Source organism: Flavobacterium sp. FlaQc-49 (assembly GCF_044005985.1).
GTDB classification, from domain to species: domain Bacteria; phylum Bacteroidota; class Bacteroidia; order Flavobacteriales; family Flavobacteriaceae; genus Flavobacterium; species Flavobacterium cupriresistens.
The window spans coordinates 576,716-634,386 of record NZ_JBIPCS010000002.1 but is presented as its reverse complement, the minus strand read 5'-3'; the positions used below and the strand labels follow the sequence as shown (position 1 = coordinate 634,386).

The 57,671-nt window shown below is 33.1% G+C and carries 64 protein-coding genes (2 of these 64 running past the window's edge); 31 read left to right on the top strand and 33 right to left on the bottom strand.

What is annotated here, in order from left to right; translation table 11 throughout:
• Nucleotides 1-706 carry the 3' portion of a DJ-1/PfpI family protein gene (locus ACHRV3_RS06030; protein WP_395433107.1) on the top strand. 98 nt of this gene lie to the left of the window's left edge, so only the last 706 of its 804 coding nucleotides appear in the window; the start codon falls outside the window, past its left edge; the stop codon is at nucleotides 704-706.
• A 287-nt stretch (nucleotides 707-993) separates the two neighbouring features.
• On the opposite strand, the gene ACHRV3_RS06025 is transcribed toward ACHRV3_RS06030, so the two are convergent.
• From ACHRV3_RS06025 to ACHRV3_RS06010, 4 genes are all read right to left on the bottom strand, one after another.
• Entirely contained in the window at nucleotides 994-1,395 is a 402-nt protein-coding gene (locus ACHRV3_RS06025) for a VOC family protein (RefSeq protein ID WP_395433106.1), read from the bottom strand.
• A gap of 46 nt (nucleotides 1,396-1,441) precedes the next feature.
• Nucleotides 1,442-2,173, bottom strand: a complete 732-nt coding sequence (locus ACHRV3_RS06020; RefSeq protein WP_395433627.1) for a helix-turn-helix transcriptional regulator — start codon at nucleotides 2,171-2,173, stop codon at nucleotides 1,442-1,444.
• Nucleotides 2,174-2,647: 474 nt separating this feature from the next.
• Nucleotides 2,648-3,337, bottom strand: coding sequence for a LytR/AlgR family response regulator transcription factor (locus ACHRV3_RS06015; RefSeq protein ID WP_395433104.1), 690 nt, complete (start codon nucleotides 3,335-3,337; stop codon nucleotides 2,648-2,650).
• Nucleotides 3,334-4,350, bottom strand: a complete 1,017-nt coding sequence (locus ACHRV3_RS06010; protein ID WP_395433103.1) for a sensor histidine kinase — start codon at nucleotides 4,348-4,350, stop codon at nucleotides 3,334-3,336. Before ACHRV3_RS06010 ends, ACHRV3_RS06015 begins: the two co-directional genes overlap by 4 nt.
• A gap of 146 nt (nucleotides 4,351-4,496) precedes the next feature.
• Here ACHRV3_RS06010 and ACHRV3_RS06005 point away from each other — a divergent pair, with 146 nt between their 5' ends.
• The 7 genes from ACHRV3_RS06005 to ACHRV3_RS05975 all read left to right on the top strand — a co-directional run bounded on the left by ACHRV3_RS06005 (nucleotide 4,497) and on the right by ACHRV3_RS05975 (nucleotide 8,977).
• Nucleotides 4,497-5,402 carry a DUF6268 family outer membrane beta-barrel protein gene (locus tag ACHRV3_RS06005; protein ID WP_395433102.1) on the top strand — a complete coding sequence of 302 codons (906 nt, stop codon included), beginning with the start codon at nucleotides 4,497-4,499 and terminating at the stop codon, nucleotides 5,400-5,402.
• Between the two features lie 1,057 nt (nucleotides 5,403-6,459).
• Nucleotides 6,460-6,801, top strand: coding sequence for a GNAT family N-acetyltransferase (locus ACHRV3_RS06000; RefSeq protein WP_395433698.1), 342 nt, complete (start codon nucleotides 6,460-6,462; stop codon nucleotides 6,799-6,801).
• Nucleotides 6,802-6,803: 2 nt separating this feature from the next.
• A complete protein-coding gene (locus ACHRV3_RS05995) occupies nucleotides 6,804-7,385 on the top strand; it encodes a TIGR00730 family Rossman fold protein (protein WP_395433101.1) in 582 nt (193 codons plus the stop codon).
• A gap of 88 nt (nucleotides 7,386-7,473) precedes the next feature.
• Complete coding sequence (locus tag ACHRV3_RS05990; RefSeq protein ID WP_395433100.1) at nucleotides 7,474-7,746, top strand: hypothetical protein; 273 nt, start codon at nucleotides 7,474-7,476, stop codon at nucleotides 7,744-7,746.
• 127 nt (nucleotides 7,747-7,873) lie between these two features.
• On the top strand, nucleotides 7,874-8,188 hold the full coding sequence (locus ACHRV3_RS05985; RefSeq protein ID WP_395433113.1) for an outer membrane beta-barrel protein: 315 nt from the start codon (nucleotides 7,874-7,876) through the stop codon (nucleotides 8,186-8,188).
• A 157-nt stretch (nucleotides 8,189-8,345) separates the two neighbouring features.
• Entirely contained in the window at nucleotides 8,346-8,492 is a 147-nt protein-coding gene (locus tag ACHRV3_RS05980) for a hypothetical protein (RefSeq protein ID WP_395433626.1), read from the top strand.
• Between the two features lie 269 nt (nucleotides 8,493-8,761).
• A complete protein-coding gene (locus tag ACHRV3_RS05975) occupies nucleotides 8,762-8,977 on the top strand; it encodes an outer membrane beta-barrel protein (protein ID WP_395433112.1) in 216 nt (71 codons plus the stop codon).
• Nucleotides 8,978-9,059: 82 nt separating this feature from the next.
• Here the strand turns inward: ACHRV3_RS05975 and ACHRV3_RS05970 are convergent, their stop codons facing one another.
• Nucleotides 9,060-9,776, bottom strand: a complete 717-nt coding sequence (locus ACHRV3_RS05970; RefSeq protein WP_395433099.1) for a sulfite exporter TauE/SafE family protein — start codon at nucleotides 9,774-9,776, stop codon at nucleotides 9,060-9,062.
• Between the two features lie 129 nt (nucleotides 9,777-9,905).
• Between ACHRV3_RS05970 and ACHRV3_RS05965 the strand changes: the two genes are divergently transcribed.
• The gene (locus ACHRV3_RS05965; protein WP_395433098.1) at nucleotides 9,906-10,322 is read left to right on the top strand and encodes an Lrp/AsnC family transcriptional regulator; all 417 of its coding nucleotides are present in this window, start codon (nucleotides 9,906-9,908) and stop codon (nucleotides 10,320-10,322) included.
• Between the two features lie 102 nt (nucleotides 10,323-10,424).
• Here ACHRV3_RS05965 and ACHRV3_RS05960 read toward each other — a convergent pair whose 3' ends face one another.
• Nucleotides 10,425-11,549, bottom strand: a complete 1,125-nt coding sequence (locus tag ACHRV3_RS05960; RefSeq protein ID WP_395433625.1) for a LytR/AlgR family response regulator transcription factor — start codon at nucleotides 11,547-11,549, stop codon at nucleotides 10,425-10,427.
• A gap of 686 nt (nucleotides 11,550-12,235) precedes the next feature.
• Between ACHRV3_RS05960 and ACHRV3_RS05955 the strand changes: the two genes are divergently transcribed.
• The 14 genes from ACHRV3_RS05955 (at nucleotide 12,236) to ACHRV3_RS05890 (ending at nucleotide 26,543) form a co-directional block, all read left to right on the top strand.
• The gene (locus ACHRV3_RS05955; protein WP_395433096.1) at nucleotides 12,236-13,129 is read left to right on the top strand and encodes a helix-turn-helix domain-containing protein; all 894 of its coding nucleotides are present in this window, start codon (nucleotides 12,236-12,238) and stop codon (nucleotides 13,127-13,129) included.
• A gap of 120 nt (nucleotides 13,130-13,249) precedes the next feature.
• Complete coding sequence (locus ACHRV3_RS05950; protein ID WP_395433095.1) at nucleotides 13,250-13,879, top strand: SDR family NAD(P)-dependent oxidoreductase; 630 nt, start codon at nucleotides 13,250-13,252, stop codon at nucleotides 13,877-13,879.
• Nucleotides 13,880-14,484: 605 nt separating this feature from the next.
• Nucleotides 14,485-14,943 (top strand): DinB family protein, encoded by a 459-nt coding sequence (locus ACHRV3_RS05945; RefSeq protein WP_395433094.1) that lies wholly within the window; start codon nucleotides 14,485-14,487, stop codon nucleotides 14,941-14,943.
• Between the two features lie 150 nt (nucleotides 14,944-15,093).
• Complete coding sequence (locus ACHRV3_RS05940) at nucleotides 15,094-15,552, top strand: DinB family protein (protein ID WP_395433093.1); 459 nt, start codon at nucleotides 15,094-15,096, stop codon at nucleotides 15,550-15,552.
• Nucleotides 15,553-15,699: 147 nt separating this feature from the next.
• Entirely contained in the window at nucleotides 15,700-16,158 is a 459-nt protein-coding gene (locus ACHRV3_RS05935) for a DinB family protein (RefSeq protein WP_395433092.1), read from the top strand.
• Nucleotides 16,159-16,305: 147 nt separating this feature from the next.
• Nucleotides 16,306-17,712, top strand: coding sequence for an FAD-dependent oxidoreductase (locus tag ACHRV3_RS05930; RefSeq protein ID WP_395433624.1), 1,407 nt, complete (start codon nucleotides 16,306-16,308; stop codon nucleotides 17,710-17,712).
• A gap of 1,262 nt (nucleotides 17,713-18,974) precedes the next feature.
• On the top strand, nucleotides 18,975-19,961 hold the full coding sequence (locus tag ACHRV3_RS05925) for a cytochrome P460 family protein (RefSeq protein ID WP_395433623.1): 987 nt from the start codon (nucleotides 18,975-18,977) through the stop codon (nucleotides 19,959-19,961).
• A 170-nt stretch (nucleotides 19,962-20,131) separates the two neighbouring features.
• Complete coding sequence (locus ACHRV3_RS05920; RefSeq protein WP_395433622.1) at nucleotides 20,132-20,440, top strand: hypothetical protein; 309 nt, start codon at nucleotides 20,132-20,134, stop codon at nucleotides 20,438-20,440.
• Nucleotides 20,441-20,487: 47 nt separating this feature from the next.
• A complete protein-coding gene (locus ACHRV3_RS05915) occupies nucleotides 20,488-21,261 on the top strand; it encodes a DJ-1/PfpI family protein (RefSeq protein ID WP_395433171.1) in 774 nt (257 codons plus the stop codon).
• Nucleotides 21,201-23,426, top strand: coding sequence for a TonB-dependent siderophore receptor (locus tag ACHRV3_RS05910; protein ID WP_395433621.1), 2,226 nt, complete (start codon nucleotides 21,201-21,203; stop codon nucleotides 23,424-23,426). Before ACHRV3_RS05915 ends, ACHRV3_RS05910 begins: the two co-directional genes overlap by 61 nt.
• 487 nt (nucleotides 23,427-23,913) lie before the next feature.
• The gene (locus ACHRV3_RS05905; RefSeq protein WP_395433169.1) at nucleotides 23,914-24,180 is read left to right on the top strand and encodes an ester cyclase; all 267 of its coding nucleotides are present in this window, start codon (nucleotides 23,914-23,916) and stop codon (nucleotides 24,178-24,180) included.
• Between the two features lie 557 nt (nucleotides 24,181-24,737).
• A complete protein-coding gene (locus tag ACHRV3_RS05900) occupies nucleotides 24,738-25,007 on the top strand; it encodes a hypothetical protein (protein ID WP_395433620.1) in 270 nt (89 codons plus the stop codon).
• 159 nt (nucleotides 25,008-25,166) lie between these two features.
• The gene (locus ACHRV3_RS05895; protein ID WP_395433619.1) at nucleotides 25,167-25,631 is read left to right on the top strand and encodes a helix-turn-helix domain-containing protein; all 465 of its coding nucleotides are present in this window, start codon (nucleotides 25,167-25,169) and stop codon (nucleotides 25,629-25,631) included.
• An 81-nt stretch (nucleotides 25,632-25,712) separates the two neighbouring features.
• Nucleotides 25,713-26,543: an SDR family NAD(P)-dependent oxidoreductase gene (locus ACHRV3_RS05890; RefSeq protein WP_395433167.1), complete on the top strand. Its 831-nt coding sequence runs from the start codon at nucleotides 25,713-25,715 to the stop codon at nucleotides 26,541-26,543.
• Between the two features lie 50 nt (nucleotides 26,544-26,593).
• Here the strand turns inward: ACHRV3_RS05890 and ACHRV3_RS05885 are convergent, their stop codons facing one another.
• The 13 genes from ACHRV3_RS05885 to ACHRV3_RS05825 all read right to left on the bottom strand — a co-directional run bounded on the left by ACHRV3_RS05885 (nucleotide 26,594) and on the right by ACHRV3_RS05825 (nucleotide 37,388).
• Entirely contained in the window at nucleotides 26,594-26,968 is a 375-nt protein-coding gene (locus tag ACHRV3_RS05885) for a hypothetical protein (protein ID WP_395433166.1), read from the bottom strand.
• Between the two features lie 33 nt (nucleotides 26,969-27,001).
• The gene (locus tag ACHRV3_RS05880; protein WP_395433165.1) at nucleotides 27,002-27,181 is read right to left on the bottom strand and encodes a hypothetical protein; all 180 of its coding nucleotides are present in this window, start codon (nucleotides 27,179-27,181) and stop codon (nucleotides 27,002-27,004) included.
• A gap of 366 nt (nucleotides 27,182-27,547) precedes the next feature.
• Nucleotides 27,548-28,813, bottom strand: coding sequence for a chloride channel protein (locus ACHRV3_RS05875; protein WP_395433164.1), 1,266 nt, complete (start codon nucleotides 28,811-28,813; stop codon nucleotides 27,548-27,550).
• A 184-nt stretch (nucleotides 28,814-28,997) separates the two neighbouring features.
• Nucleotides 28,998-29,534 (bottom strand): DUF488 family protein, encoded by a 537-nt coding sequence (locus tag ACHRV3_RS05870; protein WP_395433163.1) that lies wholly within the window; start codon nucleotides 29,532-29,534, stop codon nucleotides 28,998-29,000.
• Nucleotide 29,535: 1 nt separating this feature from the next.
• Entirely contained in the window at nucleotides 29,536-30,225 is a 690-nt protein-coding gene (locus tag ACHRV3_RS05865; RefSeq protein WP_395433162.1) for an SMUG2 DNA glycosylase family protein, read from the bottom strand.
• A gap of 75 nt (nucleotides 30,226-30,300) precedes the next feature.
• Nucleotides 30,301-30,699, bottom strand: a complete 399-nt coding sequence (locus ACHRV3_RS05860) for a cupin domain-containing protein (RefSeq protein ID WP_395433161.1) — start codon at nucleotides 30,697-30,699, stop codon at nucleotides 30,301-30,303.
• A 1-nt stretch (nucleotide 30,700) separates the two neighbouring features.
• The gene (locus tag ACHRV3_RS05855; RefSeq protein WP_395433160.1) at nucleotides 30,701-30,964 is read right to left on the bottom strand and encodes a phosphoribosylpyrophosphate synthetase; all 264 of its coding nucleotides are present in this window, start codon (nucleotides 30,962-30,964) and stop codon (nucleotides 30,701-30,703) included.
• Nucleotides 30,965-31,409: 445 nt separating this feature from the next.
• Nucleotides 31,410-31,895 carry a hypothetical protein gene (locus tag ACHRV3_RS05850; protein ID WP_056205480.1) on the bottom strand — a complete coding sequence of 162 codons (486 nt, stop codon included), beginning with the start codon at nucleotides 31,893-31,895 and terminating at the stop codon, nucleotides 31,410-31,412.
• A gap of 63 nt (nucleotides 31,896-31,958) precedes the next feature.
• The gene (locus ACHRV3_RS05845) at nucleotides 31,959-32,252 is read right to left on the bottom strand and encodes a hypothetical protein (RefSeq protein ID WP_395433618.1); all 294 of its coding nucleotides are present in this window, start codon (nucleotides 32,250-32,252) and stop codon (nucleotides 31,959-31,961) included.
• 159 nt (nucleotides 32,253-32,411) lie between these two features.
• Nucleotides 32,412-33,236: a hypothetical protein gene (locus ACHRV3_RS05840; protein WP_056205476.1), complete on the bottom strand. Its 825-nt coding sequence runs from the start codon at nucleotides 33,234-33,236 to the stop codon at nucleotides 32,412-32,414.
• A 153-nt stretch (nucleotides 33,237-33,389) separates the two neighbouring features.
• Nucleotides 33,390-34,979: an MFS transporter gene (locus ACHRV3_RS05835; protein WP_395340594.1), complete on the bottom strand. Its 1,590-nt coding sequence runs from the start codon at nucleotides 34,977-34,979 to the stop codon at nucleotides 33,390-33,392.
• A gap of 1 nt (nucleotide 34,980) precedes the next feature.
• The gene (locus tag ACHRV3_RS05830) at nucleotides 34,981-36,045 is read right to left on the bottom strand and encodes an HlyD family secretion protein (protein WP_395433617.1); all 1,065 of its coding nucleotides are present in this window, start codon (nucleotides 36,043-36,045) and stop codon (nucleotides 34,981-34,983) included.
• 2 nt (nucleotides 36,046-36,047) lie between these two features.
• Nucleotides 36,048-37,388 carry a TolC family protein gene (locus ACHRV3_RS05825; protein ID WP_395433154.1) on the bottom strand — a complete coding sequence of 447 codons (1,341 nt, stop codon included), beginning with the start codon at nucleotides 37,386-37,388 and terminating at the stop codon, nucleotides 36,048-36,050.
• Between the two features lie 220 nt (nucleotides 37,389-37,608).
• Between ACHRV3_RS05825 and ACHRV3_RS05820 the strand changes: the two genes are divergently transcribed.
• The 3 genes from ACHRV3_RS05820 (at nucleotide 37,609) to ACHRV3_RS05810 (ending at nucleotide 39,141) form a co-directional block, all read left to right on the top strand.
• A complete protein-coding gene (locus ACHRV3_RS05820; RefSeq protein WP_395433153.1) occupies nucleotides 37,609-38,394 on the top strand; it encodes a helix-turn-helix domain-containing protein in 786 nt (261 codons plus the stop codon).
• Between the two features lies 1 nt (nucleotide 38,395).
• Nucleotides 38,396-38,743 carry a DUF488 domain-containing protein gene (locus tag ACHRV3_RS05815; RefSeq protein WP_395433152.1) on the top strand — a complete coding sequence of 116 codons (348 nt, stop codon included), beginning with the start codon at nucleotides 38,396-38,398 and terminating at the stop codon, nucleotides 38,741-38,743.
• Nucleotides 38,744-38,808: 65 nt separating this feature from the next.
• A complete protein-coding gene (locus ACHRV3_RS05810; protein WP_395433151.1) occupies nucleotides 38,809-39,141 on the top strand; it encodes a hypothetical protein in 333 nt (110 codons plus the stop codon).
• A 186-nt stretch (nucleotides 39,142-39,327) separates the two neighbouring features.
• On the opposite strand, the gene hmpA is transcribed toward ACHRV3_RS05810, so the two are convergent.
• Both hmpA and ACHRV3_RS05800 read right to left on the bottom strand, forming a co-directional pair.
• On the bottom strand, nucleotides 39,328-40,527 hold the full coding sequence (gene hmpA, locus ACHRV3_RS05805) for an NO-inducible flavohemoprotein (protein ID WP_395433150.1): 1,200 nt from the start codon (nucleotides 40,525-40,527) through the stop codon (nucleotides 39,328-39,330).
• A gap of 172 nt (nucleotides 40,528-40,699) precedes the next feature.
• A complete protein-coding gene (locus ACHRV3_RS05800; protein ID WP_395433616.1) occupies nucleotides 40,700-41,293 on the bottom strand; it encodes a Crp/Fnr family transcriptional regulator in 594 nt (197 codons plus the stop codon).
• Between the two features lie 1,005 nt (nucleotides 41,294-42,298).
• Here ACHRV3_RS05800 and ACHRV3_RS05795 point away from each other — a divergent pair.
• The 3 genes from ACHRV3_RS05795 to ACHRV3_RS05785 all read left to right on the top strand — a co-directional run bounded on the left by ACHRV3_RS05795 (nucleotide 42,299) and on the right by ACHRV3_RS05785 (nucleotide 43,292).
• Nucleotides 42,299-42,580 carry a hypothetical protein gene (locus ACHRV3_RS05795; protein WP_395433148.1) on the top strand — a complete coding sequence of 94 codons (282 nt, stop codon included), beginning with the start codon at nucleotides 42,299-42,301 and terminating at the stop codon, nucleotides 42,578-42,580.
• A gap of 175 nt (nucleotides 42,581-42,755) precedes the next feature.
• Nucleotides 42,756-43,055 carry a hypothetical protein gene (locus tag ACHRV3_RS05790; protein WP_395433147.1) on the top strand — a complete coding sequence of 100 codons (300 nt, stop codon included), beginning with the start codon at nucleotides 42,756-42,758 and terminating at the stop codon, nucleotides 43,053-43,055.
• Between the two features lie 54 nt (nucleotides 43,056-43,109).
• On the top strand, nucleotides 43,110-43,292 hold the full coding sequence (locus tag ACHRV3_RS05785) for a hypothetical protein (protein ID WP_395433146.1): 183 nt from the start codon (nucleotides 43,110-43,112) through the stop codon (nucleotides 43,290-43,292).
• A gap of 238 nt (nucleotides 43,293-43,530) precedes the next feature.
• Here the strand turns inward: ACHRV3_RS05785 and ACHRV3_RS05780 are convergent, their stop codons facing one another.
• The 11 genes from ACHRV3_RS05780 to ACHRV3_RS05730 form a co-directional block, all read right to left on the bottom strand.
• Nucleotides 43,531-44,184, bottom strand: a complete 654-nt coding sequence (locus ACHRV3_RS05780; protein WP_395433615.1) for a hypothetical protein — start codon at nucleotides 44,182-44,184, stop codon at nucleotides 43,531-43,533.
• An 89-nt stretch (nucleotides 44,185-44,273) separates the two neighbouring features.
• Entirely contained in the window at nucleotides 44,274-44,711 is a 438-nt protein-coding gene (locus ACHRV3_RS05775; RefSeq protein WP_395433614.1) for a hypothetical protein, read from the bottom strand.
• A 78-nt stretch (nucleotides 44,712-44,789) separates the two neighbouring features.
• Entirely contained in the window at nucleotides 44,790-45,098 is a 309-nt protein-coding gene (locus ACHRV3_RS05770) for a hypothetical protein (protein ID WP_395433613.1), read from the bottom strand.
• A gap of 187 nt (nucleotides 45,099-45,285) precedes the next feature.
• Nucleotides 45,286-46,089 (bottom strand): PRTRC system ThiF family protein, encoded by an 804-nt coding sequence (locus ACHRV3_RS05765; protein ID WP_395433612.1) that lies wholly within the window; start codon nucleotides 46,087-46,089, stop codon nucleotides 45,286-45,288.
• Nucleotides 46,086-46,802, bottom strand: a complete 717-nt coding sequence (locus ACHRV3_RS05760) for a PRTRC system protein B (protein ID WP_395433611.1) — start codon at nucleotides 46,800-46,802, stop codon at nucleotides 46,086-46,088. Before ACHRV3_RS05760 ends, ACHRV3_RS05765 begins: the two co-directional genes overlap by 4 nt.
• Entirely contained in the window at nucleotides 46,799-47,890 is a 1,092-nt protein-coding gene (locus ACHRV3_RS05755; protein ID WP_395433610.1) for a hypothetical protein, read from the bottom strand. The genes ACHRV3_RS05760 and ACHRV3_RS05755 overlap by 4 nt, the downstream gene beginning before the upstream one ends.
• 56 nt (nucleotides 47,891-47,946) lie before the next feature.
• On the bottom strand, nucleotides 47,947-48,165 hold the full coding sequence (locus tag ACHRV3_RS05750) for a PRTRC system protein C (RefSeq protein ID WP_395433609.1): 219 nt from the start codon (nucleotides 48,163-48,165) through the stop codon (nucleotides 47,947-47,949).
• Entirely contained in the window at nucleotides 48,159-48,698 is a 540-nt protein-coding gene (locus ACHRV3_RS05745; RefSeq protein ID WP_395433608.1) for a prtrc system protein e, read from the bottom strand. The genes ACHRV3_RS05750 and ACHRV3_RS05745 overlap by 7 nt, the downstream gene beginning before the upstream one ends.
• A gap of 4 nt (nucleotides 48,699-48,702) precedes the next feature.
• Nucleotides 48,703-48,909: a hypothetical protein gene (locus ACHRV3_RS05740; RefSeq protein ID WP_395433607.1), complete on the bottom strand. Its 207-nt coding sequence runs from the start codon at nucleotides 48,907-48,909 to the stop codon at nucleotides 48,703-48,705.
• A 47-nt stretch (nucleotides 48,910-48,956) separates the two neighbouring features.
• Nucleotides 48,957-50,018 (bottom strand): DUF932 domain-containing protein, encoded by a 1,062-nt coding sequence (locus tag ACHRV3_RS05735; protein WP_395433606.1) that lies wholly within the window; start codon nucleotides 50,016-50,018, stop codon nucleotides 48,957-48,959.
• Between the two features lie 24 nt (nucleotides 50,019-50,042).
• Nucleotides 50,043-50,429, bottom strand: coding sequence for a single-stranded DNA-binding protein (locus ACHRV3_RS05730; RefSeq protein WP_395433605.1), 387 nt, complete (start codon nucleotides 50,427-50,429; stop codon nucleotides 50,043-50,045).
• Nucleotides 50,430-50,800: 371 nt separating this feature from the next.
• Here ACHRV3_RS05730 and ACHRV3_RS05725 point away from each other — a divergent pair, with 371 nt between their 5' ends.
• Together ACHRV3_RS05725 and ACHRV3_RS05720 are read left to right on the top strand one after the other, a co-directional pair.
• Nucleotides 50,801-51,412, top strand: coding sequence for a hypothetical protein (locus ACHRV3_RS05725; RefSeq protein WP_395433604.1), 612 nt, complete (start codon nucleotides 50,801-50,803; stop codon nucleotides 51,410-51,412).
• Nucleotides 51,413-51,421: 9 nt separating this feature from the next.
• A complete protein-coding gene (locus tag ACHRV3_RS05720; RefSeq protein ID WP_395433603.1) occupies nucleotides 51,422-52,831 on the top strand; it encodes an ion channel in 1,410 nt (469 codons plus the stop codon).
• A 198-nt stretch (nucleotides 52,832-53,029) separates the two neighbouring features.
• Here the strand turns inward: ACHRV3_RS05720 and ACHRV3_RS05715 are convergent, their stop codons facing one another.
• Nucleotides 53,030-57,671, bottom strand: partial view of a DEAD/DEAH box helicase gene (locus ACHRV3_RS05715; protein ID WP_395433602.1) — the 3' portion only. It continues 230 nt past the right edge of the window; the window shows 4,642 of its 4,872 coding nt (coding positions 231-4,872); the start codon falls outside the window, past its right edge — the gene reads right to left on this strand; the stop codon is at nucleotides 53,030-53,032.

Genomic DNA, 57,671 nt, shown 5'->3' with positions numbered 1-57,671 from the left:
ATCAATGGCAGAAATATTTCCCAAACCAAAAGTAGATATAAAAACAGTAGGTATTTTATTATATGATAACTATGCTGTTTTAGATGCCATGGGACCTTATCATGTATTTAGTGATTTGATGGGTGTGAAAGTTTTTTTTGTCGGCAGAAATAAAGGAATGATTACGACAGCAAATGGTATGAAAGTATATTGTGATAAATCTATTGAAGATGTAAAACAACTCGATATTTTGGTAATCCCTGGAGGTTTTAAAGAAAGTTATTCTGCAACCAAAGACACTGTTTTATTGGAGTGGATAAAAGCTATTGATAAAAATTCGAAATATACGACAAGTGTATGCACAGGCTCTTGGATTTTGGCCGCAACGGGACTTCTAAAAGACAAAAACGCAACTTCCCACTGGTATGGAAAGAAAATTTTATCTGATAAATTTGGTATTAATGTGGTCAATGAACGTTATGTTCAAAGCGGAAAATATTGGACGAGTGCTGGTGTTTCTGCTGGGATTGACATGAGTCTGGCAATCATACAAGATATTACAGGAGATAATTATGCAAAAGTTGTCATGCTAGATTTGGAATATGATCCGAAACCACCAATTGAAGGAGGAAACGAGCACAATACAGATAAAGTTCTTGTAGAAACGGTACGTGGAATGTATGACTCCGTACTGCTACCGTTTATAAAAGAAACTGATAAAGAATAGATAATCTGTTTTTTAATTTATTAAGTTTAAGCCCAACAATAGTACTGTTGGGCTTTTTTCAATATTCAAAATTACAAAGCAATTTTTTTATTTATTCTCTGAAGGCTTTTGAAGATGACATCTCTTATTTTAAATCTTGATGATTCCATCAAAAAAACATATTTCAAAAAGAGTGATTATATATTTTAAGACTTCTTAGAATAAGTAACGATGTTTTACTTTTTATATTGTTTTAATGGAAAACCACTTAAAGTAGTCATAAATCATAAATAAATTGCCGTTAGCGACTATGCGAATTTTTTTTCTTCGGCACTAACGCGAGTAAAAAAGTTAATCAAATTTCCATCTGGGTCACGAAATAGTAATGAACGATTACCCCAAGGCATTGTTTTTGGTTTCTGAACAATTTCGCTTGTTAAACTTTTAATAATTTCGTATTTATCATCTAAATTCTCAACAAGGAACTCAATGATAATACTTTTGTTATTCGCAGGTTCTGCGACATCTTCTCCGAAGAAAGCCAATGTTCTGGTGCTTCCAATGGCTAAGGTAAAAGATTCGAATATGACCTCTGCAAAGTCATCTGTTGCCCATTTGGCTGTTGTTCCTGTTACATTCTCGAAAAACTGAACCAAGCGCTTTATGTCAGCGGTAATAATTCTTAATGATACTAAATTTGCTTTACCCATCTTTCTGTTGTTTTTAAATTAATAATAATTCAAAGGTAAAGTGTCATTATGACAACGGTATGTCAGGTATACTAAAGTTTTTTTCTTTGGTGTCCAAAAAATCTTTTAGTGTTAGTTCGTGTGGTTTAAAAGTAATTGTAAGTGTTTCTATTTTTAAAATTCTATTTAATCGAAACATACGGTAATCATTCCTTAATAGACAAAAAGCAATAACCAACCAACACTGTTGTAAATTGTAGTAGAAAGCAAATGGCTCGATATTGCGTATAGTTATATCATTATTTTGTGCTGAGTGATAGGTGATTTTCAAAACCTTAAAGTCTGTCAAAGCATTTTGTATCATTGTCAATGAACTACTTGTATTTCTGATTGCGATTACAGGACTAATAGCAATTCTTTTGGAAAGTAATTCAGCCTTGTTTTTTGTGGAATATGATAAAACAGCCTTTATTTTAGTGACCGCTTCCGTATATTCTTTTGTAAGAGAGCTATCGCTGTTTTTATGTATCAATTGTTCTGTAGTTATTAAAGCATTTGCTTCACTTTCGGTAAACATTACAGGCGGAATCCGATACCCTTCCATTAGCGTATATCCTTTTCTTTCTTCTGCAATTATCGGCACACCTGCTTGTTCTAATACTTTAATATCTCTGTAAATTGTTCGAACACTTACATCAAATTTTTTGGATAGAGTTAATGATGTCACGATTCTCTTTGTTTGTAAAATTGTCAGTATAGCTGTAAGTCGGGAAAGTCTTTTTATATTGTTGCTGTCCATTTTTCACTTCATTTTTTATAGATTTGGTGGTCTAATAGCCTTACCTCTACCATGAATATTATAATTAAGAAAAATCAAGTTACTGATTTCAGTTATTGTTAGATCAATATCAATTGAAGGTTTATGTTTTTACTCAGGAACCAGCGACTAATTTTATTAAATTGCAACCGTCAAGTGTTCTAATCTCTGAAGGGCTTTGTGTAAAAATATTTTATATAGCTCATCAATATTTCTTCTCACTTTATTAATCATTGGCAACTAGTAAGGTTCAGTTTTTTTCAACTGATATAGCTGAAATAAGCAAATACTGAAGTTTATAATTGTCTGGATTTTTATTCATATTTAAAATAAACCCAACATCATTTTTTAGTTTCTTATTAGAACAAAAAAGTATTGCTTTTTTTAAAGATATTTATCTAAATCTAACATTACTAGTATTTGGGCAACATTTATTGGTAAATAGAGGGATGTTACTCACTTATGAAAAAATCTCATCACATCTTCTCTTCTATTTCTAGCAATTGGTAAACAGATTTCGTTTAGGTATATAGTTACACCATCTATATGTGTGATATATTTTGTGTTGACAATATAGGATTTATGAATTTGCAAAAAAATATCTTTAGGCAATTCGTCTAAAATATTTTTCAAGGTATGATGAACAATGATGCGTTTACAATTTTCAAGATGTATTTCGATATAGTTTTGCATACTTTGAATATATAAAATCTGCATGGGCGGAACTTTTACCAAAACGCTATTTTCTTTAAAAAATAGTGGCTTCAGTATACTTTCTTGCTGAAACATTAAATCGAATATTTTTTTTGCTTTGGAAACGGATGCTTTAAAATCTTCAAAAAATATGGGTTTTAACAAATAATCGACCGCATTTACTTTATATCCTTTCAAAGCAAATTCAGAATAGGCGGTTGTAAAAATAATCATCGACTGCTTATCTGTTATCATTTTGGCAAATTCCAATCCGTTGAGTAGTGGCATTTGTATATCTAGAAATATTAAATCGATGGCTTCAGTTTTTAATTTTTCTAATGCCAAATGTGCGTTAGAAAAACACCCTCTATTTTCCAAAAAATCAAATTTCTTAATGAATTCACGTAATCCTTCTCGAGCAATTCGCTCGTCATCTATAACAATACATTTCATTTATGTAAATTTAATTGTAGTTCTATTTTGTATTTATTTTCTTCAGACATAGCTTCTAAAATATAGTTGTTGGGGTATGAAAGTTCTAATCTTTTCTGAACGTATATTAGCCCAACGCCTTTTGTTTTTGTGCTATTTAATAATGAATCACTTGTGTTTTCGATTTTCAAAAAAAGTTGATTTTCATTTTGTAAAAAAACATGTAAATGTATGTAATTGGTTTTGTCGTCAAAATTAGACACGTGCTTAAAAGCATTTTCGACAAAGGTTGACATCAAGAAAGGAATAATTAGTAATTGATTTTCTGGAATATTCCACTGGCAAGAAATTTGTAAATCCTCGCCAGATCTATCTTTTTCTAATTGAAAATAATGCCTGAGAAACGAAATCTCGTCATCTAATTTTATCCATTTATTTTGCGATTCATATACATAATAGCGCAATATTTTACTGTATCGGGAAAGCAATTCCAATGCTTCATCTTTGTCTTTTCGAATCAAAAATTGCAAATTATTCAAGATATTAAATGTGAAATGCGGACTTAATTGTGTTCTCAAATGCTCTATTTCAGATTCTAAAACACTGTTTTTTAATTCTTCATGTTTCTTTCCGGATTCTATATTCTGTTTAAATAATTCTATAGAATAACTTACTCCGGAAATCAAGACGCTCACCATTAACATCCCAAAAAACAGTGAAACCATTTCATAGGTCGTTCCCATTTTTTCCGACAAAATCAATTCTACAATAACAAACCCTTGAATTGACAAAATCAAAGCCGTAAAAATGCTGGCTAAAGAGGCATAAATGATAAATTTCGTAGAATTATTAATTTTTAAATACCTCTTTGCTAATTTATTAATAACATAAATAACATGTATTCGCAAGCTTAATGTGATACCTGTTGAATAAATTAAAGCTCCCCAAAATGACAATTCATCAGACAATTGTAATAAAGTCATTAAGAACATAAAAGTCCAAAATAGATAATCTGCTTTTTTGATAGTAAACATTGCTCGTTTTTTTTACAAAAATACCTTTTTCATATGGGTAATTGAAAACCGTTCGTCAACAAAAAACGACCAGTTGTCAAAAGCTAAAAATAGCCTTCAAGTAAAAAGATAGTTTTGTCTGTAATTTAAACAAAAAAACAATAAATATGAAAAAAGCCGCTTTTTTAGCCGTAGTACTTTTATTAATGGTGAGTGTCAAAACAATGGCGCAAGTGTCTATTAGAACTGAATATTTTGGTTCCTCAAACTACAAAGATAATGATGGCAACAAGGTTGGGAACAGTAAAGGATCTGCAATGGTTTATAGTGGAGATGTAAAAATTCCGATTTCCATAAAAATGATTAAAGACAGTCTTGTTTCAGTATGGATTGCAGATGTTTCAGGTGCATATGCCTCTCTTGATAACAAAAATTTCACTCAAGATTTGGTTTTGTCAAACATTACAAACCTTCAATTCTCAGTAATTAATATGCATCAGTTGAACAGAAAATGGTCACTTATTGCTTTTGCTGGTGCCGGAATTTACACAAGCGAAACCCAAATTTCTAAAGTAAATGCAAACAGTATTTTGGGAAACGGTGGTGTCCTTTTTGTAAAGAAAATCAACCCTAAATTTGAACTTGGTGCAGGAGTTGCTTTGACAAATGCTCTCGGTTATCCTATGGTTTTTCCTTCAATATACGTAAATTATAATTCTGAAGAGAAATATACTTTCCGAGTTTCAATGATGAACGGTTTTCAAATATCCGCTGGGTATAACTTCAATAAAACTGTTTCCTTAAACCTTATTGCAGAAGCAAACGGACAATTGGCGTTACTCAAAAAAGATGGAAAAGATGCTATGTTTACACATCAGTATCTTGTAACTGGTTTAAGACCTGAAATAAAAATAAATAAGAATATCACTTTGCCAATTACGCTTGGTGTCAACGCTGCCCGTTCTGTTTATTTTAATGAGAGAACACTAAAAAGTATTTTTAACGAAAAGATTACCAATTCTAAATTTGATTTTTCTCCTTACATATCTGCCGAAATAAACTATAAGTTTTAGAATACAGCAAGATCTTTTAAACATTTTTTTACATAGCTAACATCTTTAAAATGAATAAATATTTTTCGTTGTACTGTTTTTTTCTTCTTTCATTTCTACGGACATGAAGCAATTACTGATACTATCAGGAGTACAAAAAGTTACACAATAGAATATGTTCAGGTTTTGGTAAAAAGAGAGAATATATTAAAATAGAACCTGATAAGACCATTATTGATGTAAAAAAAACGTTATGCTTAGCAGTGGCAGTAGTTTTGATGCTGTGAAACGAATTCCAGGTGTAATAGTAGCCAATGGGTGGTTTGTCATTAAATGGAAAAGAAGTAACTGTTTATGTCGATGGTACGCCAATTATCTTTTCGGGTACTGATTTACAAAATTATTTATCGTCACTTCCAGTAGCAGCTATAGAAAGATAGAATTAATTTATAATCAGGATGCTTCCTATGATAATAATTCGAGCGGTTCGGATATTAATATTGTAACCAATTCCAAAGGAATAAATGCTAGTTTTAAATTAAATTATGGACTGAATAGGTATCAAAAGTCAAGTTCGCAAATTTTATTAAACGGGAAAGAAAAAGATTTGAGTTGGCAAACGTTGTTTGGGTATTTTTATAGCGATGCGAAGTGCTGATGGTAAATAACCAAACATTTAATGCATTGAACTTCATAGTAAAATTAAAACATGGAAATTTTATTGATACTACTAATAGCAACCTGTTTTTTAGGTAGGGATGAATTATAAATTAACTGAAAAATCGCAATTACTTTTCAATTATAATGGAAATTATGTCAATGATAGAAACGAATTTAATACTTAGACTGTAGGGAACTTAATAAATTTACACAAATAATGGGAGGACTAAAAATAAGAACAACAACCACGAATAAGTTTGCAATTTAAAACATAAATGCTCAGAAAACTTTGGTTTTTCCGAGAAAGAAACTGATTTTGAACTCCTTTATGAAGTAGCTTCCGATCCTTTGATCTGGGAACAGCATCCGAACAAAAACCGTTATGAAAGAGAGGTTTTTTAAACTTTTTTAAGATGCAATACTGAGTAAAGGCGCTTTTCTGATCATTGACAAAAAAACAAATGAAGCGGTAGGAAGCACTCGTTTTTATGAATATGAGCCGGAGAACAAAAGTGTTTTTATTTGCTATACCTTTTATGGAAGAAAATATTGGGGCACGGGATTTAATCCGCAGGTAAAAAAAATGATGTTTGATTATTCCTTTAATGCGGTTGATAAAATTAGATTTCACATCGGGGCAGAAAATTACCGTTCGCAAATAGCTATTGGGAGATTAGGTGCAAAAAAAATAGATGAACAAGTGGTGGCTTATTATAATGAACCGTCCCGTTATAATTTTGTATACGAAATAGAAAAATAAAAATGAAAAGAATTACAGTTTTTTGCGGTTCCAGTTTTGGAACTGAAGATATTTATAAAGAACAGGCAACATTACTTGGGCAAACTTTGGCAAAACACAATATAGAGCTGGTTTATGGTGGCGCAAATGTAGGTTTGATGGGAGCTGTAGCAGACGGAATCTTAAATGAAGGCGGAAAAGCGATTGGCGTTTTACCCGATTTTCTGCGTTCTAAAGAAATCGCACATTTAGGTTTAACCGAATTGATTCTTGTAGAAAGCATGCACGAGAGAAAAACCAAAATGAATGATTTATGCGATGGCGTGATTGCACTTCCGGGTGGTTTTGGAACTCTCGAAGAGCTTTTTGAAATGATTACCTGGGCGCAATTGGGTTTACATAAAAAACCAATTGCTGTTTTAAATATCAATGGCTTTTATGATTCTTTAATAGCATTAACCCAGACTATGGTTGAGAAAGGTTTTCTGAAAAATGTAAATCAGGAAATGCTTTTAGTAAGCGATACTATTGAAGATTTATTAAATAAAATGAAAAATTACGTGGCTCCGACTGTGGGAAAATGGATTGATAAAAAGGAAGTGTAAAAATTCTTTTAGAACAAATTACATTTCTTTTCAAACAAATATCTAATAATAAATATCTCGAATTTTGTAAACTAAAACAATTTTAATTATGAGCACTTTTATTACAGATACAAAAACAATTACGCTGCTGTTGGCTACATTATTTACAGGGCTTTTAGCTGGTGTTTTCTTTACCTGGGGAAATGCTGTAGTTGCGGGAATTGGCAGACTTGACGATACAAATTATCTCAAAGAGTTTCATAATATGAATCGTAGTATATTAAATCCATTATTTTATTTAATATTTATTGGTCATTTGTTATTTTCGGCTATATCGGCATATTTTAACAAAGCATTTTTTTTGTTTCCTGGCTTATTATAAGTGCCGGAATAATAAACTCGACAATTTTGGAGAAAGTTTAGATGTTGTGGTATTCGGTAAATTTTTTGATAAAAAACCAATTACGACTGCAATTGACAATAGGAAAGTTGTGATTTAAGGTACGGTAATTAAACTAGACAACAATTATGTTAAATTTGATTTTGAAATTCGGTTGCAAAAACATAATTTTTCTGTTAGCATTGATGGAAAATATAATTCAATAAAAGCAAATAAGTCTGGGGCTTTTAATGCCAATAATGAATTAAAAAAAATCAACTTTGATTATAAAGAACGTAATTTGGCACTTTACGCATCGGCACATAAAAAAATAGATAAATTAGGTTTACCAGCTGGGGTTCGTTTTGGAGATTTCTCAATAAATATGGTTAACAACACCTTGACCAGTCCGATAAAATTTAACATCCAACTTCTTTCACAATAGATGTGCTCTTTATGAATTTAACGAGAATATAAATTCTTCAGCATCGTTTTACAAGAAATAAATCAGCCTCATTGCGATAGTTTGGATTCAAACAATTCAGCTAGTTTTGATCAATATAACGTGTCACAAGAAAACTCTTTTTTAAAACCAGCATTTCATGAGAACAATGAGTTTAAAACTTCTGCTTTCCAGTTTTGTTTGTCAAGGAGTTGATTATACGGCATCAAAAGACAATAATTTGGTAGTTTTCAATGCGCCTTCAAGCGGGCAAACTACTAGCAAACAGACCTTTCAACATTTTTAAAAAATTCAATACGTTTAGTGCTAATTTATCATTTTCGATTCCGCTAGATTATTTTTTTAAGGACAAAGAAGAATTTATTAGTCGTGAAAATGATATAGGAAAAATGAAGTGTATTTCGTTAATGTAAATTAGTAAAAACAGAAGCAAAGGGTTTTAAGTTTCTTTTCGAGAACAAAGCCATTACCAATTTTTCACCTCAAGTCCATCTTCTTACCTTGGGAGATTAAGATTACAATAAGTTATTTTATTGTGCCAATGATACGTGACAGATCTATAATGTCAACAACTCAATACAGAAATTTGATATTGCCTTTAACAAAAAAATATTTAAAAAATATTTAAATCTAGTTTTTTCAGCGACAGATTTGTTCAATACTAATAACGTAAATGTGGTTGTTGCAGGTCAGAACTTGAAAACCAATTTCTATAAAAAGGAAGATTCAAGAGCAGTTCGATTTCGAGTTAGTTTATTAATATATAAATAACTTATTTCAACAATAAACTAAGAATTAAAGGATTTAGTTTACTTAAAATTTTAATAATCTAAAGTAATTATAATTTTATTGTTTAAAATATAAGAATTACCCCCGAAATACATAAAAGGATCATTAACATCCTTTTAAACAGCTTCTCATTAATTTTCATAAAAGTACGTTTTCCAAAAAATTGAGCGAAAAGAAATACAGGAAATACTAGCATTGTCATTTTTAAATGATTAATATTTAATATTCCACTTACAACTAAAGCTGGAATCCTTGTTATGGTAACAAGCCCCAAGACCCCTATCATTGTCGCTCTAAAGGTTTTAAAGTCTTTGACAGAATTTTCAATACATATAACATAAAGAGGGCCTCCTGTAGAGAATAAACCTGAAAAAAAACCAGCCATAATTCCAAAGCTAATGAAACCTACTTTATTTAGTTGAATTTTCTTTTTACCGTAAGAGATATATAGCACATATAATAAAATAAAAACGCCAAGCCCTTTTTTTAATAATATAGGTTTGGAAAAAGTAAGAACTAATATTCCTAAAACAACCCCTATTACTGATGTTACAATAAGTTTTAAAATTATTTTTTTATCTATATTTTCAAATTCTTTTGCAATTAAGAAAATACTTGAAAATAAATAAAAGATTGAAATATATGCAACCGCATCTGGTAATTGCATACCTAAAAGTAAAATAGGGAGAGCTATTAAAGCTCCCGCAAATCCAATTACAGTTTGCACATAAAATCCTGTAAATATTCCAACTGCTAGTATAAAAAAAACTTCTATATTCATATAAAAAATAATAATATTTATTTATGATAAAATTATAGAGATTTGATTGACTAAAGAAATTGATTCTAAGGAAATATCGCTACTTTTACGAATAAAAATTCTATTTTGGTAATTAAAAACAATTAATCAATGGTGAATAATATAGATATTCAAATAATAAATATACTTAGGAAAGATTCGAGATCTTCATTTGCAGAAATAGGAAGGAAGATAGCTCTTTCTCCATCTTCTGTGCGCGAACGTATTGAGAAACTAAAAGATTTAGGGGTTATAAAATCTTATAGCATTCAGCTAAATCATTCGATGATGGGAAATGGCTTGGAAGTTTTTATAATGTTAAAAATTTTTGATGGTAAGCTTAAATATATATTATCAGAGATCACTAATTATCCCGAAGTACTGGAAGTTTTTAGAATTACCGGTCCATTTAATATTCATATGAGAGTAGCGCTTCGCGACCAACTGCACCTGCAACAATTTATAGACCAGCTCATCTCATATGGCAGTCCAACGACATACCTTATTCTTTCTGAACTAAAAAAATGATGATGTGCTTTCTTAATAGATAAGATCAATGCTTTTGAATAGGTGATTTTATTTGAGAAATTAATAACTATTTCTAGCGTAAAACATAAAATTGCAACCAATTTATTGGTCAAGCCATAATTTGAAATCTGCAACTTTATTTTTACTTATGATAATATCCATATTTACTTCAGATTTTATAATTAACTTAAGCTGATTCTTTCCGTAAAGCAATATAGTTTTAATTGCTCGGATATTAATTATAAATTGTCTGTTTGCTCTATAAAAACTAGTTTGATCAAGCCATCTTATAATTTCATCTAGGCTGTTATTGCTATTGAATTGACGATTCTCAAAGGTATTAATATAAGTAACTCCATTATTCAAAAAGACATAGGCAATGTCATTTGTATCGAGTTTTACAAGTTCATCTTTATGATAGGTAAGTATTCTTTTTTTCAATGTTTCGTTATCATTTGACAAACTTTTAGCTACAGGGTTTTTTGGATGGTTTAGTAACTTCTCCTGGTTGGTATTTAGTTGTATATTCAAAATTTGCAGTTCACTGACTTTATCATTTAAATTCTTTATTTCAAAATCTATTGCAGTTTGGTATTTTCGATATATAAGTCTTATACATGTGTAACAACAAATAACAATAATTAGGGTACTTAAAAGTAAACTTAAAACAAACTGTAGATGCATATCTGATAACTGTTTCTCAAGAACAGATATATTTGCATGAGATGCTACCATCCAATCTGTTCCTGTTACTGGATATATGTTTACGATTTCAGAACTTCTGTTCGAATTGTTAGGAAATACACGTAAACCATTCGATCTTTCTCCTTTCTGTAAGAGCACTCTTAATGTATTTACCTTTGTGTCTTTTATTCTTTTTATTTGAGAATTATCTTCCTGAATTTTTATTCCAATTAGTGCTGGATTGGGATGACAGAGCTCAATTCCTTCTCGATTATACATACAGATAAAATCACTACTTGTATCTGTATTTTGAATACTTATTTGAAGGTTATTAATTACTTGAGTCTTGGATAAGCCACTTCTGAGCTGTTCCTGTAAAAGACGGGATATTTCTCTGGTTTCTCTCTCTCCTGATTCTAATTTTAAATTCCACAAATTTTCTTTAGCCAAAGAGTAAAGATATTGAGAAGAGATTAAGCTGATAGTCAGAACAACGACACTTATGCTAAGAAGTATCAAAGTGTATAACTGCGTTTTTTTCATCTATTATAAATTTTTAAAATCAAACTAATTAAGTTTTGCAATAAAGACAAAAGTAAACAAATTATTTAGTTTTAAATATTCGGCTCTACGATCAAAATATGCCCTTTAATTCTATTAAATCTATACTGTAATTGAATTGTGTGTAAATTTGTTATACCAAGATTTTAAATAAAAAAAAAAGTAATTAACGGAAAAAGAAATAATAGGCCTTATGGTCTTATTTAAGTTTACTCTTTTACAGTTCTGCAAACCTGGACCAATAATAAAATACTGCATACCAACAAAAGATCTAAAAAATGTTCGTAAAGAGTTCAATGTTATTTTAAGAAGTTTCTGTTATGACTGTCATTCAACACAATCAACTTAAACTGGTATGATAAAAATATCTGCCAATTTTATAGTTCACTCACATATTAATGATGTTCGAAAAGCACTTTATTTTTTTAATTGGAATAGCCTAGCAAAGATTTTTTTTAACTGTATCAGCTAGAGTGCGATATTCTGATGTAGAAACCACCATTTCTCTAATTATTATGTGGTAGAAAGTTTGGTTTTAATTTCAAAAATAAATTATAACAGAAATGACGAACTACTGCAAAGTTTTAAATAACTAAGATTAGTGCATTCGTATAATATGTTCAATGTCAAAAAAATAATACTTCACTCATTATTAAATACCTTTATAAATGAAGAAAACTGAGATACCTGTTTTCCAATCTAGCAACGATATTCACGAAGCCATAGGATTTCCGCATAGAAGCCATATTCCCAATTTTGATGTGTATGCTGTAGAAAGGTTGCAATCTTCAGCTCGACTTTGGATGCCACCTTATAGACAAGGGTTTTATCATATAGGCCTATTGAGTTATGTTGGGGAAAGTAAATTGAACATTAATGCCGATCGACTTGTTACAGAAGAATATACTTTGTGGTTTGTAGTGCCAGGACAAGTGTTTTCTTGGGTACGTGATGAAAAAATGACCGGCTATAATATTATGTTCAAAAAAGAATTTTTAATGAATGTAGTTCCTAATTTAGTGGACGATTTTCCGTTTTTAAAAATGATAAAGAGCAAAGTATTAATGCCTACGAAAGAAGAGCTCGAATCTCTTCTTTTTGATGCCGAAAGAATGAATTCTGTTTTTAATAATCGACATCCTTACCAAGAAAAAATACTTGAAGGAATGTTGGTCTCATTTTTATATTTCTGCAAGGCAATTCACGAGCGTTATAAGGCTACCGAAAACCATTTAACTAGAGCACAATTGATTACACAGCGGTTTGAAAATCTGGTAGACAAGATGTTTGTCGATACCAAAAGTGTAGGCGATTATGCGCAAAAGCTCAACATTACGCCTAATTATTTGACCACATCTGTGAAAAAGCTAACAGGTAAAAGCGCCAAGGATTTAATTCAGGAAAGATTACTTGTGGAAAGTAAAAGTTTATTGAAGTTTTCTGATCTGGATATTGCAGAAATTGCCTATAAATTAAACTTTCAGGAACCGACCCATTTTACGAGATTCTTTAAAAAATTGAGCGGAACAACACCAAACAAGTTTCGCCGTACTGTACAATAAAAAAAATCATCTCAGAGTAAAAATATACCAACACACATTATTTGGGTCATTTATAATAGAAAAATGGTTATTTATAGAAATTGTTTCTATCTAATTTTGACGTAATAAATAGTAAGCACAATGAGAGTAAATAGAACAGCAGTAGTTACAGAATCTGGAAATGGGTTGGGGGAAATATTCGCTAATATTCTGTTGAAAAATAAATATGATATCATCCTAGCTGCAAGTACGAAAAGTTTTGAACTATTATCGCACAATGCTGATGGTTTGGTTAAATATAAGTTAATAGAAACTGATTTTACATCAGGAAAGAGCCTAGTAGAGTTAAAATCAATTATTGTTTCAGAATATGGGCATTTGGACTTATTGATTAATAATGCTGAAATGGCGAATGGTTTCGGTCAGAAAATAGATCAGTTAAATATTGATGAAGTACGACAAGTTTATGAAATGAATGTTTTGGCTGTTATGAGAATTATACAATCATTGAAACCTCTACTTGAAAAAAGTGAAGACACAAATATAATTAATATTACAAGTGCAATCGGCGATATCAATAAAATGAAAGATGACAACTTCTGTTATTCAAATAACTGCATTACTGCTTATGCAACTTCAAAAGCAGCTTTAAATATGTATACCCATTTACAAAGCAATGAATTCAAACCATCAAAAATAAACATTCATACTTTTGATCCTACTGCTTTAAAAAATTGTACCCATTATTCTGTAGAGTCCAAGAAGAAGTAGAAGACGAATTCATTTCACTTATAAGACACTAAAGATTATTAATATAAAATTGATCAATACAATTCTTTAATTGGATACAAAATTTGTAGTGAGATTAAACGTGAAAGTGTGATTCGTAAATTGAGTGCTTCTTGTTAATGACTTCACGTCGTAGCTTGTCTGTTTCAAGCAATTCCTCCTTTTTTAACTGGCTGCTGATTTTATTTTTAAGTGAATTTCAATAATAAAACAATTAGAAAATTAAATTATCGAAACTAATGACAGAAAGAATTAGGTCATAATTTAAAAAGATCTGCAGGTATTTATCAACAATAGATTTGCAGTTTTATTATATATGAATGGCTAGACATTCAAGGCAACTTGTCCTGATCTTTATAGTAACGAAAACTAGTAATTCGAACAGACGGTTTAATGAAAACACAATATCAATTATCAATGATTTAATAATTAATTAAACTGAAAGCTAAATAGATCTAGCAAACAACAGGAGTATGATTAAAGCGGAGATTCCGCGGTAAGTAGGTGCATTTGTGGTAAAAATGACAATTTTTGCTTGGGCACAAACTTTTAGGATAATTTAGAATACAAATAAAAATTAAATAAATATGCAAACAGAAATTGAAAAACTAAGAAAGACAAGATTATACGTACTTGACTTGATCAAGGATTTAAGTATCAAACAACTAAATGAGATTCCTGATGGATTTAACAACAATATAATTTGGAATATAGGACACCTTATTGCCGTTCAACAGGGATTATGTTATGTATTGGGAGGTGTAAAGCCAGTTCTTAATGAAAAATATTTGACCAATTATAATTCTGGGTCAAAACCCGAATTTTTTATTGACAACGACGAGGTTGAAAAGATAATAGAATTATTTATTACCGTTCTTGATAAATTGGAAACAGATTATAACGAAAACATTTTTACAAATTATAGCACATTTACAACTCCTTATGGCATTGAGTTAAAGAATATTGATGATGCTTTAATATTTACCTTATTTCACGAAGGGCTCCATACAGGATATATACTGGCAATGAAACATTTACTGAAATAAAAAACAGCAGTAAAAACGGTTTTTCAAAAGTGGGGAGGACCGTGTGTCGTTGCAGCATCTGTGCTAAAATAACGCCAGTATGGTCAACTCAAAACGGCAATTACTGATAATTTTCAAGACAGAATAAAAATAATATAAATATTAATAAATATGCAAACAGAAATTGAAAAACTAAGAATGACAAGATTACATGTTCTTGACTTAATCAAAGATTTAAGTATTGAGCAACTAAATGAAGTTCCTGAGGGGTTTAACAATAATATAATTTGGAATTTAGGACACCTTATGACAGCTCAGCAAGGACTGTGTTATTTACAGGCAGGTCTAAATGCCGTTGTAGACGAAAAATATTTTATCGATTATAAACCAGAGTCAAAACCCGAATCCTTTATAGACAGTACGGATGTAAAAAAGATAAAAGAAGTATTTATTAGCGTTCTTGATAAATTGGAAACAGACTATGACCAAAATATTTTTAAAAATTATAGTCCCTTCACAACTCCTTATGGCATCGAGTTAACAAAAATTGACGATGTTTTAACATTTATCTTATATCATGAAGGACTTCATACAGGCTATATAATGGCAATGAAACATTTGCTGAAATAAAAAAGACTACTAAAGAGTGGTATAGTAAAAATGGTGGTTCGTTGGTTAATAATAGCATTTCTGGCAGAAACGCCATCTTGCTCAAGCCGCAAACTGTTAGCGCCAATTTACAAAACAAAACATAAACAATAGATAATAAAAATAATTATGCAAACAGAAATTGAAAAACTAAAAAAGACAAGATTATATGTACTCGACTTAATTAAAGATTTAAGTATTGAACAACTAAATGAAATTCCTACAGGGTTTAATAATAATATCATTTGGAATTTAGGCCACCTTATTGTCACTCAACAAGGATTGTGTTATTTAAATGTAGGTATAAAGCCCGTTGTGGAGGAAAAATATTTTATCCATTATAAATCAGGATCAAAACCCGAATGCTCTATTGACAAGGGGGATGTAGAAAAGATAAAAGACCTCTTTATCATCGCTATTGATAAAATGGAAGCAGACTATAAAGAAAATATTTTTAAAAATTATAACACAATTATAACTCCTCAGGGTATGGAGTTGACTAGTATTGACGATGCCTTAAAACTCAATTTATATCATGAAGGACTTCATACAGGCTATATAATGGCAATGAAACATTTGCTAAAATAGAACTATTGTTAACGGCTTGGTGCAAATGGCGGTAAAGCGTTCAGCAGGGATGTCTGTCCAAGTTGGATTAATTCTTCGGCTGAATATTTGTGGTTAAAACGCGATCATCACCAAGCCGAAAACTGTTAAAACATAGATAAAGAACAGATGAATAAAATAACCTTATACGGTGCAGATTGGTGCCCTGATTGCAGAAGAGCTAAATCCTTTTTAAAAGAAAACAATATCAATTTCACTTTTATAGATGTAGATTTAGATAAAGAAGCTACTATAAAAGTAGAAGCTATAAATAACGGTAAGCGTATAATACCTACGATTTTGATTAAAGAAAAGTCTTATACCAACCCAGACAACATCGAATTATCCTCTATTTTAGGAATAAATGAAATTGGTAGAGTACAGTTAATTGGCGCAGATTGGTGCCCAGATTGCAGAAGAACAAAGAATTTTTTAAGAGACAACTTCATAAATTTCGAATTTATTGCTGTTGATGAAAATGATTGGGCAGCATCTAAAATAGAAGAAATTAATAACGGAAAAAGAATCATACCAACGGTTTTAATTGATGGGACGCTATACACCAATCCGGATAATAGCACTTTAACAGAACTTTTATCTTTAAACATTAAAAAAGAACATAAAATATTCGACACCATAATAATTGGTGGTGGTGCTGCTGGTCTAACTACTTCAATTTATGCACAAAGAGATCACTTTGATACACTTATTTTGGAGAAAAAAAACATTGGTGGAAACGCTTTTCTTACTGAAAAAATTGAAAATTATCCTGGTTTCATTTCTATTTCTGGTCCAAAATTAATGGGCAAAATGGAAGAGCAAGCTAAAACCTACGGAGCAGTTATTAAAACAGGTGAAGAGGTGGTAGGAATTTCAAAAAAAGATGGACTGTTTACTGTAAAAACTAAAAGCACCTCATTTTTTAGCAAAACAGTTGTTTTATCTACCGGTTCTACATACAGACTTTTAGGAATCCCCAACGAAACTGAACTAATTGGTTCGGGTATTCATTTTTGTGCTACTTGTGATGGGGCATTTTATCGAGATAAAGACATAATTGTAATAGGTGGAGGAAACTCCGCTCTGGAAGAAGGAATGTTTTTGGCGGGATTTTGTAAATCTGTTAAAATTATAAACAGGTCCAATCAATTTACTGCCTCAAAAACTTATATAGAAAAGTTAAAAACCATAGATAATATCGCTACGTACATGAATAAAACTTCTGTTGAATTTATAGCAGGAGAAAACAATTTGTTCCAATCATTAAAAGTAAGGGATAATGAAACCAATAAAGAAGAAGTTATTTCAGCAGATGGTGTTTTTATTTTCATCGGCCTTAAACCAAATACCTCTCCTTTTAAAGGCGTTGTTGAACTTAATAAAAGTGGTTTTATAAAAACATCGATATTTGGAGAAACTTCTGTAAAAGGAATCCTTGCAGCGGGAGATTGTAGAGAAGGTGCTATTTCGCAAGTTGCTGCGGCAACTGGTGAAGGGGTTCTGGCTAGTTATGGAATTAGAAATCTGCTTAAATAACGTTTGCTTAGGTCCAATTGTGGTAAAAAAGAACAAACCGATATTTTATCGAAAAATTCGAAGAGAGGTAATAATTGCTAAATTTACAGAATGAAAGAACTGTTAAACTTTTATTACAATTCAGGAATTTGAACCAACAACAAATTGAACTGATCACAAGTAAAGCAACAGAGTTGGGCCTTCATAAAGGAGAGTGTTTTTTGGAAAACAGGAAATGGGTAAGAACCGTGGTTTCATCATGAATGCAATTCTTCGTGTTTATTACTATAACATAAAAACGAAGAAATTGCAAGTTACTTGTTGAAGAAAACCATTGGCTTTTCGATTGGAAAATCCTAATGGAAGTTTTATCCTGCGGCAAATTTACAAGCTATTACCAATTGCAGACTTATTTTTTTTTAAGAGATTGGAAAGAAATATCTGGTACTATTATTGGTTTGAATTGCCATTTCAAAAAAATCACAAAACATAAATCGAAAAAGTTGGGAAAAGGGAGTCAATTAGTTTCTAAGACGTATCCAAACGCTACCGGTTTTTTTTAAGAAAAAATGCCTAAAAACTGTCACCAGTCGTTCTTTATCCTACGTTGCTTTATATTTACTAATTAAGCCAGAAACAGGAAGCAGAATAAGAAATAGTGTTTACTGATTACTTTTGAAAAATGTAAACAATTTTATTTTTCAGCGATTTTACTTTTACACATTAATTTTAAAACATAAGAAATAAAATTTATATTAATAAAAGAGCAAACAAAGGTATTGGCTTTTAGACAGCAAAATAACTTTTGCAAAAAGGATTTTTAGATTTGCTCATTAACAACGAAGAAATACTGGGCGAAATGCAACAGCTTGCAACAGAAGTATGAATTATAACTTTAAAAGAGTATATGAAGGCAATGTATATGGCGCATATAAATTATTCAAACATTTCTTGATTTGTTGAAAAAATCAGATGAGCCACGTATTGTAAATGTTAGTTCAATTTTAGGTCACTTACATTGCATACCAACCCAGCTTATAAGTTTAATAATGCAAAATCTGTGCGTATAATTCTTCAAAAATGTACTGATATATATATACTGTTAAGTCCTAGTATAATTTTTTAAATGGAATATAGGTATAGGGACAAAGTAACAACTATTTAGTTTTAAATTTTCCGCTTTAAGGGCAAAAAATACCCTTTAATCTTTTTAAAGCATTTGTATCATTTGAGTTGTGTCTAACTTTGCTTTGTCAAAATTATTAATTTAAAATAAAGAATCAATGAAAAAAGGAAGTAAAATAGGTCTTATGGTCTTATTAGGGTTTTTTCTTTTGCAGTTCTTCAAACCTGAACCAATAAAATACACAACACCGACAAAGGATTTAAATAATGTTCCTAAAGAGGTAAATGTTATTTTACGAAATTCATGTTTTGACTGTCATTCAAATACACCCAACTTAAGCTGGTACGACAAAATAACACCTGCCAATTTTATAGTTCATTCACATATTAATGATGCCCGAAAAGTACTTAATTTCTCTAATTGGGACAGTCTGCCAAAACCGAAACAGAATGCAGTGTTGTATTACGCTTTTAATAAAATACTATCTGGTGAAATGCCACTTCCAAATTACGCTGCTCTGCATCCATCTGCAAAATTGGATGATACTTCAATGAAAATATTAAAAAATTACGTTAACTCTATTGCGGTAAGGAAAGCAGTAGACAAAACCGCTAACCTAGTTTTGTTGGTTAAAAAAGAGAATAGTAATGATGAACTTTTAATCACGACAATTTCTGATTATGCTAATATAAAGCCGTCTCTTAATAAAATTTCATATATCCCCAACTTTAGACATTGGAAAGCAGTTAGTACATCGGATCGTTTTGACAATGGTACAATGCGAATAATTTATGGCAATGATGTTGCCGTAGATGCAATAAAGCAAAAAAAGACAAATCCATGGCCAGATGGTACTATTTTCGCGAAAACAGCTTGGAAACAAAAGATGGGGACTGATGGCAACATTTCACCAGGGGAATTCATTCAGGTAGAATTCATGATAAAAGACACGAAAAAATATGCAAGTACCAAGGGATGGGGTTGGGCACGATGGAAAGGAAACGATTTAAAGCCTTATGGGGAAAATGCTAATTTCGATCAGGAGTGTATTAATTGTCATAAACCCGTTGAAAATTACGATTACGTTTTCACTATGCCTCTTCATCTTGATGTTAATAAATATAAAATTTACGATAAAAAATAAGTAAAATGAAATATCTTCTTAAATACTTTACTACCATAATGGCATTCATTTTTATATCATCTTGTGCCCGAAAAGAAAACAATATTAATAATAAAGCTTCTCTTTCCGTTTTAGGTGACCTACCTGAAAATCCATTACTTTTTTCACCCATAACATTTTCAATTAATCCTATGAAACATTCCATGTCTACATTGTATGGGAATCGATCCGCGATCCGATATGCAAGAATTAATAGAAATGGTTTTTATCCAAAGGGATCGATACTATATGAAGTTACGTGGAAACAAAAAGCGGATTCACTATGGTACGGTGCCAATATTCCAAGCCAGATAATACAAGTAGAAAGGGTGGTTTTCACCGGGAATCATCAGCATCAATATGAGATTTATACAGGAAATCCATTAAAAAAAATACCAGCGACATTTCAAACTGAAAGAACTAAATTTATTCTATCTCAACGCATGGTATCTACACCATAATTAGGATAATTTAAGAACAGTACACTATATACTAAATTTTAAAATAAATGAAATACCTAATATTTATAATGCTTTCATTTCTTGGAATGAATTCGTACGCGCAGCATTCCCCTGAAAACCATTCAAAGAAGATGGATGATCTATCAAAAGCAACTCAGCAGGATACCATAAAAATTGCCATATTACTCTATAAGGACGTTGTCCTTCAGGATTTTGCCGGACCAATGGAAGTCTTTTCCAAAGCAAAGAATCTTACAAAAGGGAAATACAAAATTTTTACGGTGGGTCTGGAGCCGGGAGAAATTGTTACCGAAAATAGCCTGCTGAAAATCAGACCTGACTATTCGATTGAAAATTTTCCGACGGCCGATTATATTATTGTCCCTGGAGCAAGTATGCCCGCTGTTTATCAATTGATGCACAATGAAAAGCTTAATTTTTTTATAGGTAAATGGAATACCGATCCCAATATAAAAATAGTTTCAATTTGTACCGCATCTTACCTATTAGCAAACACCGGGATTCTTGAAGATAGAAAAGCAACCACACATTACTTTGTTGCAGATTATTTTGCAGAACAGTACCCAAGAATTCAACTGATCCGTGATGTGCGTTTTGTTGATGAGCGCGAAATTATCACAACCTCGGGGGTAACTTCCGGGATCGATGCTGCGCTTTACATCGTTGGCCAGCACAGCGGTGACATGATCCAAGCCATGATAAACCGTGCGCTGCAATACAACTACAACCAGAATGAGAAATGGCCGGTACCCGCCAAAGGGATGAGATACCGTGGCGAAGGCAAAAAGATCAAACAATGAAAAAGTCAATCATAATTATTATTGCGGCACTGGGCATTGGGGTAGATTTGAATGCACAAACAAGAGATTCGGTGCAGACACATATTTTAGAGGAGGTGATTATTAATGTTGAAAGAAAATCATTGGACCGCTCAAGCGAAACAGCTTCTAAACTTCGTTTAAAGAACATTGAAAATCCCCAAGTCGTCAACAGTGTGAACCAATTGGTTATTCAGCAGCAGGGAATTTCAAATTTCCCTGACGCATTGCGCAATATCCCGGGGATAACGAGAAGCTGGGCTTCAGTTTCCCCATTTTATACATCAAGAGGTTTTATGGTAAGGAACTATATCCGAAACGGGATGGTGAGCTACGCTGCTTCTGATATGGATTTGGTGAATATTGAGCAGATTGATATGGTCAAAGGCCCAGTCGGGACGCTTTTCGGATCTTCGGCTGTTTCATTCGGCGGAATGATCAACCGCGTAACCAAGCAGCCTTTAAAGGATAAGAAAATCTCAGCAGGCTATCAGTTTGGAAGCTATGACCTTAGCCGCTTTATCACCGATATAAACTTGCCGTTAAACGAAGAGCAAACCGCTCTTTTCAGAATCAATGCTTCTCATACTTACAATGGTTCTTTCAGTGATGCCGGATACTTAAAAAGCACCTTTATTGCCCCAAGTATCCTTTACAAAGTAAACGACAGGCTTATATTGTCTTTAGATGCAGAAATTTATGGAAGAGAAGGAACTTCCGAGCCCCAATTTTCGCCGGTTGGCCCCAAACAAAAAAGTAGTTCCGGCACATGGGCAGCTACCCCGGAGCAGCTGAACATTAACTATAAGAAATCATTTTCCAATAATTCCATCACCTTGAAAGATCCGGCCAGGAATTTTTACGGGAAGGTAGAATACAAAATCTCTGACAAGTGGAGGATGCAGACCAATATTATGAATGGAAACACTTCAAACACAGGAAATTACCTTACGTTCGGAATCAAAGCGGGCGACTCTATCCTCCAAAGAAGGGTAAGCCACTATCCAACCTCAAAAATCACAACAATTCAGATCCAACAGAATTTTATGGGAGATTTCAAGGTCGGGCCGGTTAGAAACCGTTTTGTTGCAGGGTTAGATTATTACAGAATTTCTAATAATTCCGAAAGTAATGCTCTGAACGGAAGAGGCGGGCGTCCTGTTTACGATGAACTCACTATTTCAGGAATCAATCATAATTACAATGATATCAATCCAGATCTTATTTCGGACAAGCTTTCCGGTTACCTTTCCATAGCTACAAAATCCGTACAAAACACAGTGGGAATCTATGTTTCTGATGTTATTAACCCTACAGAGCATCTTTCTGTAATGCTAAGTGCAAGATTTGACCGGTTTCTTAATGATGGTTCCACTAACCTGGTGACAGGTACCACTAGTGGCAATTACAATCAGAATTCATTCTCGCCGAAACTTGGTGTGGTTTATGAATTTATTGAAAACCAATTCGCCGTGTTTGCTAACTACAACAACGGATTCCAAAATACGGCCCCTGTGACGCAGCCCGATGGGTCCGTATCTGCCTTTAAACCTCAATACGCCAACCAGACTGAATTCGGGGTGAAAACTGACCTGTTGAAAAACAAATTGACAGCAACCTTGAGTTATTATGACATCCGTGTAAGGAACGTCCTTCGATCTGCTGTAGTGGATCCTACATTCACGGTGCAGGAGGGCAACCAGTTCAGTAAAGGTGTGGAGTTGGATTTGATATCGAGTCCTGTGGACGGCCTTTTCCTGAAAGCAGGATATGCCTACAACAACAGCAGATTGACCAATGCGGAAGCTGCCGTCAATGGGTTACGTCCTGTAAGTTCGGGACCTGAACATACTGTTAACTGGTATGCTTCCTATACTTTTGAGCAGGCAGTATTGAAGGGTTTAGGTATTGGTTTGGGAGGAAATTTTAGTGGAAAGAACTACCTTATCAACAACACTGCCAATGGACAGTTTTATACCAATGAATATACACTTTTTAATGCTAATATTTTCTATGATCAACCCCGCTACCGTTTCAGTATCAATGCAGAAAACTTAGGAAACAAACGGTATTACTATGGAGGTCTGGGTAATTTTACACCAGGAATGTTGCAAAGGGTATCCGCAAGTATTCATATAAGGGTGTAAATTTCTAATATATACTTTACAAAAGAGCTGCCCAAAAGGATACTCACTGCCCTCATGAAAGCCATTATTTTGGCTAAATCTCTTAAATCGTCTTCTCCCTGCATTATTTTTTAATTTTAATGTTCGGGTGTGAATTTAAAGGCTGTGCTCAGTAGCTATAAGAATGTGGCAGTTAATGGCGGTGTGTGGCTGATTGCTATTTATGACCTCTTTGCCGTTTCCTTTTTTTCTTCATCTTGTTGGCAAAATCCTGTTCCTCGTAATCGTCATCCTGTGCTTTAGGACCCACCCTACTATACTTCCATTAACCGCCTCCTTATTTTTAAAAGTCGAACCAATGATAGGGGAAGCCGGTCGAAATTTATTGCTGAATTTGACTGAAGATCTATGTCGCCTACTTAATGAATTGTATATCTTTGTTATTAATTGAGGCAGTAATTTAGAAAAAAATAAATTCTATAAATCATTGACATTCAAAAATATAACAATGAATAAATATAAAGATATTTACGTAGAGTACATTGAATGTCTAAACAGGCATAAGGTTGAAAACTTGGGAATATTCATTCACGAAGATGTTTACTACAATAATCAACATATTGGATTATCACGATATCAAAAAATGTTAGAAAAAAACTTTATAGATATTCCTGACCTTTATTTTAATGTTCAGCTTTTAACTTGCGACGACTTGTATGTAGCAAGCAAACTTAGTTTTGCCTATACACCGAAAGAGAATTTTTCTTGGTCCTGATGTAAATGGGAAAAGAATTTTTTAGTGAAAATGTCATTTATAAATTCAAAGGGAAAAAGATTGAACAAGTATGGTCAGTTATAGATAAAGCAACTATTGAAACACAACTTTAACAGATGATTTTAAGTGTGATTTGGGTATCATAAAAGATTTAAAGCACTAATATCGATAAGTCTGGTACTTATTGTCTTGAATAACATCATTTGGTATTGGTTTAACTCATTTCGAGCGTAGATAAATTATAGTTTTTTCTCTGGTCAATTATATTTTTTCTTCTTTTCCATAGGTTCCCAAATGCTTGTTCTTCGTAAAAGTCCCCTGTGCTTTGGGCAATAAACCGCCTAATGTTCAATCGAAATGTTTTCGTATTTTTCAGAAGAATGTGACGATGGCGGTGAGAAGCAGTGTTTGGCATACCAAATTTTTCAATTGTTTAAGTTTTCGAGAAACTAATCATAAAGAAATCAAATCGTAATTATAAGCGTAATTTGCCCTCTTGATTAAGAATTTGCCCTTTGATTTCGTTACTAATTGTGCACTTTACTAATAGCTCTAAAATGGAAAAATTTGAAGATTTTTACCTACATAAGTTCAATAAATATCCTGAAAACCTACACAAAACTATTGGGCAGTTTAATGTGTTTCATATTGAAACTCGAATGAGAAAAAACCAAGAATTTCCAGTTCACATTCGTAGAAATTTCTTTAAAATAATGCTCTTTTCGGGCGAAAATACTTTTAAGTATGGTAATCAAAATATCAAGGTAAGTGGAAATACTTTGATGTTCTTTCACCCGGATATTCCGTATTCTTATCAACCTTTATGATCTAAAACAAAAGGATATTTTTGCGTTTTTAAGAGTGAATTTTTTCAAGGTAATTACAAGTTAGATCTAGACAATATTTCTCTTTTCAAATCATCAATTCCGCCCATTTTTAAACTATCCAAAAGCAATTACCAAGAAGCAGAAAGTTTATTCTCAAAAATGCTGCGGGAAGTAGAGGGCAATTACATTTACAAATACGACCTGATTAGGAATTATGCCAGTGAATTGTACTTCCTGGCAATGAAATGGACACCGCCCGAAAATCTTTTTCAATATGGGGATGCGAACAAACGAATTACAATGATTTTTTTGGAATTATTGGAACAACAATTTCCCATTCAACACAAAACAGACAAACTGAAACTCCGCGTACCAAATGTGTATGCGGATGAAATGTTTATTCATGTCAATTACCTTAATCGTAGTCTAAAAAAAGTAACGGGAAAAACAACAAGCCAACACTTATTTGAGCGAATATGCACAGAAGCAAAAATCTTACTTAAACATACAAACTGGTCAATTTCTGAAATATGTGATGTTTTAGGGTTTGACGATCTTGCACACTTTAACAAGTTCTTCAAAAAACAAACAGGAATAAATCCCAGATCTTTTAGATTGGTTTGATTTTTACAAATATTGGTACTGTTTTTACCATCATTATACAAGCAGTATGTTCTAATTTTCCAACTACAAAAAAGTATAAAAATGGAAAATTCAAAAGTATGGTACATCACAGGAGCGTCTAAAGGTATCGGACGTTCATTAGTAGAAAAATTGCTATTGCAAGGAAATAAAGTTGCTGCAACATCACGACAAATTTCTGCGTTGTCTGATATAACAAGTGAAAATTTTTTGCTTTTGGAAGTTGATTTAACAGACGAAAAATCAATCGCAATATCATTAAAAAAAACAAAAAATGCTTTTAGTAAAATCGATGTGATTGTCAACAATGCAGGTTATGGGATTGGTGGTGCAATTGAAGAATTATCCGAGCAGGAAATAAACGATAATTTCAATGTCAATTTTTTCGCTGTTGTAAAAGTAATTCAACAAGCATTACCTTATTTAAGAAACCAACATTCAGGACACATCATTAACATTTCATCAATCGCAGGTTTTGCACCCGGACTTGGCTGGAGCATTTATTGTGCTGCGAAATTTGCAGTAACAGGTTTATCAGAAGCATTGGCAAATGATTTGAAACCATTGGGTATCAATGTAACAGCAGTTTTGCCCGGTTGGTTCCGAACTAATTTTGCAAAACGGGGCTCTATTGCATTTAGCAAAAGACAAATTGATGATTATAGTTTTTTGAGAACGTCACATCAAAAAATGGATGAAATAGATGGCAAACAGTTAGGGAATCCCGACAAAGTCGCTGACACTTTCATTGAATTGGTGGCCAATCAAAATCCTCCGACACTCTTATTTTTAGGAAGTGATGCTTACAAAAGGGCAAATGACAAAATCACTCAATTATCACAGCAAATTCAGCAATGGAGAAATCTTTCTGCATCAACAGATTTTAAAGAATAAGCAAGTCTGCAATCATAAGAAATGGATAATGGTGCTGGTGTTGAATGCTTTCATTTTTGTCTATGTTTTCTCTTCTTCCTCATTTTATTGGCGAAATCCTGTTCCTCGTAATCTTCGCCCAGTTCTTCGGATAACAATCCGCCTAATGCTTCAATCAAACCGTCTTCATGTTTTTCAGTAGTATTCAGGAATTCGAACAAATGATGAGGTTCTTGCGCAGGAAGGTCTGCATTATTTGTTCTTGATATTTTCGATTGTAGTTCAACAGGCTCTTTAATGTCGGGTTTGATATTATTGTTCCAATAATCATTAAAAGTATTGGCAGAAAGTTCCTTGCCCAAAAGCGAACCGTTCCAAATTGTTTTAGAATTGTTGTCTATAAAATTTATTCTGTAAATACGCCCTTTGTCATTTCTACGAATCACTAATTCTTTGTGCGGCCAACTGTTTCTTAAAATTTAGTTCATCATTTGTTGATTGCAGTACAGTGATAATGGCTGATTGCAAAGTTTTTTGGCTTGGATGGTTTTCAAAGCTGTTTTACTTTTCTCAAGATGCAATTCTAAAGCTTGAAGTCCAGCATTTTTTCCAAACAAAGAAGCCTTGAAACAGATGCCCAGCTCTTTCTCCTTTTTCATTTAAAGGAATGTACAATAATCCCTTGTGAGCTTTTTTCTGCAATTCGGCCTCAACTTTTTGAGTGGTAATATTGAATAACGAAAGCAATGCGTTTTATTCGCCAATGTCTGGTATTGGTAATATTTCGGCAAATGGCGAACTACCGAAACTATCTCGCGTCTTAGTTTATATATACGAACAATAGATTATAATATTTATTATAATATTTATTATAAATTGAAAAGTGCAAATTAATTTGCATAATGGTCCATATGTACCTTTTAAATTCCTTTTGTTTTAATATAACTTTCGTATTTAGTATAGTTGTTAAAGAAGGGATAAGTTCAGCTAACCTTTACATTTCTTAACTTGTTACCGACCGATTGTTATTTTGTTGTCAAATAAAAATCATATGAATAAACATTATATGGTAAAAGTTTTTTTGAAAAAAAATACGAAATTATACTTCCTAATAAAATAGGAACAAACAGTAAATATCCATTTGGCAGTAAGCTGCATATCAGAACTAAAGAAGTAAAGGGTGCAAAAAGCGAAGCAGATAACGTAGCTGCTGCCCCTACTAAAGCAAAGTTTAATGGAATTAAATTTGCCCCAAAATAATTATTACCAATAAAAGCAATAAGGAGTCCTAAAAATGCTCCAGAAACGATGCTTGGTGCAAATACACCTCCATCACCACCCGCTCCAAGTGTTAACGATGCGGCCAGAGGCTTTAAAACAGTAATAATTAATAAGAAAAAAATTGAAATGTTTGGTGCCGTTATTGATTCGTGTAGTACCTCTCGAAGAGCATCGTAACTATCACCATATAAACCTGGGAAAAAGTAAATTAATAACCCGACAATCAAAGCACCTAAATTCACACGTATGAAATTGTTTGAGATAGTTGCAAAAAGACCTTTTATCCGAGTAACTAAAAGTGTGAAATAAACCGCCAGTACTGCTGCAAAAAGACTTAAAATAATAAAAAAAGGAAAAGCCTTCCAGTTCCAATCTACAATGGTGTATCCAAGCAACGGTTTATTGTCAAATAAGTAAATAAACAACCAGCTTACTAATGCTGAAGAAGTACAAGCAATAACAAGTGTTTTGCTTATTTTTCTTGCAATGACTTCTATAGCAAATAACCAACCAGCCAAAGGACTGCAAAATAAAATTGCAACACCTGCAGTTACCCCAGCGCAAATTAATTCCCTTTTGTATATTTTTGCAGATAAATTCTTTTTGTAAGCAAAGTTTCCAATAGTTGCCGTAGCCACGACGGTAGATACTTCCACACCGGTTGAACCTCCAAATATTACGGTAAGAAAACCATTAATGTAATGCGAAGGTATTTTGAATAAAGGTAAGTGATCTTTGCGCTGGTCTAGTGTTTTATATATTTCGGTTATTCCTTTATTTTTGCGATTCCTAAATACATATTTTCTTAAAAAATAAATAGCTGTAATTCCAATTGTAGGAAATAAAATGATTGCTATCGAATAATTACTAACAGCGTTAAATAGATACTGTTCAAAAAATTCAGTTAATTTCTTTAGTGAAAATGCTAGCAATGCCCCGCATAATCCAACAATAAAAGATATCAATATAAGTTTAAAGTAGTTTCGATTAATTATCTTTTGTCTTTCCATTAGTAGATTTATAGTGTTTTCTTAAAATAACAAAATTAAATGATTAGAAGGGTAAGTTGTAATTTTTTTGTTTTTTTAATTTAAAATAAAATAATCATGCATTGTTTTAAGGTTTTTTATCTCAAATCACTTGTCGACAACTAAAAAAATATAGTTTCTATAAAATAGATTTTTAACTGCGAATTTAACTTTCATCAGAATAGAATATACAATCGCCAACTATTCTTGCCGGGGAAGTGTATCTATGTTCCTGAGTTTTTCCTATTGCCATAATATGTAATACTGTCCAATGTTGCGCTTTTAGAGAATCAGATATCATGGAACGGTGACATCGCCACCAAAGTGCTTCAGAACACATAATAACAGTATTGTTTTCTATGGCAATGTGTTTTAGATTTTCGATAGCATCTTTAAATTCATTGGATTCCATGTAATCGGCATAGCCCCTGAAAGAAGGGTTGTCCCAACGGGTATTTTTTGTGTTTTTTTCAGCCTTTCGTCTTCCGCCCAAACTGGACAAATGAATATAGGATATTCCAGCTTCTTCCATGGTTATCTTTAAATTATCCTGATCGAACTGAGGAAACTTACGAGAGCCTGGCATACTCCTGATATCGGCAAGAGTTTTAATATCGAACGAATGCAACATTTCCAAAAACTCTGCTAAACTATGAGTTGAATGTCCTATAGTGTAAAGCGTACATTTCGCTACTTGTTTCATTCTATTTATTTAACGTTAGAATATATTTATCTATATACAGTTGTTTTTCTTTGGATTTGTATTGTTGAATATAGCGCGGATGCTCAAGGACTGTTATCCTATCAAATAAATTTTCCTCTTTGTTGATCTTTTGGATAAAATTGGCATTTTTCTTTCCAAGCACGAAAACTTCTGAAGTATTAAGTCCTAGACTTATGTGATTTTTTAAGGAAAGAATCATAAAACCTTTGACCATTTCAAAGAGCCTTATATCATCGTAGTAATTGGCGTTTAGCCATTTACCTTCTTTTGTTTGACGAATAATAGCTAAAGGAAATGGCGAATTGATATAAAAGTCTTGATAGAAATTGTCGACCCCACCATATTCAGCAATCATGTCATACATAAAAACAGATGATATTTCGTGTGTTTTTGCTGATTGCATTTTAATTCCACAAACACTTTCTAATCTTTTGGTGTCTGTAAATGGAACGCCTGTTACTCCAGCTCCATACCGGCTCGGATTAATACCAATAATGAATTTTCTTGGCTGGAAATCGTTATAATATTTATGATAAAACTGCTCCATGGCCACGATGGTTTCGGGATTATCAAGATAAGGGTTTAGTACCTTAAAACCTTTCGGCATTTTTCCTGAATAGTGCAAATGGTAATTGTAATCAATCACTTTATCACCAAATGTTGTCGACATTTCATTTATGTTTAATTGCATTACTTTATACAAACAAAAGACCATTTGCTTTAGGATATTACAATTGGGTTCTAATTATTTGTTGTGAATAGCAAGAGTCAATAAAAAGAAACTTTCTTTTAGAGCTGTTACACTATGAGTAATGTTTTCTTCTAATGCAATCATTTGTCCTTTTTCTATGATGACACTTTGTTGTTGGGTTACAAAATTTATTTTTCCTTCCAATGTTTGCACGCTTATTACTCCATTTGCTTTATGCGTTTTTAATTCTGCATTTTCGTGAAGTCCCATTAACACAATTCGCATCGTTTCCGATTTGAAAATGGTGAGAGAATTACGGTCGCTCGTTTTCCAAGTTATTTCATTTTTTATTTGGTCAACAAATTCATTTAAGTCCATTTCTACCAATTGAGCATTTAAAACTCTGCTGCCATCAGGACGCTGAGGCGTTGATTCGTTAGATTTATTTTCCATACTATTGTGAGTATTTAGTTTGTAATTTTTCTATTAATTTAGAAGTCACTTGGTCTGATGAAATACCGTATCCATCAACTAAAAGTCCTCTTAAATTAAATTTTTCAGAAGAAATAGCATAAAGTATGGACTGATAATCAGGATCAGAAGCACCTTCAAAACGGTACGTTTTGTCAATTTGAAAATCCTCTGGAGATAGCGTGATGTTTGTTTGATGACATACAATACATTTTTCTTTAATGTTAAAGTCATGACGGTAACCCAACTTGACTAGACCGTTTATAGTTTCTGATAATGTCCCGTAACTTTCGTTTAAATGAATCTCATTGTTTTTTAATTATGATATAAAGCTTTAGAGAAGTTAGAGAGGAGGTAAATAAGATCAATCTGTAAAAAAAATCGCCACTCCATTACTTACAAATATAGCGAAACTATTGCATAAAATACGTTTTAGTAGATTGACTTATTGGGATTTAAATAATATTTTCAATATAATTCATAATATTTTACGTTTATTCTAGTATTTAAATTTATCCAGACCCTCAACAATTGGCACAAACCAAATGTTATTTTTAATAAATTGAAAGTTGGCGTAAGCCTCAATCGTAAATTGTTTGTTTCCATTTTCTTTTAAATTTAATTGTTTATTTAGAAGTAGAGGAAATGACATTCCAAAAGGTTACAAAAAAATGAAAAATAACCAAATATTTTTATCGCCAAAAAAAATCATTCCATTCCTCGTTATTTAATTCACGGGAAAAATCTTTTAAGTTCAATATAATTTGATTTGATGGTACAATATTTCTGATTGAAGTAAAAATATTTTTCTCTTCCAAGCGTATTAATATCTCCAGATCTTCTTCAATTCGGCTTAATGACTTTTCGATTTCAATATTTTTTGTAAAATGTTTTTTTAATCGTCGATGTAGCGTTAAGCTTTTTTTTACTAATTGATTTTCCAGTCCTAATAGTGGAAAAATATATTCTTTTTCTATTTCGAAATGCAATGCTAATTCATTGCTATAATACCAATCTGCATAATTTTTAATCCTTTCAGGAACAATTTTCTGTCTAATTCCTTCACGAATTGCTCGGCATAACTCTAATGACAGCTGATTATCTCTATGTAACGAACTAAGTAATGTTTCTAAGTTTTTTAGATTTTCTTCCTTTATTAGTTTTTTTTCTAAATTCATTATTATTTAAAGTAAAGAGTGACAGATAATAAATTCTATGGAATTTATAAATCCCTAAAGCTACTATCGTTCTTGTTTTTCTATTTCCTGCGAATCAATTTCTAATAACATTGAGCAACTTATTATAATCAATCCTTTGATACAATGTTTTTTCGAGTAAAAGCCATAAAGGATAGCGTCTAATTTAGGGTCGGGATCCCAAAAATGGTAAGCATAATTAACCACAATCTCATTGTAATTAATTTTGCAATTATGATTTCTGGCATTTATAATTTTTTTTTTAGCTATAAAGCTTATATTATATCCTTGACATATTAGACCTTCTAAAGCTTCTGTCAAATTTGTATATGGGTTCATTTTTTATCAGATTTTCATGTCTTTAATATTATATGTAAAGTTTATTTGAATGTATCCTAAAGATAATCATTTAAGCTGTATTGGTTTTTAGCGATATTACAAAGTGGCTAGTGTAAGCAAACATTTGACCCGATAGATTAAAGAGTAAAAATTTATCAGTTAAAAAATTAAACTCTGTAGGATTGGCAGCTTTTCTTCTAGATCTGCGATCATAACCAGAACTATTTTTGAAAATCCAGCACTTTGCATCGTTCTAGACAAACTTGAAGTTTGTATTACTTTTGATTTAATTTTAGAATGCAGGCTTAAGGGTCTTAAAAAGAAATAGTCATAAAGCAAATTATAATTATAATCAGGGTCCAATTTTATTTGTTGTATTTGTTCACCATATAAAGCTAATCTGTCTGCTAAAAGTTTTTCCAGATCTTTAATTTGATTCATTAAATTATGATTCTCAAGATAAAAAATCAATAAGGCAAACAATTGATCCCATAATTCATTCTGTTGCTTGCTGTCACTTTTCTGGAGCGCCACTACACAATTAAAAAAGAGCACTTCAAAAGACCCTTTCTGGCTGATTTTTTGAAAATCATTTATTTTTTCTACCTCGGAAAAAGCAATAACAAATAAAGATTGCGCGACATTGTAAGGAGAATAACCATTTGACAAAATAATTCTCTGTATGGAATGGTTACTTTTATCAACTAATCTTTTTAATATTTGATGATCAAAACCACTATTATTTAAATTTTTAAGATCATTTAGTATATGATTAAAAATGAGGTATTGATTTATGTTATCTAAAAAAATCCATTCTTTTTTTTGACTTGTGTTTTCGATAGTGCTAGATTCTATAATGACGGAAATTATACCGGAGTATTGGGCAAGAAAAATGGCAATAGAACCTCTAATATTCGAAGAGAATAACGTTATTTCATCATTACTGCCATTTTCGACGACTAGTTTTTTATCTAACTTTAGCAATAAGTGGATTAGTATAGAAAACTTTGAGGTTACTTGTGACTTTTTTTTTCTAACGGTATTATAAATGATGCAAGAAAGTATAGTTAAAAAGCCAATACTGTAGATAGTCCACATGATAATAAATTTAAGATTATAATTTGAGGTCAATTAATTTTAAAATGGTGAAGGCTGATTTTTAGACAGCGTTAACACGGTACGGTTTATATAGGGAAATAAAGCAATGACAATAAGGGATATAATAATAACTGCACAAATCATCTCATAATAATCAACAGCGTATCTGATATGATTTTGGGCATTAATTGTATTAATTAATACCTTATTAGTTGCTTTTGCAGCATAAGCGGATGTTGCTCCGTCCTGGATCAATATGTTTTTAATATTACTTACAGATTGCAGGGCGACAGGGTTAAGATTGGAAATTTTATCCTGAAAAGTATTAAAGTGTTTGCTTTTAGCATATAAGTCAAAGTAATTCATTAAACCGATACTAACATAAAAACCTAAGCATCTCATAAACAAACACATTCCTGCTGATGTTACACTTAACCTTTCGGGCACCGAGGAGACCATAAAAATTATAGAAGGTGTCATTAAGGTCCCAACACCTAATCCCTGAATCAAAAGTGGTATATAAAAGTTATTCTCATTGGCTTGCGTGGTAAAAAGAAAGATCATCCACGCATGATACAATAACAATAAAGAGAAACCATAGATCCATAACAAACGTATCGGACGATGCTGCAGAACAAAAACACCTGAAATAATTACACCAATTATGATTCCAAAAACATTAATTAACGTGATCTGACCAACATGAATCGGATCTAACTTTAAAACAGTCAAAAAGTAGGTTGTGGTTATTGAAAAAGCAAAACGACAGACATAAAAAATGACAATTATCAACGCTCCAATTTTAAAATTCCTATATTTAAAAACCTCTAAATCGAAATAAGGGCGTTTTAACCTGGATTGTCTAAGAATGAAAAGTCCACCAAAAATGAAGATCGATATTACACTCCAAAAAATACGCTGATCCTCCAGCCAATAATATTCTTGACCATAAACCATTATATAACCTATAAGGCAAATTGAAATGGCATAAAATGTAAAACTAGCCCAATCCAATTGATATAAAGGAAATTTAACGTCCAGCCTGACATTGTTCATAAATAAGAGCAGTGCTATAAGGCTGGGCAAATACGAAAACATTGCACATTTATATACTATATTAAAATCAAATGAATCAATGATTTCAGCAGTTATAAAATTATTAAATGGAATCATGCAAACCAGCATTCCAAAAAATATAGAGTACCCTATAACACGTGCCCGTTCTGTTCTTAAACGCGCATAAATAAGTGCTAATGATAAATTCACAGTCATTGTAAAGGCCATTCCCTGAATAAATCGGAAAATAAATAAAACAGTTATCTCTTTTGTACTATAGCAGATATAGGAGCTTATTATCTGAATAATTGTTATTACGATAAAGTATTCTTTTGCTGCCAGAAATTTAAAAAATCGCCTTTCCAGAGAAAAAAAACTAACATAACCAGCATAAAATAAAGAGACTGAAAAATAGACATCATAGGTTTCACTTCCTGTGTTCCCTGCTGCGGCATTGATATTTGCCATGGGCAAAAAAAACAAAACCAAACTAGGGAGCAATACAATAAAGAGCGTTATTTTAATCAACCACTCCGGAACCCACTTTTTAAATAAAAAACCTTTTGGAAGCATTTTAGTTTTGTTTTTTAGCAATTGAAACATTTACATTCATTCCTGCTTTCAGTAAATCAGCTTCGTTTTTGGGATTTGTAACGCGGATTCTAACAGGAACACGCTGCACAATTTTCACATAATTGCCTGTTGAATTATCGGGAGGCAACAGCGAAAAACTAGAACCTGTAGCTGGCGAAAAAGATATAATTACTCCTTTAAACTTTTTATCCGGATACGCATCAGCTATGAAACAAGCAGTGTCCCCTAATTTCATACATCCTATTTGTGTCTCCTTATAATTCGCAACCACCCATTTATCTGTTTCTGCATTGACGATATAAGCCAATACCTGTCCTGCATCAATCATCTGACCTTTTTCAACAGTTCTTCTTCCCATAAAACCATCATATGATGCAGTAACGGCAGTATAAGTAACATCCAGTTTATGACGATCCAGCAATGCCTCAAGTCGCGCAATTTCAGCCATTACAACTGCTTCTTGCGATTTTGCGTCATTTATTTCAGATAAGGATGCCTGATATTTATCAGTAGTGGCCTGCGATTCGGCTAAAGCTATATTGTAGGCCGCTTCAATAGTTTCTAATTTTTGAGCTGTGGCTGATTCTGCCTGCACTAATTTTTTATATCGAGTATAGTCTAAATCTTCTTTCCTTAATTCGGCTTTTGCCACATTGATTTTTGACAAATTTACTTTTGCTATTTTATTAAGAGTTGCCACTTTGCTTTGCCAAACTTCAAGCTGGGCTTTTGCGTTTAAAAGTGCAGCTTCTGTTTGCTGTTGCTGAATATAATATTCCCTGCTGTCGATAATCAAAATGGTATCTCCTTTTTTTACAGGCTGGTTTTCTTCAAATTTAATTTCTGTAATAAAACCTCCAGCTCTGGAAATTACCGGATTTATATATTCCTGAACCTGTGCATCATTTGTTTTTTCATTTTGGTAAATGTCCCATAAAGATACAATGCCCCAAATACTTAAAATAAAGGTTATCACTATTGCAATCCAACCTGTTATTTTGGTTATTAATTTGTCTGTAACGGTATACGTGTTTCTGTTTTTCATTTTTATAGTGTTCCTAAAACATTTTGAAGTTGATAGTATTGAATTTGTGCTGCTATTTTTGTTGAAGCGAAATCAAATCTGCTTTGCAATAATTGAATATCTGCATCTAAAAGATCAGTAATAAGTGCCGCTTGATTAAAGTAGTTTTGCTTTACAATTCTTGCATTCTCGGTTGATTGCGCCACATCATACCTTGCTACATCAATTTTAATGAGAGATTCTTTAAAACGCAGATAGTTTTCATAAACTTGTTGTCGAATTTTATCATCGATATGGTGGTGCTCCACTTCTTCTTTCTCTAAATTTAATTGGGCTACCTTTACTTTTGGCCTGTTGATATAAAGCTCTGATATTGGTATTGAAGCCCTAACACCAAAAATCCCGAGGGTGTAGTTACTAGGAGAATATGGATAAAGGAAAATTTGGGGATTGGCAAGATAAAATTCACCATACATTCCAATTTTTGGTTTTACATTGGCTTTAGTACTTTTGAGTTCTATTTTCCTTAAATCTACTGTCTTTTCTGAAATATGATAATCATATGATTTTTTCTGAGCTACTTCTAAGTAGCTTTCATATGATTGCAATTCAAATAATGCAGGATCTAATTCCTGGTAAGGATTCACCAGTTCCAAATCAGGTAGCCCAATTAAAATGTTGAGTTTTTGATTTGCAATAGCAATATCATTTTCGATTTTAACAAGCATCATTTTTTGATTAGATAATTTGAGTTCTACTCGCAGTACGTCGCTCTTTAATATCACACCATTTTTATAAAGAGCCTTAATTTCCAACAGCTGTTTTTCCTGATTGGCGATATCTTTGATCATGAGTTCTTTAAAAATATGGCTTCGTTGTAAACTCAAATAATAAACAGCTCCTTGCAATTTAATTTCAGAAACCGTCATATCCTTTTGCACTTTGGCAATATCAGATAGTGTTTTTTTCTTATCTATTTTTAAGTTTAATTTATTTCCATTGTAAATATTCAGGTACATATCTGTACTGACTTTATATAGCCAATGAATCACCTCATGCTGGGTCGGTTTACTGAAAAGGCCGTTTTCATATACAGGAATATTTGTGGCATATTCATAATTACCTTTTAAAGTAATTTCAGGAAGCCGCTCAATTTTGATTTCTGAAATTTCTTCTTCAGCGATGGTTGACTCTAAAGTATTCAAATGAATTTTTCTACTGTTATCAATAACGTTTGCCCACATTTGATCTATTGATAAGGGCTTTGATTCGGCGTTTGGAATCAATTTGTTTTGCGCGAAGAGGAAAGAGGTTTGCAGGGTTAAAAGTAGGTAAATTAGTTTCTTTGATTTATCGATAAACATTTTAATTATATTTTTAGACCACAAAGATATAATCCAATTGGCCCTTCGTATTTATGTAAAATAGACGATTATTTAATCATTCCGGTCAATGTTAATTTTAACTTAAATATGACAGTAAACTTCTTTTATTTTTGTTCAGAGAAATTAATGATTTGCAAAATTACCCCAGTTACAAATTGCGTTTCGTATCTTTGATTTAACCCGTATAAACAATAAAAATATGAGCTTAATTGCTGCCTTACCTGAGATTGACAACTTATCATCTTCTGTTTTTGTGATGCATGAGCGATTTGAAAAATTCATTCCGCACCATAGTCATACTAAAGGACAATTATCATATGTCGAAGGGGGGCTAGCTTATCTGCAGATAAATGACCGTCACTATGTAATTCCTGCACGTCATTATTTCTGGGTACCACAAGGCTTAACACATATCTTAAAAATTGGACATTCAGGAACGGTTTTGCGTTCTTTGTTTTTTTATACCCATGATGATGACAAACATCCTTTTTATTCAGAGGTAGGGATTTATCCTATTAATGAACTTCTCATGGAAATGATCAAATATTCAGAAACCTGGGATGGACATATACTCCCTGGAGAGAGTCGTTACCTTTTTTTATCTGTTATTAAGAATATTCTCCCTGAAATAAGTGCCAAAAGATTACCAATTGCATTGCCTTTTACCGAAAACGAGCGTATGCAACCCATCTTAGAATGGATTCAAAACAATATATCGGCTACTCATTCCCTGCGTAGCGTAGGAAGTCAGTTCGGACTGAGTGAAAGGACTTTATCGCGTTTGTTTCAGTCTACTTTAAATACTTCTTTTTTGCAATACCTGAAACTACTCCGAATGGTCAAAGCCATTGAATTAATGCTGCAAACGGACTTATCTATGAGTGAAATTGGATATTCTGTAGGTTATGGCAGTTTACCTGCTTTTAGTAATACTTTTTACCATCTAACCAATTTTAGACCATCCGAATTTAAAAAGAATTTTTAAGATGAAAACGATAATTATAAAAAGAATCTATGACAACAAATCCTTTGATGGATCTTATCGGATTTTGGTCGATAGATTATGGCCACGTGGAATAAGAAAAATAGATTTGCAAATTGAAGAGTGGAACAAGGAAGTTGCCCCTTCTGTTGCATTAAGAAAATGGTTTGATCACAAAAAAGAGCGCTTTGAAGAATTTTCTAAATTATATATTCATGAATTAATGGCAAAAACCGATGAAGTAAACCGATTGAAAATTATTGCAAAAACTGAAGATCTAACTTTATTATACGCAGCAAAAGATCCTGAAATAAATCATGCCATAATTTTAAAGGATTATTTATCGAATTAAAAAAGTATGTACCAAAAGATATTTCTTTAAATAAGCGATAGAACTAACTTTAAACATAACCTATTTTGAGTCTAACTAGAAAAATAATACGCTTTACTGTTATTGAAAATAACAGTAAGCAGCATATTGAAACCTATGTGGGTGAATATCCAAATTTAATGCTTCTGTTGCGGGACAGGCTCTATTTATATAGTTTTGGTGAATGTCAGGGAGTGGGAAGATGTGCAACCTGCATTGTAAAAACAAGAGCAATAAAAGGAAATTCAATTATAAAAGAAAGAAATGAACCCTCCACTTTATCCAAAATGGGATATACAGATGCGGATATTCGGCTTTCATGCCAACTATTTATCACAACTGATTTAGAGGAATCTGAAATTGAAGTTCTTGAAATTTAGCCGTAAAAAAAAATCAGTAGCTGTAAAAAATTGATAATTAACTTTTAATTACAAATGTAAAACAACTAACCTTTTTAATTTAAATTATGAGAGCTAATTTGGGTGATTAATTTGGATTACTTAGTTTTACTTTTATAGATGGAAAGATACTAAAAAAAATAAACCCTGCATTTGCAGGGTTTAAAACTAATTCAAATTAATAGACCCGGGTCCAAATTCTTCATAAAAAATATTTGATTTGCTTACATTAAAATTGATTAACGAATCATAATGTGTTTTAATAAACATTTCGGGGCCGCAGATGTAGTAGTGCGCATCTTCTAATAAAATAGCCTCCTTACATTTATTTAAATCTACCCTGCCTTTGATAATAGTACTATCACTTTGGTCATCAACATCCTCATTAAATAAATAGGTATCCAGCCAGTCAGCTTCTTCTTGAATTAAGTTAACATCTTCTTTAAAAGCATGAACAGAGGCATTTCTGCAGCCGTGTACCCATACCGTCTTATTCTTATGGGTATCTCTGTTTGTTTCAAGCATACTCAGCATAGGAGTTACTCCAACCCCTCCACTTATTAAGACGATTGGAGTTCCGGCAGTCCTTAAAGAAAAAATACCTGCGGGATTGGATAAATTTATAGTATTTCCAACTTGCATTTCGTGTAAAGTATTGGAAACCATTCCTGCAGGATTATTTAGAATAGCACTTTCTTTTTTTACAGATATCCTATAGAATTCAGAATTTGGTACAGTAGATAGGCTATATTGCCTTGGTTGCAGCAATTCAATTTCCTTAACATATACCTGGACGCTCACATATTGTCCCGCCTTATAATTAGCGATTTTTTTGCCATCTGTTGGATAAAGAAAAAATGACTTTATTTCTTTAGATTCCTCAGAAATCTTTCCAATAGTAAAATTTCTCCAGCCGTTCCAACCTCCCTCTTTTTCCAGATTAGCTAAATACATTTCTTTTTCAATATTTACCATAATATCAGCTAATTGATTATAAGCTATTGTCCACGCTTCAAGTAGCTCATCAGTAGCTGCATCACCCAATACCTCTTTAATTGAAGCTATTAAATGCTCACCCACAATTGAATACTGTTCCGGTTTTATGCTCAAACTAACATGCTTGTTACCAATCCCTTTTAAAACATTAAGCAGTACGGATGGATTATCTATATTTGCTGCATAGGCTAAAACAGCTCCTGCCAATGCTTCTTTTTGTCTCCCATTAGCTTGGTTTCCCATATTAAAAACTTCTTTTAATTCAGGGTGTTGTCCCAGCATTCTTTTATAAAAATGTTCTGTAAGGATTGCTCCGGCTGATTGTAATATTGGAACGGTCGCTTTTATTAACTCTTTTTGTCTAAGATTCATTTTTTTATCTATTTAAAATTTATTTGTAAAATAAGAAGCATTTGTTAGCTCTAATGCTTTCTATGCATCAAACTCTCGCATTTTTATTGTTTGAATTTTTTATTTTTAACTACATCTACAAAATTAGGATATGGTTATATACCAATTTTATGACATAGATCATAAAAGTAAATTATCGGAATATTTTTCGATCCTTGATTTTAAGTCCACCCTTTTTCTCGAGTGTTTTTATAGCTCTAATTACTGTTTCGACTCTTAATCCAGTAAGATCTGCAATTTGTTGGCGTGTTAGCGACACTTTATATTTGACATCGGATGGTATTCCAATTTCTTCCTTAAAATAATCAATTAGCTTTATAATTCGATGTTCAGCATCTTGAGAAGATAGCTCCGATGCCATAATCGACTTATAATATAATCGCTGGGAAAGTACCGTACTAACAGCGAGATTTATCTCAGGATTTGCCATAAGTAATCTAAAAAAAGCTTCTTTGTGGATGATGTATACTGTTGTATAAGAGATAGCCACAGCATTTGATGGATAGGGTTTATTAATGAACAAAGGAGGTTCTCCAAAAGTATTGCCTATAGAGAATATTCCTTGTATAAATTCCTTGCCTTCATCATTAAAATTATTCATCTTAACGCTGCCCGCCAGGATTTGATAAAAAAATTTTGGTAAATCACCTTCGCAAAAGACAAACTGACCTTTTGTATAAGTCATCTTGCAAGCGCCAAATTTTAGCAATATATCTTCTTTTATCATGTATAAATTATGGTTAAATATTGGATAGTTATTATGCAATGTGACCTGCCAATCCATTAAAAAGTAAATATCTATTCTATTATTTGAATATCTAAAAAAAACAAACTAGCTTTTGTTTTACATGCTTGATAAGTACCCAAAGCTTTAGACTTACTTTTAGTTTTTCTATGCCCTTAAAGTCTTTTTAGTAAAATAATTATAAAAATAGAAAATTGATGATTTTAACAAACTTAGATGAACTTAACCTATGAAGCAATTAAACAATATGAAATGGCTCGAATGATTAAACATTAGACTGGTATGCAACAAATAGCAAGAAGGATGCTCATAGTTGTTTTTGATTTTCCATACACAGATTGTGAGACAGTAGCAGAATGGATAATGAGTCGCAGTTTTAATTTTTAATAATATTTGGCTAAACTCGTTCTTCAATCTCATATGTCAATAAATGAGATGTACCCATACGTTAAGATATTAATGAATTCGATTTGCTTTTATTGATCGATAAATACACAAGATATTAAAAGTTTGGAAAAAATAGGAATTGAACTCGGAGGTGATTTTAATCCCTCCCCGTTTCGTCAAGAAATTTTAAATGCTACTAACCAAGGAACCCAGGCGGGAGTTAGCTCGAATAAAGAAAAGCCACCAATTGTAAAGTGCGATTTTTCCACGAACAAAATGTAAAAATATTTTTCACTTTTGTATCAATATCATCTTGAAACTTAGTTTTAATATGAGTAATTATGAACTGCATAAAACCCTCTAAAAAAAAGAGGCGCCTATTGGTCCATTTACGAAATTGATTAGCCTCATATTTGGATAAATAACCTTTATGCCTTGGCATTAATATACTTAAAGTTGTAATGAATCTATTTGCCGAGTTTTTTTTAACATTTACTATATAGATAAAATAGATTATTTAAGTTTTTAAGTTCGTTTATGATTTAGGTTATATTTTCATGATACATAAGTGGGCTAAATTTGCCAATAAAAATAGATATCATGAAAATTTATAACGAAACATTTGAAAACTTTAGTAATAATTATACTGTTTCTGCTACTATGGCAGTAATTGGACAAAGCTGTCTTGGAGCAGTTGCAGCTATATGTGTACTTTCTAATGGAACTTCAGTGGTACAGATGGTACAGTTGACCATTATTGTCTTTGCAAATATGTTTGCAAATACTTCAATTATAGCACAAATGAGCCATAAAACTGTTTTTAATACTATTATAAGCACAGTGCTTTTTAGCTTATTATTTATAATTATCAATAACATTTAATTTAGAGATGTTAATAGAAAATAGAGCTAAGCTATATATTTTTTTCTTTCGCCTTTGTTCTTGATCCAGATACGAAGTCAGATAAAACTATATTTGATTTTTCCGGGCAGTTCAAAGTGCTATTATAGAAGACTTAGGAAAGAAATCTTCTACTGCCAAAGAACTGTATGGTTCAATGGCACTTTCAGTTAAAGAAGCCTCACAAAAAACAAAAGTCTCCGGGAATTTGTCATTTAAAAAGAGAATCGTAATTAATATGATAGGAACGCAAAATAGAGTACTGGCAGGAAACTATATAGGACAGAATTTCAGACAGGATGATGTAAAGCTCATTCAGGCAGATAACAATTTAGTACTGCGTCAAATTCTAAGCGGAAAGAAATTTGGAACCACTGGAAATGATATCATTGAGTTGAATGCGGCTCTTAAAAAACTGGGAAGGAAGACTATAGGTGTTAACTACCCACCTGATTAACTCATTACAACAAACACCACTTTTTTTAATTGGTGGTTTAAGCAAAATGATGTCTTGTCACTTGCAGCAAACTGGCTTCATGAATGGTTACATGTTTCTGGCTTTCGACATGCAGGAAACAATCCAGATGATTCGGATGTTAACTATATGGTTGGGACTTTTGTAGTTGAAACAGGAAGAGAGCCTCTTGAAATATTTGGAAAAGAATTTGCTCGTCAGCAAGGACAAGATATTTAGACGCATATCACGAAATTTACAAAATCTCTGATGAATAAGATGAAGAATTTTATAAGTTGCTAAATCTACCAATGCGATTTCGATAAATCCATTAACCAATCCATTCAAAATTTACTTTTTGTTTTAATAATGGAACAGGTTTATTAACTTCTTTTTTATCAAAATTTTATAGAACACCAATAGACAATTCTATTAATTGTGCCAATTGATCCAGAACTATATAATCTATAAAAAAGAATTACATTTTCATTTTTTTACGGTTGTTTCTATTCTGGATCCTGATGTTTTCAGCTTTCCACAAGTTATAATTAAATTTATAAAACCATTTAAAGGCAATTTGTAATTCATTTAAAATAGTTTCCATATCTTTTGATGAGTCCCAAACAGCTACAAACCTTCCAAATGAGATATTCCCTCTTTCCTTTTCAGGTAACAGCATTCCGCTAACATAGTTATGCATAATGTTTATAATGTTACTCTTATAATTGGCATTGAATTCAGGAGTAATCTCTTTTTCATAAAAAGGACCACTATCTGGTGAAAATTTAAAATCATTTTGGGTGCATATATCAAAGAATTCCGTCAGAAATTCATCTTTTAAATTTCGTATATTTTCCCAATTCGTGATGCTTACATCAAAATATAACTCTCTCTTAAATAAATCCAGACCAATCATATAATGACAATCTGTTTTGTCTGATTTAGCTGTTACTGATATTACAGCGGATGGAGACCAGTAAAATAGAAAATCATCTTTAATTTTACATAACTTAATTAGATTGTCCCAAATTTGGTAAGTAATGTTTACAAAGTTTTCATAATCACTAGGTTCCGGACTCTCCCATAATCTATTTATGCAGTCGCAGTAATCAGCTAATATTTGTTCATCCATAAAATCTTTTTTTTACTATTTGCGAAATCAATAAAACCAATATTTATATAGCCCAGTACGATATTAATCTACTTGTAATTTTTTAGTTCCTATAAAATTGTCTTTATTTCAGTTTTCTCCTTTGCCCTAACTCCATTTGGGAAACAAATCTCTTTTCCATATATGAAATAACGCTTAGTATTGTTCCATTGCCAAAATTTGGAAGCATTACTAAACAAATAACGAATAATGATTTTTCGATAATTATCTGTTTGTTTATTTAATTCATTAGTAATAATTATATCTAACGAGGTATTATTAGAATAGGGTTCAATAATTTTTTTTAACTCTGTTGATGCAATCCACCTTCTCCAAAAAGTAAAATCATTTTCGGTTCCCAAATAAAATCGCTCACAACCCCAAGCCCCTCCTTCTCTAAAATCAGAAAAATTTTCACTATAAACAAGGATAGCAATACGAAGTTTTTCTATATTCTTTTTGTTTACCAGTTCTCTAAAAATATGATATATTTTTTCGAATTCTGACAATTTGAAACCATCTTCATTATTAGGATATATAATGTGCATCCAATCAAAAAGGGGATTTATTATACCATTTAAGTAACTCTAATATTCAGCCAACCAAATTGTATTTTCAATATTTTCTCGTTCTATGCCATTTAAACAATTCGCATAAATCATTAGTTTTTGAATTTCTTCTTCCGATAAAATAGTTTTGAATTCATCAGACTGTATTTTTAAAAAGCTGATTACATCATTATGTTCATTATATTTAGCAAGTTTAATAGCTATTTCAATAAGTGTAATAATACTTTCATTCACAAAAATTTTTGCGAATATATGTATTAATTTCTGATTTTTATCTTTAAAAAAATCGACAAAAAGTAATTTAAATCGCTGATAAGAAACGAACATCTATCTAAAGCCTATAGACGTGTTTGTCGATTAATAAAGGTGTCTGAAAATAAAAATATTAAAACACACAAACATCATTAGCTATAGTGCGATTGCGTAATGAGCAATATAGCTAATGATGTTGTTCCGTTTTAAAGCGCCCCGCAATTGCCCGACCAGAGGAAGCCCAATTGCGGGGCGGCGGGCATTAGCCTACCGCTATAGGTTCTAACCTAAAAGTGCCAAGATTCAGCAAAAATCCTCTTTGGGCAGTCATGCCTTCACGAAATAATTTCCATAGTAGTGATGCCCCCATACTGGCAAGTGTGCTGTTGATAAACAAATCCTGCTTTTCGAGTGCCTCGGCAAGGGAACAGCTCGGCTCATTGTTATCAGTCTGCTCTTCGAGTAATTCCTTAAATTCGACAGTTACCATCGGAAGACTGCTCACAGTCCTGTATAGTTTGGAATCAGGCTGTTGGATTTCGTTGATTGTCGAGAGTATCGCCTGTCCTGTATTTTGGGCGTTGCCGAGGTCGAGCCAATAAAGGGATTTGTTGCGTTCAAAATCATTATTTCCATTACAGTTCTTTAAGAAATCTGCAATATCAAAACGTGCCGATACGGTATCAACACAACTAATGTAAATATTTGCTCTGCCACGATTGGGCAGGGATTTCAGATTAGCTGTTGAAAATTGCTCTGTTACGGCTTTCCAATTCGTTCCAAAAAAACGGTTGGTGCGGTTGATGAGTGCCACTGCTTTGGGAAGCCCAACCTCAGTATCTGCAAAAAGCTGTCGTCCCTGATTGGCTTTGGTAACCATATCATCATCAAATAAATTGATCTGCAATCCTGCATGACCTAAAGCGATTAGGCTGTGGTTCATTCTTGCGAGTTCAGTGAGCATCCTGCTTCCTGTTCCTCCTGCGCCAATAAGATTTACCGTTATGGGATTGGCTGGGTTTATCAGGTAATTGTGCGTAAAATGTATGGCGCTTTGTGTATTCATGATAGTAATTTTTTAAGTGTTAAACCATTTTTGATTAGGGATTTTATGGGAAACGGTTTACCGCTACCCACCAATTTCTGCCAAAGCTGTATGATGTTTCCTTTTACAGGACTTGTATTTCCAATCAGATGACTGAAATAGCTTTTAAAGAAATACTGCTCCCAAGATTGCATGAAATCTTGTAAATGACAATCTGCTTTTATATCAACTTTCACTGTGCCCATGCATACCCTTCCATCATCATATAAATTAAAAAAGGGTGCATGATACAGTGCTGTCCGTTCGTTTATTATTTTGTCTGCAACCATTGCATAGATATACAGGGTGTTTTTGGAGGCTTTCCATAATAAAGGCGGTACAAATGCTTCTGCGTTTGGGATTGCTAAACTCTCCACAAAAAACAAACTGACTTTTTGGGCAGGGGTGTACCAAATAGCAGAACCATCATGCTCGGGATTCAAATGCAGTACATTTTTTGGAAGCAGTCCTGATGGTTTTAGAAATTTACGTGTGAGTTCTTCTGAAGCATCAAGGGCACTGGCAAGCTGTGTGCTTTCTTTAAGGCTTAAGGGATGGGCGTTTATGGGACAGCCATTTTTATCCATATCATAGGCTTCCACATAAATGGATTTTTCAGCGGAGGTTTTCTGATAGACCACAAAGGCTTTTACAGGATTGTATAATGTCCCGAATTGTTGAGTTATATCTTTCATGGCATATTATTTAAAAGGGTGCATAAATCATTTAAAAGAGGAAACAGCCTGCACTCGAAATCGAGCGCTTTATTGGTTAACTCGTTTTGGGCATCATAGATTTGCAGGAGTGAAGGCTCTTCTATTTCGGAGCACTCGTTCAATTCATCATTGATTACCCGTGCAATATTCTCATAGAGCTGACCATCGGTATCTGCTATAAAAGAAATATACTGTTCCGCCCTTATAATTCCTTCTTCACTTTCAAACACCTCATTGGAGGTATTTTGAAAAATTGTACCCGAAGGATATTCGAGCATTAGTGCCAATGCTTGTTTGGCAACACTCAGGCAGTCTTTTTCGAAACTGTTATTGAATTTATAACTGCCTATGCGTTTTTCAAAAACACTCAAATGATAGGGATTGTACATTTTACGGTGCATAACATCTCCATAGAAAGAAGCCTTATTCAATTCTGAAATCATGCTGTTTCCGCTTTCAGACTCTTCATCTTCCAACTCATCCATGATCCATTCTTCCATACATTCATAGTGGTAATACAGACAACTGCTGTCTTCCCTGTAATACGGAATCCCTGCAATATGGTAGAGATAGGCAAAAACAGACAGCAGTAATTCTGCGGTTTGTTTTTGTCTGCTATCCTGTAATAGTCTGTAGAGAGGCAGTACAGGAATATAGTACAGCGTGTTGCACGTGTTGTAAATATGTTTGGTTGCTAATTTTATACTATTATCATTATCCTTCATAATTGATAATTCAATATCGCGACTCAAACTGTTTAGCTGTTTCTGAATGCCTGCGTGTGCCAATAAGATATTATATGGATAGGATTTGCCTGCCGTATCCACAACCTCAAAACCATACAGCCCAGACAGGATAGCAAGCGAAGTGAAAAAATCCTTTTCCACCTGAAATTGGTCTGGTATTTTTTTACCCATTTCAAATAAGGGCAGAAAGGAATGTCTTAAAAAACCATCGGCAAAAGGCCGAGCGGAGCGGAACTGTTCGGGTTCTTTTTTACTTCCTGCGCATCGGGAAGCCTGTTTGTGTCTTCCGCGAATTCCCCTAACTGTCTGTATAGCCTGCATAGCTTTTTGTTTTTAGGCAGTTTGATACTGCCTGTTATCGTTTGTGTTTTCATGGTTTATCCTTTTGTACCGATCTGAGCTACAAATTTGTACTGCACGGCATCGTCATTTATAACAGGTCCGTCTATGGATGCCGTTGTTAGTATGGGATAGGTCTGCGCATAAAAATTGAGTACGGCTTCGGGGCTGAACGATGGCGATGGGTCAGCGAGTTTAATCTCTACATCTTTATCCCTGAAGATAAAAATGCGCTCTAAGGAAGTGGCTGTTAACATGGGGCTGAAGTTTTAGGGTCATTGAAAAGGTCAACAGGGAATTTATCGGAAAGTTCTGCCTTGCGGGCGTGAATAATGTCCTTGTACTCGGGATAGAGGTCTGCAGGAGGTACTTTCATCCATGCTTCTTTAAATTTCCCTGCGGTTTCGAGTTCCTCTGCTTTTTTCATGGCTGATTCGTACTGTTTCTGCATTTCTGCTTTTTCTTTGCCCATTTTCAGAATGTTGTCTTTTTCCATCTGTGAACTCACTTTTGCCTGTTCCTTTTCTTTGAGGAACTGCTCCATATTGGCGAAAAGCATTGCCGTATCTTTTACAGGCTCTGTAATCGCCTGAAAAAATCCGTTGTCGAGTTCCTCTGGCGTACCTTTGAGTAGAATAGGCGGTACTTTTTTACGGGCATCATCACCAATGGTATCATTAAAGAACAGCACCGAAACAATGAGTTTTTCTGTATCTTCTTTGGTTATGTTTATTTTCCAGTTCCCTGCTACCTGCAAGGCGAGGATTGATTTAAAAAAATTGGTTTCCATTGCTTTACTGTTTAGTTTGTTGTACATTTAAATTGCTGATTTTCATTAGTTTTTCATAAAGATCCTGCCAATAGACTTGTCGTTTGCGGTCAAACTCTTCAAAGCGTTTATCGGTATGGTAAAAATTCCTGAAATAATCTGCCTGCTTTATCGCTTCGGATAAATTGGTAACCTCAAATTTTTCTCCGTTTTTATCTTCTATCTGTATCATGATATCAGGGTTTAAAAGGACAGGCAGGTTATGCCTGTCCTGATTAGCTAATTCAGAATCAAGCCGTCCGAGCCTTTATTTGCAAATTCCACACAAAGGTTAAAAGCAGACTGTGTGCGAATCTGTCCTGTACCACCCATCAAAAGGGAAGTTAATTTTGCCTCTTCATCTTTGTAATTTCTAACATTCTGAAAATATCCTGTGATTGCATTGTAAGCCCCAAAAACAGTCCCTTTGGTGGTGTCCATGAGTTGGGTCGGGTTACTCATGGCATATTCAAAAGCATTATCTACCATATTTGTAAAACAAGTGGAAAGTTCATCTTCCCTGCCATCTTGTATGGTTTTGAGTACCTCCTTGTTTGGAACAAGGGCGGACTGTATCAGTTTTTTTACCTCATTATCCGTGATACGGATTTTCGCCCAATGGTTAAAAATATTCTCCATCTGTGATGATAACATATCGGATATGCCCATTACTTTGTGTGCCTGTTCCAAGCGTTGTTTGGCATTGGAGGTATGGCGAATACGCACAGTATTCGTTTTATTGTTCATAGCGGCATTAAGGGTATTGTTACATACGATGCGTATGGGCGTGAATGCTGCGGTTATGCTTCCGCTTCCGTCATGGGAAGTGGTCAGGAAAAGATATTTTTCAATCAAATCTTCTTTACCAACCCTGATATAATCAGGCAGTTTAGCGGTTATAAAAATTCGCTCTCCTTTTCCAAGTGCCCCTGCGGTTTCGTATAGGATACCGTCACCGCCTACGATGCTGTCAAAAAAAGAAAAGGCATCCCTGTTTTGTACAATTTGGTAATCTTTGCCTACCACACCGAGTACGGCATCATTATCGGTTCGCACCGTACTGTAGTAATTTGGTACTTCTATTTTATTGTGAATAATTCCATTATCCAAAATAATCTCGTCTGAACTGGGAGTAAATAGTGTGCGTTTTTCGACCTCATAATCCAAACCTGCGTGCTTGATTGCCTGTGCACTTGTGGGGTAATCGGTAATAATCTGCCCCAAATTGTGCCATGCTTTTTGTTTAGTGCTGAAAAAACTGTGTTTTCCTGACTGCTCGTTATAATTGATATTGTGTGCCATGATATTACATTTTAAGTTATTGTGTTAAAAGGGTACGTCCTGTGCTTTTTTTGATTTCTTTTCCTTTACTGCTGAAGAGGCTTTAGTAGTCTCTGCTTTTTTGGGAAAAACCAAAATTTTAATATTGTTGGTGTGAAAGGTCAAAGTGCCTACTGCCATACCTTCACTGTTATTGTAAACATTCATGCCAATACGCCCAAAGAGCTGTACAAGAGTTCCTTTTTTAAGCCACTGTGCTGTAGCAGTATTTAACCAATAGGAGCAATTGATATAGGTTGTTACTTCTTTTACTTCGGTACTTCCTTTAGGTTTGTAATTGTCGTTGATGGCAATACTGAAATTGACCACTTGTTTGTCATTGTTCACTTTTTGAACTGATGCATCTGCTGTTAATCGTCCTGTGATTTCCATAATTTTAAAATTTAAAGATTACTACTGTTTCGTTTCTCTCTAATCCTGCTCAACAAAAATTGTTTTCAAAACGAAAAAACGGGAAAAAAGAAAGCAAGATGCCAGTGGCTTAAGGATGGATAAGTGCTATAAGTCCCGAAGGGTGGCAAGGGAGCGCCGCCATTATGCGCACGGGGCATGCTTAAGTCACTATCTTAGCTGCCCTTTTAGTCCGTTTCGAGTGAAATCATTCACTATATCATTATTAAAAGCTTCAGTATACAGCAGTTCTATTTTTATAGATGGACAAGAAACTGATACATCTATTTTATTAATCAAATTGTATTAAAGAATATTGGTTATTTTAGCCTTGAATCTTAACAAAGAATAAAATGGATGAAAACAGTTCAAATCTTATTGATGGATCTGCCGATATTTTAGAATACGGCATTGATTTTTTTACCGAAAACGAGGCTGTTAAAGATTTTCCTATTATCGGCATAGCCGTTAAGATTGGATTTGCTGTAAAATCCATCAGCGATAGAATATTTTTAAAAAAAATGGAACGTTTTCTGTTTGAATATTCAACAGTAACTTCTTTGGAAAAAAGTATCCTGCACAAAAAAATACAGCTCAGTGATACTGTTAAAAAGAAAGCTGGAGAAGCGGTAATCCTTTTATTAGACAGGTTTAGTGATTTAAACAAACCTTACTTTTTAGCCCAATGTTTTTCAGCGTATATTGAAGGCAGATTACTTTTTGACGATTTTATAAGATTAGGAAATGCAATTGACCTAAGCCACTCTTCTGACTTGTATGATTTTATAAAAACACCAAATAATCAAATGATCTTAGACAGGCTACTGCGAACCGGAATGGCGGAAATTTCTAAAAATGCTTCAGCGATGACCCAAAGCGGGTCCTCACCCATTATACTGACTACTACAAAGACTGAACTTGGCGAGAAATTTATAGAATTGTTTACTAATATCCAACACCGTTAAATTCAAAATATGAAACCGCAAGAATTATGGAAACTAAGCATCGATGACTTTAACCAATGGAGAAGAGAAAATGATTTGCTTAAACTTTTTAACTGTTTTCAGAAAAGCCTTCCACACTTTGATGAATGGCTTAAGGAATTTAACTTTACGATCGATTTTATACTAAAAACCGATAAACCTGGCGGTTTTTTTTATTGGGACACAGAAACCATATTAGTAAAATCAACAGAACAAGGATTTGATGACTATTTCTTTGTTCCTATAGAAAATGAAGCACATAATAAAAGATTAAGTGATAAATCTGAAAGTGATACTGCTATTGAGTACCGTTTTATACCTTACCTGAGATGGGCTAAAAATAAATTAGGAAAGGAGAACATTATAGAAAGCAAATACAGCAGCCAGAATACTTTCCGATTTGTTTTAACAAACGCCCCCGATGTCCCTAAAGCTTCAAATACTTTTATCGCTCCGGGAATACCTGTTTTAAAACTTGGCGGGACAAAAATTAAGGGCTGGGGTTTGACAGCAAATGTCAATTTAGATTTTGCCGATTTGGATTTCCTTCGGGTTAAAGGCCAACATCATCTCAGTACGGAAACAAATATTTTCTTTTCAAGCTGCAGGAATATAATTTTTGAAAACAGCGTAGTGAATTTCACTAATTTCTATGGGTGTCATTTTGAAAAAATTATAAGTAAAAATTCACGGTTCTATTCGACCAGGTTCTTTAACTGTGACTTATTTGGTGCGGATTTTGAAAATTCATCATTGGTAAATTTCGCAATAGACAATTGTTCTATGAGTTCTTTTTCATTTAACCGTGTTGAAGTAGATAATTTGACATACATTCCTCCAAAGAAAAATAGGTATTCAGGTGCCTCATTAACGTATGAGAACATACTTGAGAACTATAAAAGACTGAGGGTTCTTTATCAGAATAATGGTCACAGGAAAGAAGCAGGTGAAGCTTATTTTAATGAAAGACTTTATGAACTAAAGTATAACAAAAGCAGTGTAGAGTTTACAAGACCAATAAAAGTTTTATATAAAATGGGATACGATTATTCAAAACCATTGATTGTGGAAAATGTTGAAAAGGCTGGAAAAATAATAGCTGATTCTTTTTCATGTCTTCTATGGGGTTTTGGAGAACGTCCTTTTAGAACATTAATTTCTTCGGCAGTAGTTTTACTATCTTACTCAATATGCTATTTTTTCTCTGGAGTAGCCCCTGTAAACCATGATTTCTCTACTTCTATGTATCTTTCTACCATTATGTTTACTACATTGGGATTTGGAGATTTTGTACCATTCCAGAATGGTAGTTTTAAGATTTTTATGGCAACAGAGGCTTTATTTGGAGTTTTTATTTTTGGTTTATTTATTGCTGGTTATGCCAATAAATCGAAATATTAACTGATTTTCTATTTTAAGCTTATAATTATGTAAGTGGTAGTGATTTAAATGTCATTATAGTCTGTTTAGAGTAGAAAAATGATAATCACTATATAATGACTAGATGAATTGTATAATGCCTTATAGTAAGCCGCATAATGATATCTTTTTCACCACAGCCTTTTATATGTTCTTTAATTCCAATCCTTTTAAATGTTTTTACTCAAAATTAACTTTAGGTAATCCCTTAACAATATCTACAGTTTGTACACTTACATTAATAATACTCAAAATTAAATCTAAAATATATCTCGGATTCCCAACTTCGGCAGCCCAATCGTTTGGATCATTTTTGATGCCGCTGTCTTTATGGGTGGTCACTGCATAACGCTCCATAACCCATTCGATGGCAGATTTTCCATTTACGACATATTCGTAAGCTGTTACAGGTATATTTGAAATAGAAATACGGCTGTTATAAATGATGGTGTCTTTTTGGTCTTTCTTCGGGAAGCGCATTTTTTCTACGGTATAGAATTCACTTTCGGCTCCTTTTATCTCGACAGCATCAAAAGGCGGAACGGTTTCATAATTGATATGGAGTTCTGCGAGTTCTCGACCTGCTTTGCTAAATTTGAAAAAATCATTAACATCCTCTAACAAAGGTAAACGAGGCAACATTTTTTTTAAGTCGCTGGTGAACATTTCGCGGTATTCCGGGCAATGTAAAAAACCATATACATAATAGAAAATATCTTCTTTGGTTATGTTTTTTCCATATTGTTTTTTAGCTCTTTCTAGTATAAAATCGCTTACTCCATCACGGCGTAAGTAGTCACACGTGTCGTTAGTGTCAAAAATACTTTTTTGTGAACGGTTGTTTTCTTCGTAATAGTAGAGGGGAAAACATTGACCGTTAAATTGTAATTGAACATCAGGAATGTTATTAGTAATAATTGTTGTAAAATCCTTAGTTCCTCCGACTCCAGAAATACATAATACTAAATTATTCATTGATGAATTTGGAAAGAAAGAATCCATTCTAGAAACAACATTATTTTGTTCTCTACTGAAATATAAAAATTGTTTAAAAAATGGGCGATATAACGATTTTACAATTTTTGTATCATCACAAACTTTATGCCTTTCATTTTTAATATCATTTATAAATGCCCTTGACCAACTAATTTTTGAACTATCATATTTAATAAATTCTTTTGCATCTAATTTTGGATTAATTTCTTTTTCCTTCTTTAATTTATGTAATTCTGAATTATAAAAATTTACGCTGACAGAAACATTCTCTTTTAAATGGTTTTTATTTGATTGATATAGCCATGCGTCACGAGAAGTTTCAAGTCCTCTGCAATAGAGGTTAGAATTCCAAAAAGTATTTTTTTCGGACTTATCATCCATAGCTATAAAAGTTGAAAACGCATCGCTTCTCATATTTATCCAATCTCCATGCTCATTTGTTTCTAAGGTTTCCCACAACATTTTTTCGTTGAAAGCAGAGTCAAATTTTGTAATAATTTTTAGTTTGTCCTGTTGGGTTAGATAATCACCAATATCGTGATAATGGACTGTTGCTTTTTCTTGTATAACAGCAGGATTTTTTATCAGGAAAGTAATTGATATTGGAGTTCGAGAGCCAACTCCAAAAACATTTCCTGATTCCTTCCTGCGTAATTCCCCTTGTGTTCGTGCATTTCCTCTTAAGTTAAACACATAAATAGAGCTGAATTCTCTTTCCAATGATTTACGGAAACCAGAGGTGGCATTACCGTCTAACCAAGCTCCATTGGAGATAAAAGCAATAATACCACCATTTTTATCCAAGCGGTCAGCACTCCATCTGAATGCTTTTATGTAAGAATCATAAAGAGAGTTCTTATTTGTTGCGATGGTTTCTTTTGCATAAGTGTTAGCAATTCTGCTATCAAGAATTGGATAGGATTGATTTTGTGCATTGTCGTTTGCAGAACTTTGCCCGACGGAATAAGGCGGATTTCCCATAATAACCCTTAACGGTGCTTTCTTTTGTTTGGCAACACGATAGGAGTTTTGAGGAAACATTTCAGAAAACATTTTTTCGCTGTTATCTGATTCACCCAATTGGAAGGTGTCTGTTAAGCAGATGCCATCATAAGGTGTATATTTCTCTTTACCAATACCATCATCAGGGTCAAGCGTAGCATCATGGTAAGCATTTTCGATATTAACAGCTGCAATATAGTAGGCTAATAAAACAATTTCGTTGGCGTGAATTTCGTATTTGTATTTACGTTCTAAATCTTCTTCTTTGATCAATCCGCTTTGAAGCAGTCGCGTGATGAATGTTCCTGTTCCAGTGAAAGGATCTAGAATATGAACGTTCTCATCTGTCAAACTTCTGCCGAATTCTTTTTGAAGAATGTCATTTACTGAATGGATAATGAAATCGACACATTCGACAGGCGTATAAACTATACCGAGTTGCTCCACCATTTTAGGGAAAGCAGTTTTAAAGAATTTATCGTAAAGCTCGATGATGATGCGCTGTTTTCCTTCGGCATTGTCGATTCCCGCGGCACGCATTTTTACGGATTCGTAGAATTTTTGCAGTACATCGACATCTTTTTCCAAAGCCTGTTCTTCCAAAATAGCCGTCATGTTTTGCATTGCTATTGAAACAGCATTGTTTTTAACGAAGGAATAGCCTTCAAACAAAGCTTCAAAAACGGGTTTGGTGATGATGTGCTGCGCCAACATTTCGATGGCTTGATTTTCATCAATACTAGGGTTTATATTTTTTTGTAATCCTTCTAAGAAATTAGTAAAAGCGATTTTATGTTGGCCGTCAGTTTTAACGAGTTTGGTAATGCGTTCCATATAACGCTCCGCAATTTGCGCCACATCTTTCGCCCAAACTTCCCAATAGTTTTTGTCTCCAACTTTCTTGACCATACGGGCAAATATTGCGTTTTGTAATTCTTCAAAATGCAAAGTCATTTGGTCATTTAAATCATTGCTTTTTGTAGTTTCTTCTGAATCATCTTTTCTAACGGGATTACCATTCTCGTCAAAACCCCAAGGAGCGCCACCCACTAAGACATTAGTAGGGCGTTTGTTGTTTAATTCGAGTTTGTTTACCGTTGCATTAAAACGGTCATCATGTGCACGAAGTGCATTGAGGACTGTCCAAACTACTTTGTAACGTTCGTTGTCATCTAAGCCTTTTTCGGCAGCTATATTAGAAGGAACTACAACTGGAATAATAATGTAACCGTATTTTTTTCCTGGCGATTTACGCATAACACGCCCCACGGATTGAACAACGTCAACCTGAGAGTTCCTAGCCGAAAGAAACAAAACAGCATCGAGGGAAGGAACATCAACTCCTTCACTCAAACAACGTACATTAGTCAATATTCTACAATCACCATCTTCGATGTCAGATTTTATCCAACCTAATAATTCATCACGATCTGGAGCTGACATGGAGCCGTCAATATGTTTAGAAGCGATGGAAACCATCGTATCTCTTTTCTCTTTTGGTAAGGAATCAATATAAGAATCAGAAGCCGTGTTGTAGGTTTCTGTAATTTTTTTTGAAACTTTTATATTTGAACAAAAGGCGACTGCCCTTTTCATTGGGTGCGGGTCGGAATCTTTTATAATTCCTTCGTCTCCCAAAACTTGTTTTGAAAGAGCATTGATGCAACCTATCAATTTTGAGGCATCGTCCGTCGATATTTCGCTGTTTTCATCGGCAATCATTTTTTGAACTGCCGGTGGAATATCGTAATCATTCAACGTAAGAATCAAAACTTTGTAATCAGTCAATAAATCTTTTTCTACGGCTTCTCCAAAACCTATTCTATAGATTTCTTCTCCATACAAATTGGTATCATCCATAGAACATAAAATCGCTTCTGCTTGAGCTGCTTTGCTTTTGACTTCGTCATTGTACAGACGAGGTGTAGCAGTCATGTACAGACGTTTTTTTGCTTTTATGATAGTGTTATCATGCACTTTTGTAAAAGCAGATTCGTCAAAACCTGCAATTTTTATTCCGGTGGTTCTGTGTGCTTCATCGCAAATAATCATATCAAATTCAGAAAAACCATTTTCAAGAATTATTTTTTGCGCTTTTGCGATTACCTCAATAGACTGGTAGGTAGAAAAAACAACCGTCATACCAGGTTTGTTTGTTCTTTTGAAAAGATTGAACTGTTTTAAAATTTCCTCAGGGTCGGTTGATGCTGGCAAAGCCAAATCGACTGTACTGAAAGTGTCAGTGTCTTCATCTTTTGTTTTCTTTTTTGAAATATCAGGATCGGAACAAATACAAATTGCATTAATAGGTTCTTTGGCAAAAGTTGACCATTCACGTAAAGTTTGACCAAGCAAAGAAATGGATGGCACTAAAAACAAAATCATCCCGCTGCCGTCGGTTTCGTTTTCGGCAATACGAAGTGAAGTAAAAGTTTTTCCAGTTCCACACGCCATGATTAATTTACCGCGATCCGTACTTTGAAAATTCAGGTGTGTTTTATCTAATGCTTCTTTCTGATGATCTCTTAAATCTCTTCCTGTAATACGTGCTATTTCACCATGAACCCCAGATTCCATTTGTGCCCAATCTACGGGTGCATCCTGTAAATCGTGAAGATGAATCCTTGATACTGGAGGATGTTGGTTTTTAATTGCCTGAGTTGCATTGGGGCCCCATTTATTCGTTGTTGAAATCCAAAGGCGGTGCGAAAAACCAACGGTTTTTAAATCTTCATTTTTAAATGTACGGCTTGAAGTAGATAGAAAAGAATCTACAGCCGGTTTGTCTATTAATGATGTTTCGTGATAACATTTACATTGAATA

Coding starts and splice junctions, on each gene's coding strand:
- ACHRV3_RS06025 (WP_395433106.1), bottom strand. CDS start 1,395: ATGGGTAAAGCAAATTTAGTATCATTAAGAATTATTACCGCTGACATA.
- ACHRV3_RS06020 (WP_395433627.1), bottom strand. CDS start 2,173: ATGGACAGCAACAATATAAAAAGACTTTCCCGACTTACAGCTATACTG.
- ACHRV3_RS06015 (WP_395433104.1), bottom strand. CDS start 3,337: ATGAAATGTATTGTTATAGATGACGAGCGAATTGCTCGAGAAGGATTA.
- ACHRV3_RS06010 (WP_395433103.1), bottom strand. CDS start 4,350: ATGTTTACTATCAAAAAAGCAGATTATCTATTTTGGACTTTTATGTTC.
- ACHRV3_RS06005 (WP_395433102.1), top strand. CDS start 4,497: ATGAAAAAAGCCGCTTTTTTAGCCGTAGTACTTTTATTAATGGTGAGT.
- ACHRV3_RS05995 (WP_395433101.1), top strand. CDS start 6,804: ATGAAAAGAATTACAGTTTTTTGCGGTTCCAGTTTTGGAACTGAAGAT.
- ACHRV3_RS05990 (WP_395433100.1), top strand. CDS start 7,474: ATGAGCACTTTTATTACAGATACAAAAACAATTACGCTGCTGTTGGCT.
- ACHRV3_RS05980 (WP_395433626.1), top strand. CDS start 8,346: ATGAGAACAATGAGTTTAAAACTTCTGCTTTCCAGTTTTGTTTGTCAA.
- ACHRV3_RS05970 (WP_395433099.1), bottom strand. CDS start 9,776: ATGAATATAGAAGTTTTTTTTATACTAGCAGTTGGAATATTTACAGGA.
- ACHRV3_RS05965 (WP_395433098.1), top strand. CDS start 9,906: ATGGTGAATAATATAGATATTCAAATAATAAATATACTTAGGAAAGAT.
- ACHRV3_RS05960 (WP_395433625.1), bottom strand. CDS start 11,549: ATGAAAAAAACGCAGTTATACACTTTGATACTTCTTAGCATAAGTGTC.
- ACHRV3_RS05955 (WP_395433096.1), top strand. CDS start 12,236: ATGAAGAAAACTGAGATACCTGTTTTCCAATCTAGCAACGATATTCAC.
- ACHRV3_RS05950 (WP_395433095.1), top strand. CDS start 13,250: ATGAGAGTAAATAGAACAGCAGTAGTTACAGAATCTGGAAATGGGTTG.
- ACHRV3_RS05945 (WP_395433094.1), top strand. CDS start 14,485: ATGCAAACAGAAATTGAAAAACTAAGAAAGACAAGATTATACGTACTT.
- ACHRV3_RS05940 (WP_395433093.1), top strand. CDS start 15,094: ATGCAAACAGAAATTGAAAAACTAAGAATGACAAGATTACATGTTCTT.
- ACHRV3_RS05935 (WP_395433092.1), top strand. CDS start 15,700: ATGCAAACAGAAATTGAAAAACTAAAAAAGACAAGATTATATGTACTC.
- ACHRV3_RS05930 (WP_395433624.1), top strand. CDS start 16,306: ATGAATAAAATAACCTTATACGGTGCAGATTGGTGCCCTGATTGCAGA.
- ACHRV3_RS05925 (WP_395433623.1), top strand. CDS start 18,975: ATGAAAAAAGGAAGTAAAATAGGTCTTATGGTCTTATTAGGGTTTTTT.
- ACHRV3_RS05920 (WP_395433622.1), top strand. CDS start 20,132: ATGAAACATTCCATGTCTACATTGTATGGGAATCGATCCGCGATCCGA.
- ACHRV3_RS05915 (WP_395433171.1), top strand. CDS start 20,488: ATGAAATACCTAATATTTATAATGCTTTCATTTCTTGGAATGAATTCG.
- ACHRV3_RS05910 (WP_395433621.1), top strand. CDS start 21,201: ATGGCCGGTACCCGCCAAAGGGATGAGATACCGTGGCGAAGGCAAAAA.
- ACHRV3_RS05905 (WP_395433169.1), top strand. CDS start 23,914: ATGAATAAATATAAAGATATTTACGTAGAGTACATTGAATGTCTAAAC.
- ACHRV3_RS05900 (WP_395433620.1), top strand. CDS start 24,738: ATGGAAAAATTTGAAGATTTTTACCTACATAAGTTCAATAAATATCCT.
- ACHRV3_RS05895 (WP_395433619.1), top strand. CDS start 25,167: ATGCTGCGGGAAGTAGAGGGCAATTACATTTACAAATACGACCTGATT.
- ACHRV3_RS05890 (WP_395433167.1), top strand. CDS start 25,713: ATGGAAAATTCAAAAGTATGGTACATCACAGGAGCGTCTAAAGGTATC.
- ACHRV3_RS05880 (WP_395433165.1), bottom strand. CDS start 27,181: ATGAAAAAGGAGAAAGAGCTGGGCATCTGTTTCAAGGCTTCTTTGTTT.
- ACHRV3_RS05875 (WP_395433164.1), bottom strand. CDS start 28,813: ATGGAAAGACAAAAGATAATTAATCGAAACTACTTTAAACTTATATTG.
- ACHRV3_RS05870 (WP_395433163.1), bottom strand. CDS start 29,534: ATGAAACAAGTAGCGAAATGTACGCTTTACACTATAGGACATTCAACT.
- ACHRV3_RS05865 (WP_395433162.1), bottom strand. CDS start 30,225: ATGTCGACAACATTTGGTGATAAAGTGATTGATTACAATTACCATTTG.
- ACHRV3_RS05860 (WP_395433161.1), bottom strand. CDS start 30,699: ATGGAAAATAAATCTAACGAATCAACGCCTCAGCGTCCTGATGGCAGC.
- ACHRV3_RS05850 (WP_056205480.1), bottom strand. CDS start 31,895: ATGAATTTAGAAAAAAAACTAATAAAGGAAGAAAATCTAAAAAACTTA.
- ACHRV3_RS05845 (WP_395433618.1), bottom strand. CDS start 32,252: ATGAACCCATATACAAATTTGACAGAAGCTTTAGAAGGTCTAATATGT.
- ACHRV3_RS05835 (WP_395340594.1), bottom strand. CDS start 34,979: ATGCTTCCAAAAGGTTTTTTATTTAAAAAGTGGGTTCCGGAGTGGTTG.
- ACHRV3_RS05830 (WP_395433617.1), bottom strand. CDS start 36,045: ATGAAAAACAGAAACACGTATACCGTTACAGACAAATTAATAACCAAA.
- ACHRV3_RS05825 (WP_395433154.1), bottom strand. CDS start 37,388: ATGTTTATCGATAAATCAAAGAAACTAATTTACCTACTTTTAACCCTG.
- ACHRV3_RS05820 (WP_395433153.1), top strand. CDS start 37,609: ATGAGCTTAATTGCTGCCTTACCTGAGATTGACAACTTATCATCTTCT.
- ACHRV3_RS05815 (WP_395433152.1), top strand. CDS start 38,396: ATGAAAACGATAATTATAAAAAGAATCTATGACAACAAATCCTTTGAT.
- hmpA (WP_395433150.1), bottom strand. CDS start 40,527: ATGAATCTTAGACAAAAAGAGTTAATAAAAGCGACCGTTCCAATATTA.
- ACHRV3_RS05800 (WP_395433616.1), bottom strand. CDS start 41,293: ATGATAAAAGAAGATATATTGCTAAAATTTGGCGCTTGCAAGATGACT.
- ACHRV3_RS05795 (WP_395433148.1), top strand. CDS start 42,299: ATGAAAATTTATAACGAAACATTTGAAAACTTTAGTAATAATTATACT.
- ACHRV3_RS05790 (WP_395433147.1), top strand. CDS start 42,756: ATGGCACTTTCAGTTAAAGAAGCCTCACAAAAAACAAAAGTCTCCGGG.
- ACHRV3_RS05780 (WP_395433615.1), bottom strand. CDS start 44,184: ATGGATGAACAAATATTAGCTGATTACTGCGACTGCATAAATAGATTA.
- ACHRV3_RS05770 (WP_395433613.1), bottom strand. CDS start 45,098: ATGTTCGTTTCTTATCAGCGATTTAAATTACTTTTTGTCGATTTTTTT.
- ACHRV3_RS05765 (WP_395433612.1), bottom strand. CDS start 46,089: ATGAATACACAAAGCGCCATACATTTTACGCACAATTACCTGATAAAC.
- ACHRV3_RS05760 (WP_395433611.1), bottom strand. CDS start 46,802: ATGAAAGATATAACTCAACAATTCGGGACATTATACAATCCTGTAAAA.
- ACHRV3_RS05755 (WP_395433610.1), bottom strand. CDS start 47,890: ATGCAGGCTATACAGACAGTTAGGGGAATTCGCGGAAGACACAAACAG.
- ACHRV3_RS05750 (WP_395433609.1), bottom strand. CDS start 48,165: ATGTTAACAGCCACTTCCTTAGAGCGCATTTTTATCTTCAGGGATAAA.
- ACHRV3_RS05745 (WP_395433608.1), bottom strand. CDS start 48,698: ATGGAAACCAATTTTTTTAAATCAATCCTCGCCTTGCAGGTAGCAGGG.
- ACHRV3_RS05740 (WP_395433607.1), bottom strand. CDS start 48,909: ATGATACAGATAGAAGATAAAAACGGAGAAAAATTTGAGGTTACCAAT.
- ACHRV3_RS05735 (WP_395433606.1), bottom strand. CDS start 50,018: ATGGCACACAATATCAATTATAACGAGCAGTCAGGAAAACACAGTTTT.
- ACHRV3_RS05730 (WP_395433605.1), bottom strand. CDS start 50,429: ATGGAAATCACAGGACGATTAACAGCAGATGCATCAGTTCAAAAAGTG.
- ACHRV3_RS05725 (WP_395433604.1), top strand. CDS start 50,801: ATGGATGAAAACAGTTCAAATCTTATTGATGGATCTGCCGATATTTTA.
- ACHRV3_RS05720 (WP_395433603.1), top strand. CDS start 51,422: ATGAAACCGCAAGAATTATGGAAACTAAGCATCGATGACTTTAACCAA.